Here is a 54912-nt window from a genome sequence, read left to right as displayed (position 1 = left end):
CTTCTCGGCCGCGGCGGTCGCGGCGGCCATGGCGCGCTCCTGCAGGGCGTTGAACGCCGCGTCCAGGTCGGCCTCCGACACGCGCGAGGCGGTCTGGGCCAGACCGTCGTTGAGGCCGGCCTTCAGCGCCTCCTTGTCGAGCTGGAGCACCTTGTCCTGGCCCAGTTTGCTGCCGAGGTTGTGGCCGATGCCGTAGCTGGCGCGCTGGTCCACGGACTCGAGCTTGGCCGTCGCAGCGGATTCCGCGGGGGCGGCGGACGCAGGGGCTTTTGCGGGCTGCTTGCCGCAGGCGGCGAGCGCGAGGATGATCGGGGCGGTGAGAAGAAGGCGGAGGGTGCGGGACATGGGTGGAATGAAACGCGCACTGAAAGCCCGACCGCCCGGCAAGACAAGCGCGGGTTTTTGCGGTCCAGCCCCGTTCAACCGACCCGCTCCGCCGCCACCAGACAAACGTCATCCGGCAGCGGACCGGCGCCGGGTGGCCGCGTGGCCTGCACGTCGGCCAACAGACCGTCGAGCAGCCAGGCCATTTGCTGGCCCAGGCGAGCGGTCACGGCCGCCGCAAGGCGTTTCTGGCCGAACTGCTCGCCCGTGGCGTCTTCCGCCTCGTAGAGCCCGTCGGTATAAAGCAGCACGGCGTCGCCCGCGGCGAACGACCGGCGCGCCGTGTCGTAGGTGAAATCCGGTATCAGCCCGAGCGCCGGGCCCGGGCCATCGGGCTGAAGACACGGTGAGACCCGGCTGGCGCCGCGCTCCAGATGCAGCGGCGCGGGGTGGCCGGCATTGGCGAAAAGCAGTTCGCCCGAAGCCGCATCCACCACCGCGTAGGCCGCCGTCACGAAAACCGTTTCGCCCACGCGCTCCAACAGCGCCTGCAGATGGCGGTTGAGCGCGGTGAGGAAGGCGCCGGGGTCACCGGCCTGCGCCTCGTGCTCGTGCAGGAGACCGCGCAGGTGGGTCGTGATGAGCGCGGCGCGCACGCCGTGGCCCATCACATCGCACAGGAACACGCCCGCCGCGGTGGCCGACACCGGCAGGACCGCAAAAAAATCCCCGGCCACCTGGTGCGTGGGAATCCAGCGGTGCGCGAAGCGGAGCCGGCTTTGGTCCGCCGCGACGCCGGGCGGGAACACCGGATAGTCCTGCGGCAGCAACGCCTGCTGCACCACGCGCGCCATGGCCAGGTCGGTTTCCAATTGCGCGTGCTGCCGGCGGAGCAGGTCGGTGGACTCGGCCAGTCGTTCCTCCAGCCGACGCCGGTCCAGCGCCGCGGAAATCGCGCGGCGCAGCGTGGCGTGGTTCAACGCGGTCTTGATCAGGTAGTCGCTGGCGCCGAGCTTCATCGCCTCGACCGCCACCGTCTCGCTGCCCGCGCCGGTAAGCATGATCACGGGCGGGCGCCGCCGCGCCGGCTGGGCGTTCAGGGCCGCAAGCAGCGTGAGACCGTCCTCGTCGGGCAGCTGGTAGTCGAGCAGCACGAGGTCGTAGCCGCCGCGGCCGAACTCCCGCCGCGCCGCCGCCCCGGTGGTGACGCAGGTCGACGCGCACGAGAGCCCGTCACCGAGATTGCGCACCAGACCCCGCAGCATCGCCGCGGTGGTGGGATCGTCGTCAACAATCAGGATCGGAATCGCGGCAGCATCCATGTCGGACAGTGTCTTGTCTCAGGTCGTCACCCCGAGCAAGCCGCGGCTCAGCTGGAAGTCCACGAAGCCGCCGGCATTGGCCTTGGGCGAACGCTCGCCGGAAACCGCGGCGGCCACGAGCCCGAGGATGGTGCCGGCGTCCGCCGCTTCACCGGCGAGCATGAGATCCACATCCTCGGCCGCGCCGGGCGACAGTGTGCCGGCCTCCGCCAGCTGCCAGAGCGGCAGCAGCGGGTGGCCCTGCTGGGGAGTGTCTCCGACGATGCCAAGGAACACCTGCACCCCGCAGGCGCCCAGGCCGGCGAGGTTTTCCGTCCAGTGGTCGGTGTCGGTTTGCACGACGTGCAGGCCCGCGTCGGTGAGCGGTTGCCCATAGGCGAGCGTGGCGTGCGGGGCGGTGCGCCCGAGCAAGGCGCCGCGGAAACGCTCATCCGCCAGCAGCCGGTCGCCCTCGGGGATAAGCACCGAGCCGCCGGCCGCGAGGATTTCCTCGAGCGCGCCGGCGAGCGCCGCGGTGCCGGCCGGGCCGAGAGGACCGGCTGACAGCACGCCGACGGTGAGCGCCCCGAGCCCGGCCGGCACCCGCGTCGTGGCGGGCCGCGAAGCGAGGGCGCTCTCAAACCACGCGCCCACGCGGCCGAGCGCCTTGTCGATGCCGCCGTCGAGCTGCACGCTCGCCCAGCCGAACCGGTCGAGCGGGAGGTTGGCCGACTCGAACTGGCGCTTCATAACGTCGTTTGGCACCTTTTCGCAGCCGTGTTCGAGCAGGAGCGCCGCGGCGACGTTGGGGTGCGTGGCGTAGCCGCGGTAGGTGCGGTGCAACAGGTGATACATCGTCTCGCCGCCAAAGCCGCAGCCCTCGGAGTGCGCGAGCGCCACAAAGCGGTCGAGGCCGAGCCGGCCGGCGAGACCCGTGGCGTTCATGCGGTCGGCCGCCAGGCGCGCGATCTGCGCCGAACACATGCTGGTCGGCATCACGAGGCCGACGCGCTCCGCGCCGAAGCGCGGGCCGTTCGGATAGAGGTGGAGCGTGCTGACCTCAGCGCGCTTTTCCCCGCTGCGTCCATCCCCCCGCGCCTTGGGGTCAAGTCGCGCCACCAGCGGCTTGCCGTCCGGTGCGGGCCGCGCGCGGATCTCGGCGAGGCGCGAGGTGTCGGTCTGTCGCCAGTTGCGCCAGAGCGAGGCCTGCGAGTGTCCGGCGAGCTCACCCTTCGTCTTTTGGCCGGAGGCGGACGCAATCAAGAGTTCGAACGACTCCGCGGCGAGCGACGCGAAGCTTTCACCGTCGAGGTAGCGCCCGGCGTTGATGTCCATCTCGTGCACGAGCAGCTCGTGCCGCCGCGTGGTCGTGGTGAGCTTGAGCGTGGGAACGAAGGGGAAGTTCGTGATCGAACCGTTGCCCGTGACGAAGAGGAACAGGTTGCAGCCCGCGCCGACCTGGCCGGCGATGCCCTCGAGGTCGTTGCCCGGGCTGTCCATGAAGTAGAAGCCCGGCGCGCCGAGCGGGTCGGCGTAGTCGATCACATGGTCGATGCGCGAGCGCGGGTCCTTCTTGTGGACGGCGCCCAGCGACTTGAGCGTGATGTTGTAGAGGCCGCGCAGCTTGTTGCCGGCGGAGGGATTGCTCTCGGGCGTGACGCCATGCCACGCGAGGCGCTCCTTGAAACGCGCAATCCGGTCGAGCAACGCGCGCGCGGTGGCGGCGTCGCGCACGTTCTTCATCAGGTAGGACTCGGCGCCGGCGAGCTCGTCGGTTTCGCAGAGCACGCCGATGCCGCCGTGGCGGACCAGCTCGTGCACCATCGCGCCGGCGAGCGGGTTGCCGGAGACGCCGGAGAAGGCGTCGGAGCCGCCGCATTGCAACGCCACGCGCAGGTGCGCCAGCGGCTCGGCGGTGCGGCGCTGGGCGGCGACGGCGGGCAACCAGCCGCGCACGAGCGCCTCGCCCTCGGCGAGCGCAGCAGAGAGACCGCGCGTGATGCTGAGGAACGCGTGGGGCACGTCGGCCAGCGGGTAGCCGCGCTCGCGCATGAAGGCCTGAAGCCGCGCGTTGTTCACGGGCTCGACACCGTAGTCCACCGCGAGCACCGCGCCGACATTCGGATGCACCATGAAGCCGGCGAGCGCGCGCAGGATCTCCGCGCTGTTGTTGGGCTCGCCCGGACCGCCGCCCTCGGTGTGCGCGACCGCCACGATGCCGTCGAGGGAAGGATGCACGCGCGCCAGCGCCTGCAGACGGGCGGCCAGCTGCCGCGCGAAACTCGCCGTGCGCGAGGTCGTGCCGAGAATGACAATGGTGTTGCGCGTGCCGACGCCGCGTTGGCCGGGACGGCGGTAGCCGGCGAAGTTGCGGGGTTGCGGGACAAGTTCGACGGGGGGCGCGGGACGCAGAGCCGCCTCATCGAGCACGAAGGGCACGAGGTGATCCGCGAAATTCGGCTGCGTCGGAATCGTCAGCTCCACGCGGCGCAACACCAGCCAGTCGAGAATGGACTGGTTGCAGACGTAGGTGCCCGCCGGGATCGCGGTGAGCGCGTGCCCGAACGGCAGACCCCAGGAGAGCAACGCCTCGCCAGCCGCGACCGGGCGCACGGTGAAGCGGTGTCCCTCCAGCACGGTGTGCGCGAGGGTGCGCGCGCCGGAGTCGAGCAGGACCACCGTGCCGGCCTCGAGCCGCCGGATGGCGATGGCGACATTGTCGCCCGGGGCGGGCAACCGGCCGACAGCAGGGAAGGGCAACGGGGTGCTCATGGGCCTGCAACCTAGTCCGGCGCGCGCACGAGTCATGGCGAAAATGTGTGTCCTAGTTCACCGATGAACCGCCCTGCCCGCTCGGGTCTTGCCTCGACCGATTGCCGGCGGCACGTTCCCCGCCAACCCCACTCGCGCACCATGACTCCTGAAGTGCTGAAGCGAACCATGTCGTCCGGGCTGCTCTCCTTCCCGGTCACCGATTTCAACGCCGCCGGCGATTTCCGCGCCGACACCTACCGCCAGCGCCTCGAGTGGCTGATGCCCTACGGCGCCACCGTGCTCTTCGCCGCGGGCGGCACGGGCGAATTTTTCTCCCTGACGCCGGCCGATTATGGCGCGGTCGTGAAGACGGCCGTGGACACCTGCCGCGACGGCGTGCCGATCGTCGCCGGAGTCGGCGGCCCGACGCGCCAGGCCATCGCCTACGCGCAGGAAGCCGAGAAACTCGGCGCGCAGGGCGTGCTGCTGCTGCCCCATTATCTGACCGAGGCCGGCCAGGAAGGTCTCGCCGCCCATGTCGAAGCCGTGTGCCGCAGCGTGAAGTTCGGCGTGATCATCTACAATCGCGGCGCCTGCCGCCTCCAGGCCGACACCCTCGCGAAACTCGCCGAGCGCTGCCCGAACCTCGTCGGCTTCAAGGACGGCATCGGCGAAATCGAGCTGATGGTGTCCATCCGCCGCAAGCTCGGTGACCGCTTCGCCTACCTCGGCGGCCTGCCGACCGCGGAGGTCTATGCCGCGGCCTACAAGGCGCTGGGCGTGCCGGTGTATTCGTCGGCCGTGTTTAATTTCATCCCGAAGACGGCGATGGATTTTTACCGCGCGGTGGCGGCGGACGACCACGCGACGATGGGCCGGCTGCTCGACACGTTCTTCCTGCCCTACCTCGAGATCCGCAACCGCAAGCCCGGCTACGCCGTGAGCATCATCAAGGCCGGCGCAAAAATCGTCGGCCACGACGCCGGCCCCGTGCGCCCGCCGCTGGTGGATTTGAGCGCCGAGGAATCGGCCAAGCTCGCGGCGTTGATCCAGGCGCTCGGCCCGCAGTAACGCCACAACTGTCCGCATGAGCGCTTCCGCCCCCGGTGCCATGCCCCCACCCACCCGGGTCCGCTACGGCATCGTGGCGTTTCTGTTCATCGTCACGACGGTCAACTACGCCGACCGGGCGACACTTTCGATTGTCGGCCCGACCCTGAGCAAGGATCTGCAGCTCGACTCCGTCGCGCTGGGCTGGCTGCTGTCGGCCTTCTCCTGGACCTACGTGGCGCTGCAGATTACTGGCGGCTGGCTGCTCGACCGGCTCGGCACGAAGCGCGTCTACCAGTGGAGCATTCTCACGTGGTCCTTCTTCACCTTTCTGCAGGGCTTCGTCGGCGCGGTCGGCGCCGGCATGACGGCGGCGGTGACGCTCTTCACCCTGCGCATCCTGCTGGGCGCGGCGGAAGCGCCCTCGTTCCCGGCCAACAGCCGCATTGTGGCCTGCTGGTTCCCGGCCGCGGAGCGCGGGCTCGCCTCGGCCATCTTCAACTCCGCGCAGTATTTCTCGACGGTGTTGTTCTACCCGCTCATGGGTGCGCTCACGCACCACCTCGGCTGGCCGTGGGTATTCTGGAGCATGGGCGGGCTCGGATTGTTGATCGGTCTGCTCTGGCCGCGGATCATCCACAGCCCGCGCGACCATCCGCGGGTCAATGCGGCCGAGGTGGATCACATTCGGAAGGGCGGCGGCCTCGTGGATCTCGACGGCGCGAAGAGCGCCGGAGCGCAGACCCGGCCCGGCCTCATTTGGGAACTGCTCGGCAACCGCATGCTCGTCGGCATTTTCATCGGCCAATACTGCATCAACGTCCTTACCTGGTTTTTCCTGACCTGGTTCCCCATCTACCTCGTGAAGGAACGCGGCCTGACGATCCTCAAGGTCGGTTTCATCGCCGTGCTGCCCGCGCTCTGCGGTTTTGTTGGCGGCATTCTTGGCGGCTGGATTTCCGACCGGCTGCTGAAACGCGGCTGCTCGCTCAGCTTCGCGCGCAAGCTTCCGATCGTCACCGGCCTGTTGCTCTCGGTGAGCATGGTGGCCTGCAACTACGTGAATTCCACGGCGGCGGTGATCTTCTTCATGAGCCTGGCCTTCTTCGGCAAGGGCGTGGGTGCGCTCGGCTGGGCGGTGATGTCCGACGTCGCCCCGCGCGAGGCCATCGGCCTGAGCGGCGGGCTGTTCAACACCTTCGGCAACCTCGCCGGCGCGATCACCCCCATCGTGATCGGCTACATCCTCGCGGCCACCGGATCATTCCAATGGGCGCTCGTCTATGTGAGCGCACATGCCGCCCTGGCCGTGGCCAGCTACCTCGTGATCGTCGGCGAGATCCGGCGCGTGGAGTTGAAGGCGGGGTGAGGCGCTCTTTTGTGGAGGGCCCAGCTCCAGCTGGGCCGCGGCCGATTGGGAAATCCGCCCTCCAGCCGGACCAGCCCGCGTCGGAGCGCGGGCTCCACCCGAAACACAAGAGCCGGCCCCTGGCGGGACCGGCTCTCGAAATCGGCAGCGTATTCGACGCGGCGCTCAGCCCTCGTAGCTCGGGAGCGTCTTGTCCACGCTGTCCTTGCCGAGCTTGGCGTAGGCCGGCAGGCCGTTCTCGTAGGGCACAGCGATCTCGCCCTGGATGAGCGGGGTGGCGTAGCGGAAGAACTGGAAGTTCAGGCTCACGCCGTCCTCGTTGATCCACTCCTTGGGCAGGCGCTTCAGGTTGCCGACCACATCGGCGAGGGAGGTGAGTCCGGTCTCGCAGGTGTAGGCGTCGCCGTCGCCGCGCAGGAGTGTGACGAGCTTGCCGGACTCGCCGTTGACGGCGGCCTTGACCGCAGCCTGGCCGGCGAGGAAGGCCTCGTCGGCATCGGCCTTGGAGGCGAGGTGGGCGGCGGCGCGCTGACCGACGCCGAGGCGGGCCACGCGGGCCTTCGCGCCAAGCTGGCCTTCGACGAGGTCCTTGAGCGTCTCACCGACACCGCCGAGCTGGGCATGGCCGGCATCGCTGGCGCTGGTCTCGACGGAGACGTAGTTGCCGTCCTTGTCCACGAGGCCCTCGCCCACGACGACCACGCAGTGTTTCTCGCGCTTGAGCACGCGGCGGACGTCGTCGAGGAACTTGTCGTTGGCGAAAGGAACCTCGGGGAGGTAAACGAGGTGCGGGGGATCGTTCGGATGGTCGCGGCGCTTGGCGAGCGAGGCGCCGGCGGCGAGCCAGCCGGTGTTGCGGCCCATGACCTCGATGATCGTCACGAGGTCGCCCTGGCCGATGGCGTCGGCGTCGAGGGACAGCTCCTTGACGGTGGCGCCGATGAACTTGATGGCGCTGCCGTAGCCGGGGCAGTGGTCGGTGGCGGCGAGGTCGTTCTCGACGGCCTTCGGGATGCCAATGACGCGGAGCTCGTAACCGGCGGCGGCGGCGGTCTCGGCGAGCTTGGCGGCGGTCTCTTGGGACTCGCCGTCGCCGATGTGGAAGTAATAGCGGATGTTGTGCGCCTTGAAGACGGCGAGCACGCGCTCGAAGTCGGCGGGCTTCTTCAGCTTGCCGCGGCAGGAACCGAGGGCGGCGCCGGGGGTGTAGCGGAGGCCGCGCATGGCCTGCTGGGACTCGGCGGCCAGGTCCACGAGGTCTTCGCCCAGAAGACCATGCACGCCGTTCAGCGCGCCATAGACTTCCTCGATGCATTCATGATTGAGGGCCTCGGCGACAACGCCGGCGACGCTGGCGTTGATGACGGCGGTCGGGCCGCCGGTCTGGCCGATAAGACAGTTACCTGTGAGTTCTTCTGCCATGGTATGGTGTGGTTTAAAGCTGGGCTCGGATAAAAATGAACGCGAATGGTCAAAAAAGGCCCGGCCGCGGGGGGTGGCAAATCAAATCTCCCGGCGCGGGGAAATTAGCCGCCACTCCATGTCGGCGACATCCGCAGGACGGCGTAGGGACGCTGCTTGCGGCGGCCTGGCAAGCGAGGTCGGCCCAAGGGCCGCCCCTACATGCAACCGGCGGAAAATATTTTCGTCCGAATGCGCGGGCCCAAAGAGGTTTGCCCGGGTGGAGCGCGTTGACCCCAGGCTTACAGCAGCTTGCCCGGCTGGTAGTCAGCGGCGCCCTTGTGCTTCTTCACGAGCGGCTCGACCGTGGCAACGAAGGCGTCCACCTGGTGCGGGGCGGCGCCGACGAAGCGCTCGTTCTCGCGCAGGATCTCGGTGAGTTTCTTTTTGCCGAGGCCGACGCGCTTGTCGCCGGCGAGGCGTGCGAGGAGATCGGCGTCGCCACCCGTGCGCAGGGCCTTGGCGGCGGCGAGCGCGTGCTCCTTGATTGCTTCGTGCGCGGTCTCGCGGCCGGCGCCGTTTTTCACGGCCTCCATCAGGATTGTGGTGGTCGCGAGGAAGGGCAGGTTGCGCTCGTTCTCGGCGGCGATGGCGGCGGGGAACGCTTCCATCTGGCGCAGCACGGTGAGGAAGGTCTCAAACAGGCCGTCGATCGCGAAGCAGGCGTCGGCCAGCGCCACGCGGCGCACGACCGAGCAGGAGACGTCGCCCTCGTTCCACTGGTGGCCGGCGAGGTTGGCGGTCATCGTGACGTAGCCGGAGAGGATGGTGGAAAAGCCGCAGACGCGCTCGCAGTTGCGGGCGTTGACCTTGTGCGGCATCGCGGAGGAGCCGACCTGGCCCTGTTGGAAACCCTCGGTGAGCAGGCCCGCGCCGGCCATCAGGCGCAGCGTGGTGGCGCAGCTCGCGGCGGCGGCGCCAACTTGGTGCAGCGCGCTCACGGTGTCGAAATCGAGCGAGCGCGGATAGACCTGGCCGACGGCGTTGAACTTCGCCTTGAAGCCAAGGTGCTTGATGATGCGGCTCTCGAGCTGGTCCACCTTGTCGGTGTCGCCGCCGAGGAGCGTGAGCTGGTCAAGCTGCGTGCCGACCGCGCCCTTGAGGCCGCGCACCGGGTAACGGGCGATGAGATCCTCGAGCCGGGCCTGCGCGAGCAGCATTTCCTGGCCGAACATGGCGAGGCGCTTGCCGAGCGTGGTGGGTTGGGCGGGCACGTTGTGCGTGCGGCCCGTGATCATGACGTCGCGGAACTCCGCGGCGCGGCGCGCGAGGAGGTTGAGCGCGGCGACGGCCTTGAAGTTCACGAGCTTCAGCGCGCGGGCGACCTGGAGCTGCTCGACGTTTTCCGTGAGGTCGCGGCTGGTGAGGCCGAGGTGGATGAACTGGCGCTGGGCGAGGTCGGAGAACTCCTCGAGGCGGGCCTTCACGTCGTGGAGGGTGACGCGTTCGCGCTCCTTGATGCGGTCGAGGCTCACGTCGTCGCGCACGCGCTCGTAGTCCTTGATGGCCTCCGCGGGGATGGCGACACCGAGGTCGCGCTGGGCCTTCATCACCGCGATCCAGAAGTCGCGCTCCAGCAGGATGCGCCCGTGGGCCGACCAGATTTCGCGCATGGCCGGCGAGGCGTAGCGCTCGGCGAGCACGTTGGGGATGGGGTCGGCGGAAACGGTGGACGTCGGATTGTTCACAGGCGCCCGAGCGTTAGGCCGCGGGGCCGCCCTTGCCAATGGAAAATAGTGTCAGGGCCGGGACCAAAACCTGAAACTTGAGACCTGAAACCTGAAATCGAATGCCCCAGCCGTCGCGCCGTAACGCCCTTCAGGTCTCAGGTTTCAAGTCTCTGGTCTCTCTGCTCAGGTCAGGCACCGCACCGCCATCTCGCGGAGGACGGTTTCCTGGTCGTTGGGGCGCTGGATGATGGTCTCGAAGGCGGCGAGGAACTCCTGCTGGTTGTCGATCAGGCGGCGCAGGGTCGGGAGCTTGCCGGTGCTCACGAGCTTGCCGGCATACCACTGGTTCTGGGTGAAGAGGTTGTAGGCGCTCTTCTCGGTGTCGCCGCCGAAGTGCTTCGCGTAGGTGCCCTGCGCGCGGGCCCACGCGGCCTTGTCGAAACCGTAGGGGCCGGGCGCCCGCAGGTCGCCGGCGTCGATGAGCACGCGTGCCTGGATGAGGATGCGGTTGCGATTCTGGAGCGACGAGATGATCGGCCGGGCGTCGCCGCCGGTGAAGAAGTGCTGCTGCAGCGCCCGCAGCGTGCCGGGCAGGTCGCCGGCGAAGAACCGCTCGGCCGCCTCGAAGAAGTCGCCCTCGGCCATGTTGGGCGTGAGTTCGACGACGTGCGCCGCCTCGATGGTGCCGCCGTCCTGTCCGACGTAGTTGGCGAGCTTGTGGATCTCCTCGGTGAGCAGGCGCGTGTTGCTGCCGACCTTGGTGAGCAAAATTTCCAGCGCGCCGTCGCCGAAGCTGACCCCGCAGGCCCGCGCCTCGGCCAGGGCCACCCCCGCCAGCGCTTCGGCGGCGCCCTCGCCGTCGCCGCCCGTGAGCGTGAAGTCGCCGTTGGCCTCGCACCACTTCGGGAAACTGCGGCGGCGGTCCACCGGCGCGGCGGTCACCACGACCGCCACCTCGTCGGGGTTCACCTTCTCCAAAATCTCCTGCAGCGCCTCGACCTGCTTGAGCGTGCCCTCGGCGCGGCCGGTGACGTTGTCGGCGAGGAAACTCACGTCCTTGAGCCAGACCACGCGCTTGCCGCCGAACATCGGCACGGTCTGCACGGCGTCGCGGAACCGGTTCACGGCGGCCTCGACCTCGTCCACGTTGCCCGCGAAGCCGTTGATCACCTCGCGGGAGAAGTCGTCGGCCTGCGCCTCGGCCACCAGCGCATCGAAGCGCTCCTTGCCGAGGCGGTTGACGAGGAAGTCGTCGGGACCGCACACGAAGGTAAACGCTTTGGTCGTGGCCTTGGGCATGGGCGAGCATTTGCCCACGAAACCGGCCCGAGCGCACGAAAAATTTATTCCCAAGCCGGCAAGGCAGGATTCACCACTAAGCACACCAAATACGCGAAAAGGGAACCACGACCGTGGGGGATCAATCGGTGGAACCGGCGCTCCGCGCGGGCTCCACCTGCCTCCTTTCGTGTGTTTCGTGTATTTGCTTCGCCATCTCCGCAAAACCTCCGTCGTGGTGCCCCGGCTCAGGGTTTCACGGCGAAGTCGTCGAACTCCACCGTGCTATCCTGCGCGGGCGCCCAGGTGGGGTCGTTGCCGCCGTGGAAGGTCGAGAAGAGGAAGCGGTCGATCTGCCAGCGCTTGGCCGGCGTGTCGCGGAAGAGGAGGTCGGTGCGCTTCAACACCGGCCGGTCGTCCACCCACACCTCTAGCCCGCCATCGGGCTGGCCCGGCGTGTTGAGCGTCACGCGCTGGCGCAGCCGGTAGTCGCGACCGCGCTCCAGCGTGACGCCGCAGTCCAGGTCGATGCCGTATTGCCGGCCCTTGTCCTTCGTCGCCGAGGCCTGGCCGGCCCAGTAGAGATACACGACGAGCCGGCCGTTCGCGCGCCACATGTAGCGGGCGGTGAAACCGTCGGGATCGAACTTGCCGCCGGTGGGCACCGTGCCGCCGGCCAAGCCGGGCAGCTTGCCGCCCTTGCGCCAGTCAAAATCCGCCCCGAAGCGCAGGCGGTATTCCAGCTCATAGGTGTCGCGCGGGGCCAAGGTCGCGAGCCACTGCCCGCCGGTCTGCTGCGGCCCCACCCCGCCCCGCGGATAAAGCGCCTCGAGCGCGCGTCCGTGTCCGGCTGATTCCACGATGCGGAACCGCCCGGCCTCGGCGCCCTTGGTGAAGCCACCGGCCCAGAGCACCGGCACGGGTGAGAGCGCCTTGAGCTGCTCGCCGGAGATCGGGCCGAGGTCCGCCCGGTCGAAATCCAGGCGCCAGGCGGTGGGCGGCTCGGCGGCGAACGATCCGGTGACCAGCAGGCAGGCGGTAATCAGCAGGCGGCCCGGCCGCAGGGAGGGGTGAAGCATGCTTCCAACTGAACATCACCCCACCTTGGCCGCAAGCGCCCGGCGGGGTTCCAAATGTTCCGCCCAAGAACCCAGAATCTGAAACCCATTCCCCACGGCGCCAGCGCCGTGATCAATTCACCGACGGGGCGGCGATGCGGCGGGATTCCTTCAGGGCTTCGCGGCGGAGCCAGTCGATGGCATCGTTGATGGCGCGCTTCTTCACCGCGGCGCGCGGACCGGGATAGCTCAGCTGCTTGGCCCAGACGCCAGCGGGCGTGTGCAGGCCGATGAAAATGCCGCCGACGGGGTTCTCGCCGGCGCCGGTGCAGGGGCCGGAAAAGCCCGTGACCGCGAGGCCGTAGTCGGAGCCGAGTTTCTCCGCCACGCCGCTCGCCATCGCCACGGCGCACTCGGCGCTCACGGCGCCGTGCTGCTTGAGCAGGCACTCGGGACACTCGAGCAGGAGGGTCTTGGCCTCGTTGTTGGAAATCACGATTCCGCCCTGGAAGAACTTGCACGCGCCGCAGAGCTCGGCGAACGCGTTGGCGAGCAGGCCGCCCGTGCTCGCCTCCGCCACGGCGAGGGTGCGGCCCTGGAGCTTGAGCTGGTCGGCCACGACCTGCGCGAGACTGTCGTGCCCGAAGCACAGGAGATTGTCGCCGAGGAGTGCGGCACACTCGCTGGCGATGGCGCGGAGCTTCTCCATGCCGTAGCGGCCGTCGGGCGAACTGATGCGGCAGTCCACCTGCCCCTGGTGCGCGCAGAACGCGATGCCGAGACCCGGGTGGCGACTGAAGGTGCATTCGAACATCGTCTCGAGCGCCGACTCGCCGACGCCGATCGAGCGGATCTGGATGTAGGCCTCGTGGTCGGCGAGCTTGCCCAGCGCGGCGAGGCGCGGGATGACCTGCTCGGTGAACATCGGCTGCAGCTCGTTGGGCGGGCCGGGCAGCATGATGAGGATCTTGCCGTCCTGCTCGACCCAGAGGCCGGGCGCCGTGCCGTTGCCGTTGGGCAAAACGTCGCCGCGCTCAAAGCGCCAGGCCTGCTTCAGGTTGTTGGCCGTGGGCACGCGCTGGAACCGCGCGAAACGCGCGCGAATGGCCTGCTCGATCTGCGGATCAAAAACGAGTTTCTGCCCGAGCACCGCGGCCACGGCCTCACGCGTGCGGTCGTCGCAGGTCGGCCCGAGGCCGCCGGTCGTGATGATGACGTCGGCCCGCGCCCAGCTCTCGCGCACGAGCGCCACGATGGCCTCGGCCTCGTCGGTCACGGTCGTGTTGCGCTGCAGCTGCACGCCCCGCCGGCCCAGCTGCGCCCCGATCCAAGTGAGGTGGGCATTCGCCGTCAGCCCAAGCAGCAGCTCGTCACCCAGGGTGAGGAGTTCGTAGCGGAGGGAAGTTGTAGTGGGCGCGCCGTTGCGCGCCGGATCCAAGTGTGCCGAGGAGTGTGCCATTTCTTAACCGACTGGGGCACCGTAGCCCCTTTCCCCGAAAATACCAGCCCGCGGGTGGCCGTCCGCGACATATAGGTTGCGAAAAGCCGAAAGCTGACATTTCGGAGCTTTCGTGCTCCCTGTCGGGCGATGCCCGTTGACCTGAAGGAGAAAGTCCGCGCCCTGCCCGAGACGCCCGGCGTTTACCTCATGAAGGACCGCCTCGGGCGCATCATCTACGTGGGCAAGGCCAAGAGCCTCAAGAAGCGCGTCTCAACCTACTTCCAGGCCGGCCGCACCCGCGCGCTCCGCCACCAGCCCAAGATCCGCACGCTCATCGAGATGATCGCCGACTTCGAGATCATCGAGGTCAAGTCCGAGCCCGAGGCCCTGCTCCTCGAGGGCAAGCTGATCAAGCAGTGGCGCCCGAAATACAACACGGACTTCACCGACGACAAACGCTTCCTCCTCGTGCGCCTCAACGCCGACGCCGAGCTCCCGCGCTTCGTCCTCACGCGCTTCCGCAAGGACGACCGCTCGCGCTACTTCGGGCCCTTCGCCCACTCCGGCCTCCTCCGCCGCACGCTCGCGTCCATGCGCAAGCAGTTCGGCGTGCTGCTCGGCGACACCCAGCCCGTGAAACTCCCCGACGGCCGCTGGCGGCTCTACGACGACGTGCGCGCCGAGCTCTACGGCTGGCCCAACGAGGTGACCGCGGAGGATTACCGTGCCCGCGTGGACCAGGCCTGCGCCTTCCTCGACGGCAAGTCGCGCGAATGGCTCAATGAGCTGCGCGAGGAGATGACCGCCCGCGCCGCCAAGCAGGAATTCGAGAAGGCCGCCGAGCTCCGCGACGTCGTGCTCGCGCTCGAGCGCACGCTGGCCAAGACCCGCAAGTTCACCCGCGACCTGACGAAGCTCCGCCCCGACGCCGAGGCGTTGCGCTCGCTCCAGGAGGCGCTCGGCCTCGAGTCACCGCCGGCGCACATGGAGTGCTTCGACATCTCGCACATCAGCGGCACCTTCGTCGTCGCCTCGATGGTCCACTTCACCGACGGCCAGCCCGACAAGGACGAATACCGGCGTTTCTCCATCAAGAGCTTCATCGGCAACGACGATTTCCGGGCGATGGAGGAGGTCGTGGGCCGCCGCTACCGCCGGCTCATCGAGGAGAAGAAGATGTTTCCCGACCTCGTCGTGATCGACGGCGGCCGCGGCCAGATTGCCGCCGCACTCAAGGCCTTCGTCGCGCTTGAGTGTCCGCCGCCCGCCATGATCGGCCTCGCGAAGAAGCACGAGACGATCATCTTCCCCGACGCCCGCGCCCCGCTGAACCTCCCGCTCTCCCACCCCGGCCTCAACCTGCTCCAGCGCCTGCGCGACGAGGCCCACCGCTTCGCCAACACCTACAACGCCGACCTTCGCTCGCGGAAGATCAAGGAGAGCATCCTCGACGATTTCCCCGGCCTCGGGGAGAAACGAAAGACCGTCCTGCTCGAACACTTCGGCACCATCGACAAGCTCCGCAGCGCGAGCGTCGAAAAGATCGCCGAAGTCGAAGGCTTCGGCCCGAAGCTGGCCGCCGAGCTCCGCGCCTTCCTCGACGCGGCGAAGCCAACAGGTTCAGTTCCAGACTAACACGAAGAAACAAAGAAGCTAAGCCGGACGGATGCTCTTTGCTCCTTAGCTTATTAGTGTGAATCTGTTGCTATCGCCACAGCCGAGCCTCGATCACCGCCGCGAATTCCTGCAGCTCCCGATCCGACACCGTGCGCCCGGCCGGCACCGTGGGCAGCGCCTCCAGCACGAGCCGCACCTTCGTCTCCTCAGTGATCCCCTCCTCCACCACGAGCACCTTGGCCACGAGTTCCCGCAACCGCTCGCGCTGCTGCGCCCCCGACGCCCCGTCCTCGGCCAGCTGCCCCGCCAGGGCCTTCGCCCGCGTCAGCAAGGTCCGGGCGAGATAGGTGGAACGCGTGCTCATGAGAGGCGCCTACGTTTCGACTCCTGCTTCGCACCGCAAGGCTGCATTCCATGATGGTCAGCAGAGACACGGACCTTTTTGGCGATGCTCAGTTCAGCCGCACAATCGCCGAGTTCAGAGCGGTCGCGAAAGTGACCCAGAGGACGTAGGGCAGCCAAAGCACGCCGGCGAGGCGGTCGGCGCGCCAGAAACCAACAAGCAACCAGACGAGCAGGACCCAGAGCAGGAGAATGTCGGCGAGCGCCCAGGCGGGCTGCTTCAGGCCGAAGAACAGGATCGACCACAGGGCGTTGGGCAGGAGGTGGACGAAGTAGCCGATCACCAGCGGGCGCGCCGCGGGACCCGTGCGCCACACCCGCCAGACGGCCGTGCCCATCAGCACGTAGAGCGTCGTCCACACCGGGCCGAAGATCCAGTTCGGCGGATTCCACGTCGGCTTCGTCAGTGTGGGATACCAGGAGCGGACGTTCTCAAACGTCGCCGCCGAGCCGATGGCGCCGGCCACAAAGGCAGCACCGATAAAGGCGACGAGCATGAGCCAGGAGCGTCGAAGGGAGGGAGTGTTCAACAGAAGAAACTACGCGCAAAGCAGTCGGTCGGATTCCCGGGTTGCGATCAATCAGCCAGACGGCCCATACGGAGATGGGCCCTCCATTGAAGAGACCTTGGGGCCCGTCCTTTTCGTGTGTTTAGTGGTGCCAATACCTACCCTTTCAGCCGCACCATCCAGCCCATCACGCGGCGCGGCAGGAGCCAGCGGAGGAACAGGAAAATCTTGGCGTGAAAGGGGCCGTTGTAACGTGGGGCGGGGTCGTCGCTCGCGAGCGCCTTTTCCACGAGTCGGGCGATGTCGTCGGGCTGGCCGGCGAAGGTGCGGAGCTTCGTCGTGCCCTCGTGGTAGCCCTTGTAGTAGGGTGCGTAGGGCCCGGCGTTCGCCAGCACGTCGGCGGAGACGGCGTTGGCGGCGTCGATGAATTCGGTGGTGATGAACCCCGGTCGCACGAGTGCCACGCGGATGCCGAAGGGTTTCAGCTCGCCGCGCAGGCCGTCGGTGATGGCCTCGAGCGCGTGCTTGGTGGAGTCGTAGATGCTGGAGAGCGGACGCGCGATGCGGCCGGCCACGGAGCCGATGTTGACGATGCACCCGCCGCCCTGCGCGCGCATCGTCGGGATCACGAGCTGGGTGAGCGCGATGAGGGAGAAAATATTCGTCTCGTAGTTTTTCCGAATGAGATCCACCGGCACGATCTCGACCGGGCCGCGCGTGCCGTAGCCGGCGTTGTTCACGAGCCCGTCAATGCGGCCGAACTTCGCGAGCGTCGCCTCCACCCACTTGCGCCGGTCGGCGTCGCTGGTCACGTCGCCGGCGACCGCGAGCACGTTCGCCCCGGTCGGATCAAGCGCATGCGCGAGGGCGTTGAGCCGGTCCTGCCGCCGCGCGGTGAGGACCACCTTTGCCCCGCCGCGTACCAGCCGCCGCGCCGTGGCCTCGCCGATGCCGGCCGAGGCCCCGGTGACGATCACGACCTGGTTGGCGAGAGAAGGCATGAAGTGGAAGGAAACCTGAAACTTGAGACCTGAAACCTGAAAGAGTGGGCAAGCCAAGATTTGAGGCCGGGCCTGAATCCTCAGGTTCAGGTCTCAGCCCTCAGGTTTCGTCTTATTCGGAGTCGTAGATCTGGACGCGGGTCCAATAGGTCTTGAAGTTGGCCACGAAGGCGAGGTGCAGCGGGTCCACCTGGTAGGCGGCCTCGGCGGCGACGTCCTTGCACTCGACGATGAGCGCCACGTCGTAGCTGGCGTCGATCACGGGACGGGCCGTGGTCTTGGCGGGGACGCCGATGGACACCTTCTCGACGGCCTTGATGCCCTTGAGGCTCTCGACGCCGCGGCGGAATTCCGCACGTTGCTCGGCGGTGAGCTCGGGTTTCAGCCAGAAATAAACGCAGTGATAAAGCATGGTGCCGCACCGAATCACCGCGGGACCGCGGAGGCAAATGCCTATTGCGAACAGGGTCGGCCGGGCGTTGACTGGTGTCTCCCCATGAAACTGCTCCGCCCCGCCCTGTTGTCCGTCGTTTTCACCCTGCCCTGCGCCGCCCTCGAGCTCGCGCCGCCCTTCACCGACCACGCCGTGCTCCAGCGTGACATGGCTGTTCCGGTTTGGGGCTGGGACGACCAGCCGGGCGCGGACGTGACGGTGAGCTTCGCCGGCCAGACCAAGCGCACGCGCGTGAACACCAGCGGCATCTGGCGCGCCGACCTCGATCCGTTGCCGGCCAACGCCACTGGCGCCGACCTCGTGGTCACGCGCGGCAACACGAGTATCACTTTGCGCGATGTCGTCGTCGGCGAGGTGTGGCTCGCCTCCGGCCAATCCAACATGGAGTGGGGTCTCGGCAGCTCGCCGAAGCTTTTCGCTGTCGAGAAGACCAAGCCCGCCAACCCGCTCATCCGCCACCTCCGCGTGGAGCACACCGGCGCCGACCTGCCCACGGGCCGGGTTCCAACCAGCGGCTGGCAGACGGCCACGCCCGACACCATCGGCGGCTTCACCGCGGTCGGCTATTTCTTCGCGCAAAGCGTCGCGGCGAAACTCAACGTGCCCGTCGGCATCCTGAACGCCTCGTGGGGCGGCACCGCGATCGAGTCGTGGATGCCCGAGCCGGTGTTGCGCACGCACCGCAGCTGGCCGGCCCTGAACCGGACCATGCAGGACGCGATGGCCGTCTGGCCCGAACGCTACGCCGCCCAGCCCGGCCTCGAAGCCGCCTGGGCCAAGGCCCATGAGGACAACCGCACGAAGGGCACTCCGGTCACGATGCAATGGCCGCGTCCGCCGATGGGACCCGGCTCGGGCTTCATGCCGGCCCGCCTCTACAACGGTATGATCGCCCCTCTCGCGCCCTACGCGCTGCGCGGCGCGTTCTGGTATCAGGGCGAGTCCAACGTCGGCCGCCACCGGGACTACGCCGAGCTGCTGCCCGCGATGATCGGCGCCTGGCGCGCCTCATGGCCGTTGGGCGATTTTCCGTTCTTCGTCGTGCAGCTGCCCAACTACGAAGGTTGGGACAAGGAAACCGGCACCGGCTGGGCCTACCAGCGCGAGGCGCAGGAAATCGCCGTGCGGCGCACACCCGCGACCGGGCTCGCCGTGATCATTGACGGCACCGAGCCGACCGACCTGCACCCGCAGGACAAAGTGCCCGTCGGCGACCGCCTCGCCCGACTGGCCCTCGCGCGCATCCATGGTGTGCGCGGGCTCGCCGACTCCGGACCGGTCGTGCAGGCCGTGGCGCGCGAAGGGGCGGGGTTCCGCGTGACCTTCGCCTACGCCGACGGCCTGAAGAGCACTGCGGCCGAGGTCGGCGGTTTTGAAATCGCCGGGGCCGACCGTGTGTTCCATCCCGCGACCGCGAAGATCGAGGGCGCGACCGTCGTCGTCAGCGCCGCCGCCGTGCCGCAGCCCGTGGCGCTGCGTTATGCGTTTCGCAACGTGCCCAACTCCACCCTGGCCAACGCCGCCGGCTTGCCGGCCGCTCCGTTCCGCACGGACGGTTGGTAAGCCCGACCACGCGGTTCCCGGTCAGCCCAGCCAGCGCGCGAAGGCAAAATACAGCGGGATGCCGACCACGACGTTGAAGGGGAACGTGACCGCCAGCGACGCCGTGAGGTAATAAGCCGGGTTGGCCGCCGGCAGCGCCACGCGCACGGCCGCCGGGGCGGCGATGTAGGACGCGCTGGCCGCCAGCGTGCCCAGCGCCGCGGCCCCGCCGGCACTCAGTCCCGTCCAGGTGCCCAGCGCCGCGCCGAGCAATCCGTGCAGCAGCGGCATCACCACGGCGAAGGTGCAGAGAAAGGGTCCGGCCGTGCGCAGGTCCCGCAGCCGGCGGCCGGTCACGAGGCCGATTTCCAGCAGGAACAGCGTCAGCACGCCGCGGAAGGGCGTCTCGAACAGCGGCGCCACCTGCTCGAAGCCCTTCTTTCCCGAGGCCAGCCCGATCACCATGCCCCCGAGCAGGAGCACGATGCCCTTGCTGGTCAGCAGCTCGTGCAGCACCCGGCCCCGTTCGCCGCCCAACGCCGGGGGCACAAAGGCAAGCGCCGACGCCGGCACGGTCGCCGGTGCCGGCTGGGTGCGGCGCACCAGCCACAGCGCCATCAGGATGCCCGGCACCTCCATCATCGCGAGCAGCGCCGGGAGAAATGGCTCGTGCGCCACCGCGCGCGCGTCGAGGTAGGCCACGCAGGCGCCGAAGGTCACGACCGAGACCGAACCGTAGTGCGCCGCAATCGCCCCCGCATTCACCGCGTCAAATCTCCCCAGCCGCCGCAACAGCAGGTAACTCCACGCCGGAATCGCCACGCACAGGCCCAGCGCCGCCACCAGCGGTCCGGCAAAGTCGGCCGGGTTCACCCCCTCCAGCTTGGCCCCGCCCTTCAGCCCGATGGCGAACAGCAGGTAGATCGTCAGCGCCGCGTGCAGCGGCTCGGGAATCTGCAGGTCGCTCCGGAGGAGCGCGGCGACAATGCCCAGCAGGAAGGCGAGCACCATCGGGGACATCAAGCCGGAGAGGAGCGGAGTCAGCAGGTCCATGCCCCGGTGATTGAAGATTAATACATGAAGTCAACTTCATTATTTAGTGTTCTTGATTTCCGGGCCGGGTTCGCCCAGGCTGTGCCCATGCCCGCCACCCCTGCTCCGGCCGCCGGCTGGACCTTTCTGACCAACCACACCCATGTGCTGGTGTGCCTGGACCGGAACGCGGACATCACGCTGCGGGAGGTCGCCCAGCAGGTCGGCATCACCGAGCGGGCGGTCCATGCGATCGTGACCGCGCTCGAGGAAGAGGGCGTGCTCACGCGCACCCGCGAGGGCCAGCGCAACCGCTACAAGCTCAACCGCGGCTACCGGTTGCGGCACCCGCTGGAATCCCATCGCCGCATCGGCGATCTGCTCGATCTGGTGGGCAAGGGCTGAACCGCCCTCCGCCCTGCCCGCGGGCTGGCGGTTGCATGACAAATCCCTTACAAGTCCGGGGCTAACAAAGCGTCGGGAACCGCGTCTAAGCCCTCATCCAACCAGGATAACTCCCATGAAAACTCCCCGTCTGCTCCTCGCCCTCGGTCTTCTGTCTGCCTTCCTGCGCTTAAGCGCCGCACCGGTGGACTCCCGCATCTCCGCGGTCACGGTCTATCAGGACCGCGCCGTCGTCACCCGCACCGCCACGGTGCAGCTTAGCGGCGGCACCGCCGAGCTGATCTTCGCCCACCTGCCGCAGGCGCTCAACGAGCAGTCGCTGCAGGTCAGCGGCAAGGGCACGGCCCAGGCCAGCATCCTCGACGTCAGCGCGAAGCAGACCTACGTGGATTACACGCCCGATGCGCGCGTGAAGGAACTCGAGGACCAGCTCAAGGCCTTCGCCAAGCAGATGCGCGGCTACGACGACCGCGCCAACCTCCTGAACACGCAGCAGGCCATGCTCGACCGGATGGAAGCCGCGCTCTTCGCGCTGCCGACCAAGGACGTCCCGCGCCCCGAGCTGAACCAGTTCACCACCTCGCTCAACTTCCTGATCGAGCAGAAGAGCAAGCTCGTCACCGAGCGCGCCACCCTCGACGAACAGCGCGAGGAGCTGCAAAACCGGGCCAACACCGTGCAGGCCCAGTTGCAGGAGCTGCGCGGCGCCGGCGGCAAGGCCTTCAAGACCGTGACGGTGCGCGTCGCCGCCGCCCAGGCTGGCTCGCTCGAGGTGGCGCTCAGCTACACCGTGCCCGGCGCCTCGTGGGTGCCGAGCTACGACGCCCGCGTCGCCAGCAGCGAGCGCACCGTGCAGCTCGATTACTTCGGCATTGTCCGCCAAGGCACCGGCGAGGACTGGAAAGACGTCGCCCTCACGCTCTCGACCGCTCGTCCGTCACTCGGTGGCGCGGCGCCGGTGCTGAGCGTGTGGCAGCTGGACCTCTACAATCCGATCGCCTTGCGCGAGCAGGCGGAACGGAGCCGTCGCAATGACATGATGATGGCCAAGGCCGCCGCCGCGCCCTCGGTCAACATGCAAACGCTGACCACAAACGGCGTGGGCAATGAAGCTGATTTTGAGTTGAAGGACGCCCGTTACTCCAGCGCCACGATTGAGGCCGGTGCGACGAGCGCCTCGTTCAAGATCGCCGTCAGTTCCAGCATCCCGAGCGACAACTCTCCGCAGAAGGTCCCGGTGACAAGCGCCGCGCTCAAGGCCGTGCCCGAATACCTCACCGTGCCGAAGCGCCAAACCGCGGCCTTCCTCACGAGCAAGGTCGTCAACAGCTCCGAGTTCCCGCTGCTCGCCGGCGCGATGAACGTGTTCCTCGACGGCACCTTCGTCGCCACCAGCGGCCTGCGCACGGTCATGAGCGGCGAGAAGTTCGACCTCGCCCTCGGCGTGGACGACGGCATCGCGATCAAGCACAAGCGCGTGCAGAAGTTCACCGAGGACACCGGCCTGACCAACTCCGGCAAGCGCATCACCTATGAATACCTGATCACGGTCCAGAACAACAAGAAGACCATGGAACGCGTGATCGTCGCCGACCAGGTGCCGCTTTCGCGCAACGAGAAGATCGTCGTGAAGCTGCTCTCACCCGACGCCAAGGACGTGAAGCCCACCGACGAAGGCACGCTCAAGTGGACGCTCGACCTCAAGCCCGGCGAGAAACGCGAGCTGACCGTGAAGTTCACCGTCGAATACGACAACACGGTGAATGTCGCGGGATTGGAGTGACCTCCCGTCCGCCTCATATGCAGGGTCGGACCTTGGTCCGACCTCGCACCCGAGGTCGCCGCAAGCCGCGACCCACTTGCCTCCAAGCTTGTCATTCTGAGCGAAGCGAAGAATCCATGGAGGGTCGGTCTCCCGACCGACCACGGCCCGTCGGGAGACGGGCCCTCCACTCAATCCACCCATGCCCGCCCCGCTCACGTTCCTGATGGACAACGGCTCACTCGCGCCCGCCGCCACGCTTGGTTTACGGGCGCTGGCCGCGAAGCTTGGCGAGCGGATCGGGCAGCCGGTCTCGCCGGTCTCGCTGCTGCATTCGAGCGCGGTGCCGGCGGAAAAACTTGAGGGCACGCCGGCCGAAATCCTTGAACCCGCCCTGGAACGCCGGCTCGCCACCGGGCAGACAGACTTTCTCGTCGTCCCGCTCTTTTTCGGCCCAAGCGGCGCGCTCACGGACTACCTGCCGAAACGGCTCGTCCATCTGCGCGGCAAGCACCCCGCACTCAACGTCCGATTGGCCGCCCCGTTGTTCGCCGCCGACGACGACCGGCTCGCACGCATCCTCGCCGACCAGGTGCGCGCCGCGGGCGCATCTGCCCGCCGTGTCGCCCTGGTGGACCACGGCAGCCCGGCGAAGGCCGTCACCGACGTGCGCAACGAGCTGGCCTGCCAGCTCGCGGGCCAACTCGGCCCCGCCTACACCGTTTCGCCCGCCAGCATGGAACGCCGCGAAGGCTCGGCCTACGATTTCTGCGAGCCGTTGCTCGAACGGCTCCTGCGTTCACCCGGCTGGAACGCCGGCGAGGTGATCGTCGCGATGCAGTTCCTGCTGCCCGGTCGCCACGCCGGCCCGGACGGCGACGTCGCGGAAATTTGCCGCGCGGCCGAGACGGCGAGCGGCGGGACTTTGCGCACCACGATGACCGGGCTCGTGGCGGAGCACCCGCTGTTGGTGGGAATTTTAGCGGATCGGTGGCGGGCGACCGATTCTTTGTAGGGTCGTTGCTTGCAACGACCTTGTGCACGAGGTCGGGCCAAGGCCCGCCCCTACAGGACCGAACCGCGGTCCCTACCCGCCAACCCCGGCACCTGCTGCGCGAAATCCGACACGCGCACGACCTCGCCGATCACGACCAGCGCGGGCTGGGCAATGTGCTCCGACGGAATCACCGCGGCTTCGGCCAGCGTGGTGATGGTGACTTTCTGCGCGGGCAGCGTGGCCTGGCTGATCAGCGCCAGCGGCGTGGTGCCGGCCATCCCGTGTTCGACGAGATTGTGCACGATCTCGGGCAGACGCCGCACGCCCATGTAGAAACAGAGCGTGGCCTTGAGCTTCGCGAGCGCGGCCCAGTCGAGCCCGCCCGTGTTGGCCGCGCATTGGTGACCTGTCACGAAGACCACGGCCGACGAAAAGTCGCGATGCGTCAGCGGCAGGCCGGTCACGGCGGCCGCGGCGGTCGCGGCTGTGACGCCCGGTACGATCTCGTAAGGCAGCCCGGCGGCGCGCAGGGCCTCGATTTCCTCGCCGGCCCGCCCGAAGACCAGCGGATCGCCGCCCTTCAGGCGCACGACCTTTTTCCCGGACTGGGCGAGCGACACCAGCAGTTCGTTGATCTCACCCTGGGAAGCATTGTGCCGCCCGGCGCGTTTGCCGACGGAGTGCAGCTCGCAGCCGGACCGGCAGTTCGCCAGCAGGTCGCTGTTGGCCAGCTCATCATAGACCACGGCCTCGGCCGCCTGGAGTGCCTTCAAACCGCGCACCGTGATCAAGTCAGCCGCACCCGGGCCAGCTCCAATGAGCCATACAAAGCCTTTCTTGGCAATGGTTTGGGCTGTGTTCATGACTTCTTTAGTAACTATGACTCCTTTTATACTTTCTATTTTGGTCAAGAAGGGCAAGCGTTTCGTCAGTCATGTCCGAACCCACTACCGCCCCCCTTTCCAAGAACGAGCTGCTCAAGCAGCGCATTCCCACCTTGGCCGGCAACATCGCGGCCACCCTGAACGACCCCGCCCTCGAGAAGTTCTCCGAGGACGATGAACAGTTCATCAAGTTTCACGGCATCTACCAACAGGATGATCGCGACCTCCGCAAGACCGGCAAGAAGTGGCTGGTCATGATCCGCGGTCGCATCCCGGGCGGCGTGATGAACTCCAACCAGTGGAAGGTCTTCGACGACCTCGCCACGGAATACGGCAACAACACTCTCCGCGTCACCACGCGCCAGAGCATCCAGTTCCACGGCGTCGTGAAGAAGGGCCTCGGCCCGCTGATCAAGCGCATCAACGAATCGCTCCTCTCCACCCTCGCGGCCTGCGGCGACGTCAACCGCAACATCACCGTCTCGCCCACGCCCGCCACCACCCGGGCCCGCGACGAGGTCGTGAAGGACGCCTACCTCGTCACCGAGGCCCTCGCGCCCAAGACCCCGGCCTACCACTCCATCTGGGTGGACAACGTCCAGCTCAACCTCGACGCGCCGGAGAACACCTCGTTCACCGACCCGCTCTACGGCCAGGTTTACCTGCCCCGCAAGTTCAAGACCTCCTTCGTCATCCCGCCGTCGAACGACATGGATGTCTTCACCAACGACCTCGGCTTCATCGCCGTCGTCGAGGGCGACAAGCTCCTCGGTTACAACCTCGCGGTCGGCGGCGGTCTGGGCCGCAGCCACGGCAACGACGCCACCTACACGCGCCTCGCCGACGTCATCGGCTTCTTCCCGCGCGAGAAGGTCGTCGAGGTCGCCAAGGCCGTGCTGACCATCCACCGCGACTTCGGTGACCGCACCAACCGCAAGCACGCCCGCCTGAAATACGTCGTCGCCGAACGCGGTGTCGAGTGGATGACCGCCGAGGTCAACCGCCGGACCAACGGCGCCCTCTCCGGCGTGCGCCGCTTTGAGTTCACCTCGACGACCGACACCTACGGGTGGCACCGCGCCGTGGACGACTCGGATTTCCTCACCCTCTTCGTGCAGACCGGCCGCATCAAGGACGTCGAGGGCCACGCGATGAAGACCGCGCTCCGCCAGGTCGCGGAGAAGTTCCCGCACATTGAGTTCCGCCTCAGCGCCAACCAGAACGTCATTCTCGCCAACGTCCCGCCCGCCGACCGCGCCGGGATCGACGCCCTGCTCAAGTCTCACGGCGTGAAGACCAGTGACCAGGCCTCGATTCTCCACGCCGCCTCGATGGCCTGCCCGTCCATGCCCACCTGCGGCCTCGGCCTCGCCGAGTCCGAGCGCGCGTTGCCCGGCATCATCAACCGCATCGAGAAGCTCACCGCCGAGCTCGGCCTCGCCAGCGAGGAGATCATCATCCGCTCCACCGGCTGCCCGAACGGCTGCGCCCGCCCCTACATGGCGGAGATCGGCTTCGTCGGCAAAGCGCCCGGCAAATACCAGCTCTGGCTCGGCGGCGATGTCTCCGGCCAGCGCCTCAACAAGGTTTACAAGGACGTCATCAAAGAGGCCGAGCTCGAAGCCGAGCTGAAGCCCCTCTTTACGCGCTGGAAGAACGAGCGCGTCACCGGCGAGCGCTTCGGCGACTTCGCCAGCCGCGTCCTCCTGCCCGAGGCCGCCGTCGCGCAGGCCGCGGCTGCCGCCGCCAAGGCCGCCGCTGCTCCGGCCCCCGCCACCAACTGATCCGTTTCCCATGTCCTTCACCGCTGAACAGCTCGCGAAACTCAACGCCGAGCTCGCCACCAAGTCGCCGCTCGAGGTCGTCCGCTGGGCCATCGCCCAGGCCGGTGGCCGCGCGATCGTCTCGACCAACTTCCGTCCCTACGAGGCCGTCGTGCTCCACCTCGCCACGCAGGCGCAGCCCGACATCCCCGTGCTCTGGGTGGACCACGGCTACAACCGCCCCGCCACCTACAAGCACGCCGAGCAGTTGCGCGCCCAACTGAAGCTCAACCTCAAGCCCTACCTGCCCAAGATGACGCCCGCCCACCGCGACGCCGTCCACGGCCCCATTCCCTCGCTCGACGACGAGGCCGGCCTGAAGCAGTTTAGCGGCGTGATGAAGCTCGAGCCCTTCCAGCGCGGCATGAAGGAACTGGCCCCGACTGTCTGGATCACCGCCCTGCGCAAGGTGCAGAACCCGAACCGCGCCGGCCTCGACATCGTCTCGCACGACGCGAACTTCGGGGCCCTGAAGGTGAGCCCCGTCTTCCACTTCACCGACGCGCAGATGGAAGCCTACCTCGCCGAGCACAAGCTGCCCAACGAGTGGGATTACTTCGACCCGGCCAAGGCCGACGAAAAACGCGAATGCGGCCTCCACGCCGCGTGGGGCAAGAACGCTGCCCAGACCGCCGCCGCGTCATGAAGAATTACCACTTGGACCATCTCGACCTCCTGGAAACGGAGGCCATCCACATCATGCGCGAAGTCGCGGGCGAATTCGAACGCCCCGTGCTGCTGTTCTCCGGCGGCAAGGATTCCATCTGCCTGCTGCGCCTCGCCGAGAAGGCCTTTCGCCCCTCGGACATCCCGATGCCGTTCCTCAACGTCGAGACCGGCCACGAGTTCCCCGAGCTGATCGAGTTCCGCGACCGCCGCGCGAAGCAGCTCGGCGCGAAGCTCATCGTCCGCACCGTGGACCAGGCCCTCGCCAACGGCTCCGCCACGCAGGCGCCCGGCGAGGTCAGCCGCAACAAACTGCAGATCCCCGTGCTCCTCGGCGCCATCGAGGAGTTCCGCTTCGACTGCGCCATCGGCGGCGCCCGCCGCGACGAGGAGAAGGCCCGCGCCAAGGAGCGTTTCTTCAGCTTCCGCGACAGCTTCGGCCAGTGGGACCCGAAAAACCAGCGTCCCGAGATCTGGAACCTCTACAACGGCCGTCTCAACGCGGGGGAGAACATGCGCGTGTTTCCGCTGAGCAACTGGACCGAGATGGACGTGTGGGAATACATCAAGCGCGAGCAGCTCGAGGTGCCTTCGATCTATTTCAGCCACACCCGCGAGTGCTTCCGCCGCGGCGGCCAGTGGCTGCCCGTGCCGCCGGCCCACACCGACGCATCGAAGCCCGATCCCTATGCCGGCGCCCGGCCCAAGCCGACCGAGGCCCGCAAGACCATGGTCTGCCGCGTCCGCACCATCGCCGACATGATCAGCACCGGCATGGTCGAGAGCCCCGCCAGCTCGTTCGACGACATCATCGCCGAGGTCGCCGCCGCCCGCGTCACCGAGCGCGGCTCGCGCGCCGACGACAAGGCCTCCGAGGCCGCCATGGAAGACCGCAAGAAAGCGGGTTACTTCTAAAATCCGCCAACGCCAACTTTTCATGTCCGTGGTCGCCACCTCTTCCTCCCTTTCCTCCCGCCCGACCGTGCCGGTCGTCGACATCCTCCGCTTCAACACCTGCGGCAGCGTGGATGACGGCAAGTCCACGCTCATCGGCCGCCTCCTCTACGACTCGAAGTCGCTCATGGAGGACCAGATCGAGGCCCTTGAGCGCTCCGCCGACATCACCGGCGGCGGCTCCATCAACCTCGCCAACCTCACCGACGGCCTCCGCGCCGAGCGCGAGCAGGGCATCACCATCGACGTCGCCTACCGCTACTTCGCCACGCCGAAGCGCAAGTTCATCATCGCCGACACCCCGGGCCACGTCCAATACACGCGCAACATGGTCACGGGCGCCTCGACGGCCAACCTGTCCATCGTGCTCGTGGACGCCCGCCTCGGCGTGATCGAGCAGAGCCGCCGCCACACGGCCATCGCGTCGCTCCTGCGCATCCCGCACCTCGTCGTCGCCGTCAACAAGATGGACCTCGTGGACTGGAGCGAGGCGCGCTTCAACGAGATCCGCGCCCAGTTCGAGGAGTTCCTGCCGCGCCTCGACATCAAGGACGTGAAGTTCATCCCGCTCAGCGCGCTTAACGGCGACAACGTCGTCGAACCCTCGAAGCACACGCCCTGGTATGCCGGCCCGACGTTGCTCGCGCACCTCGAGACCGTTCACATCGCAAGCGACCACAACCTGAACGGTTTTCGCCTGCCGGTGCAGTGGGTCAACCGCCCGAACAATCCGACCGACCAGCGTCTCCACGACTTCCGCGGTTTCAGCGGCCAGATCGCCGGTGGCATCGTCAAGGTCGGCCAGAAGGTGATGGCCCTCCCCGGCGGCGTGGTTTCGACCGTGAAGGAAATCCACACCTACAACGGGTCCGTGGACGAGGCCTTCTGCCCACAGTCGGTCTCGGTCGTGCTCGAGCACGACGTGGATGTGAGCCGCGGCAGCATGCTCGTCGGCCTCGACGCCCTGCCCGGCGGCGCCACCGAGTTGCACGCCAAGGTCTGCTGGATGCACCCGCGCGCCCTCCAGCGCGGCCGGAAATACTTCCTCAAGCACACCACGAGCACCGTCCAGGCGATCGTGACCGAGATCGAGAGCCGCCTCGACATGGAGACCCTCGACGCGAATTCCGCCCCGGCGGAACTGGCGATGAACGACCTCGGCGAGATCCGCATCCGCACCGCCAAGCCGCTTTTCTACGACGGCTATGCCACCAACCGCCTCACCGGCTCCTTCATCCTGATCGAGCAGGGCACCAACGCCACCGTCGCCGCCGGCATGCTGCTCGCGCCCACGGAACTCGTGAAACCCGAGAACACCGATTACGCGATCTGAGCCATGAAGATCTCCGTCAAAGTCGATTATGCCTGCCGCGTGATGGCGGAGCTCGCCCGGATCGAAAGCTCGGGCGAACTGGCGCAGATCGACCACCTCGCGCGCACCGAGGCCGTGCCCGCGAACTTCCTGGCGCAGATCCTCGGCAAGCTCCGCACCTCCGGCCTCATCACCAGCCGCCGCGGCAACCTCGGCGGCTACCGCCTCGCCCGGCCGCCGGAGGAGATTTCCCTCCACGACATCATGCTCGCGGTGGAGGGCGAGTTCCTCGGTCTCAGCGGCAACTTCCAGGGCCAGAGCGGGCGCCGCCTGAAACAGGTCTGGCACGAAGTGCGCGACGCCCTCGCCACCAAGCTCAAGAGCTACACCCTCGACCAGCTCGCGGCCAAGTCGCCGGGCGAGATGTATTATATCTGATCCGCGATCGGGTTTTCGTGGTGGCAGCCAGCCGGAGCCGCCCTACAGATTTTCGCATGCCTGAATCCACGCCGCTCTCGCATCGTGCCATCCCCCTGCTGATCGCGGCGGCCCTGCTGCTGTTCGGCACCGGCGTCTTCTTTCCTTTCTTCAAGGTCACCAAGTTCTGGCTCTTCAACGACGCCATTTCGGTCGTGGGCGGGATCTTCACGCTTTTCCGGGAGGGCGAGTATTTTCTCTTCACCATCCTCACGCTGTTCACCCTGGTGTTCCCCTGTGTGAAGCTCGGCCTGCTCGCGGTCATCTGGCTGGAGCGCGAACATGACCTCGCGCGGGTCCGCCGCCTGCACGGCTGGGTCGAGTCGCTCGGCAAGTGGTCCATGCTCGACGTGTTCGTCGTGGCCATCCTCATCGTGGCGATGAAGTCCGCCGCGGTGGCCGAAATCCGCATCGGCTTCGGGCTGTATCTGTTCACCTTCTCGGTGATCGCGACCCAGTTCGCCTCCGCCTGGGTCGCGCGGCATCTGGCTCAAAAATAAGGGCCGCGACGCACCCCTGCGCCGCGGCCCATTGCACACACTTTCGGTGTCCGCCCTGCGGCGGACCCTGGGTGGGAAATCAGAAGCGGAAGTTTGTTCCGACGGTGAACGCGGTATTTTTGTCGTCATCCACCTCGAAGCCGGCGGTGGCCGCCCAGGATGTGTTGATCCAGTAGCTGGCGCGCGCGCCGAAGTTGAACACGCCGCTGCCGTCCAAATCAGGCGCGTCCACATAGCGGATGTAGGGGGTCACGGTCGCACGGGAGGAAACGCGCAGTTCCGCGCCCACGCCGAGCGACCAGACAAACGAGTCGTCGCTGTCACCAGCCAGGCGGCTGCGGGCGTAGCCGACGCCGGCCTCGGCGAAGGGCTTGCCCCAGCTATAGGCGGTGCTGAAGGCCCGCAGGGCGGCGCTGAGCGTCTGCGTCTTCAGGCGGGAGCCGGCGATCACGCTGGTCTGGGCGTAATCGTAGGCGAACACGCCGTCGAGGTTGGCCGAGAGCGGCTGGTTGAACTCGAAGGCATAGTCATCGGCGTGCACCGAGGTGCCATCGAGGTTGATGTAGCTGTAGGTCAGCGTGGCGTAGCTCAAACCCAGCAGACTGACGTCGCTGGTGATCGGCGCGGGCTGGTCGGCCGGCGGCAGGCTGTCATCGGCGCGGGCGGCGGTGCCGAAGCCCGCGACGAGCGTCGCAGCAAGGAGGAGATGCTTGAGGGTGGTGGTCTGTTTCATGGTGGTATTGTTTGGTGTGCCGAATGCACCCTAGGTGCGCTCGACACCCCCACTAACATGTTGCGCGCGGCGAAGTTCCTTAGGATGGGTTTTTGGCAAACTTTTAGCCGACGGGCCGGAACCGGATGCGCCTCTGCCTGTCGGGCGACGGTTTTTTGCGAAAATTTGCCAACCTGCGCGGCTTGGCTAGCCTCTGGGCTCCATGAAACCCCTGCGCTTTCTCCTCATGTCCTTCTCTCTGCTTGGTTTTTTCCAGTCCGCTTTCGCCGATTCGCTCCAGGTTGGGGCCGACGCCCCGGTTGTGTCCGCCGTGACCGACTCGGGTGAGACGCTGAACCTCGGCGACGTTTATGCGAAGAACACCTACACGGTCGTGTGGTTCTACCCGAAAGCGCTGACCGGCGGTTGCACGAAGCAGGGCTGCTCGCTCCGCGACGCCAGCACCGAGCTCACGAAGCGCGGAGCCGCGGTGGTCGGCGTGAGCACCGACAACGTCGAGGCGCAGAAGAAATTCAAGGAGACGAACAATTTTCCGTTCCCGCTGCTCGCCGACACCGACAAGAAGGTCGTGAAGGCCTTCGGCCAGAGCGCCATGATGTTCGCCTCCCGCGAGTGCTACGTGATCAAGGGCGGCAAGATCGTTTATAAGGACACCGGCGTGACCGAGAAGCAGGCGGAGAACGTCCTCGCCTTCCTCGACCGCGACCAGAAGGGCTGAGCGGGCGGGCCGCCGTCCGGTTTATTTGCAGGGCGGGATCATTGATCCCGCCTTTGCTTTGGGCGGGCCGAGTTCCCCCGGACGGCGACACATCAGGCGTAGAGCCCTCCAGCGGCCTTGGCCAGGGTCGGCGCTACGCCTTTTCCCGCGCCCAGCGGTTCGCCAGCAGGCCGTTGAGGAAAAGCTGCACGGGATGGTAGAACATGATCGGGAGCAGGATCAGCGGCAGGTCGGCGCGCTCGCCGAAGATCAGCACCGCGAGCGGTACGCCCATCGCCAGCGTCTTCTTCACCGCGCAGAAATAGGCCGCGATCTTGTCCTCGCGCCCGAGCTGGAGCAGCCGACACGTGGCGAACACCAACGCCGACATCACGCCGAAGAGGCCGAGCGTCACGCCCAGCACCTGCAACGTAAGCGTGAGGCCGTGCGTGGCCCAGACGCGGTCCTGCACGGAATCGCAGAAGGCGGAATAAACGATGAAGAGAATGACGGTGTTGCTGATGCGCGCCACCCAAGCCCGGCGCGCGTCAATCCACGCCGCCAGCCGCGGCCGCAGCACCATGCCGAGCGCGAAGGGCACGAGCGTAAGCAGCGTGATCTTCAGCAGCAGCGGCCCGATCGGCCCCGCCTGGCCGGTGCGGTTCATCAGCAGCTGCACCAGCAGCGGCGTGGCAATCACGCCGACGATGTTGGAAAGCGCGGCGTTGAAGAGCGCGCCCGCCGTGTTGCCGCGGGCCACGGCCGTCAGCACGACGGACGTGGAAATCGTCGAGGGCAGCACGCACAGGTAGAGGAATCCCTGCCGGATCGCCTCGGGCTGGCTGGGCCAGCACACCGCGGTGAGCGCGTTCAGCGCCACGCCCGCCAGGGGGAAAACCACAAACGTGTAGCCCTGAATCATTCCGTGCAGCCGCCAGTTGCCGGCGCCGCTTTTGATTTTCTCCACCGCGAGCGACAACCCCTGCAGAAAAAGGATCAGTGCGATGCCGCCGTTGTTAACCAGTTCCGGGTGCAAAGCCCCGCCGCGCGCCCCGGGTCCCGGAAACAAAAAGGCCAGGATGGTTGCGCCGACCAGCCCGAGCAGGAAACCGTGGTTGCGCCACCAGGGGAAGGTCACCGCGGCGGGATGGCGGGCGGACGGGGTTGGCGCGCTCATAGTTCGTCGTCGTTCACCGCCGCGAGGATCTCCGCGTGGGGGTTGTGCCGCGCCCGCTCAATCCAGTCGGCGAACAGCGGTATCACACCCAGCCACTCCGGCGGCAGCGGCGCCGCCACGAGGTCGATCACCCGCCAGGAGCCGTCCGTCGCGACAACGATGTTGCGATCATGCGTGTCGGCCACGAGCCACGGTTCGGTGTCGAAAAAAGCCAGCCGCGGGTGGTCGCGATCCGCGCGCAGGAAGCGCGAGGGAATCGGGATGAACCGCGCCGGATCCAGTCCCGACACGTCGGTCTGTTCCGGCAGCATGCGCCCAAAGGTCTGTTTGGCCACGACCACGCCCTCCGGAGTGATGCCGGCAATCTCCGTGGGCATGCCGATCAGGTGGGTGAGGCGCAGTTTCTCGAACAGCCGCCGGTAACTGCCGGGCACGGCGGTCGCTTGGAGCACCTCGCCTTCCCCGCGGGCGAAGGCAAAGGTCGCCCCCACGTCGCCACCTTCGCGAAAGAGGAAAAATTTATAGACCGAGTCGCGCGTGTCCGCGAAAGCCAGCGCCTCCACCCCGCCGCCGATGCGGCGCAGGCGCGCGGTGTTGGCCTCAAAGGGATCCTCCGACTCCGAATCGAAGCCAAAATCCTCCAACCGCACCAGCGGCAGGGTCGCCCGGAAAGCCCGGATCGCCTCGCCCAACTCGTGCCAACGCGGTTCGGCCAACTCCAGCAGGCCTACTTCGTCTTCCTGGGCGAGGACGAGGCCGCGGTCCTGATGTGGTGCGAAAGAGCATTCGGCTGCTTTTTCGCCCAGCTGATCGAGCGCCCGAAGTCGTTGCCCGTGACCGTCCAAAACAGCGGACCATCCTTCCGCGCCGGGGAGGCGGGGGCCTTCGAGGTGGGAGGGGTGTCCGGTGAACGGGTCGGTTGACGGCATGGCTCGGCCATGCGCCCAAGGTCGCGGCAGCGGAGCCTGGACGCAAAAACTATTTGTCCGCAGGCTGTTCACATCGGAAACGCGAGGCGAGAAAGTAACAGCCCGGGACGGCGGCCTGTGCTAGTTTGCCGGCGTGATGACCGATCCACCCCTGCGGCATGGCGCACCGGCCGCCTTGGCCAAGCCCGCCCCAAGCTTGCCCCGGCCGGTTTTCAGGGCATTCAGAACGTGCCGCCACCGGCCAAAGCTCTCGCTTGACACCCCCCCTGCCCCCCGGCGAATCTGACCCTCTTTTTGCCATAAAACCATGAAGCCTACATTCCGCCCGCACCGCAAGAAACGCGCCCGCAAGATCGGTTACCGTGCCCGCAAGGCCACCCGCGGCGGCCGCAAGGTCCTCGCCGCCCGCCGCCGCAAGGGCCGCAAGCGCCTGACCGTCGTCTGAGCATGCATCTTCGCGCCGGGCAGCGCCTGCGGCGCAACAGCGACTTCCGCGCCGTCCGAGAGCAGGGCCGCCGCATGGATTGCGGGGCCTTCCTGCTGACTTGGCGCACCCGGTCTGCCGACGAACCCGCCACGCCCGCCCGCGTGGGCGTGGTCGCCTCCCGGGCCGCCGTGGGCAACGCGGTGCATCGCAACGCCGCCAAGCGCCGGCTCCGCGAGCTTTACCGCCGCCACCAGCACCTCGTGCCGCCCGGCTTCGATCTGGTCCTGACCGCCCGCGCCGCCCTGCTCCGCATGGAATTCGCCGAGGCCGCGCAACGCTTTGTCCACGCCTGCGGCCGGCTCCCGGCGCCAACGAAAAATGACTGATTCTCAACAGCGTGTCATCCTGAGCGAAGCGAAGGATCCAGCCGCAGCACATCCGCCGGCCCTTGGATTCTTCGCTTCGCTCAGAATGACAGCAACGTGGATCCTCCGGCTGCCCGTCCGTGTGCTCGACGCCGCGATCTGGCTCTACCAGCGCACCCTGTCTCCGGCGCTGGTGGCTCTGAATCCCACCTGCGGCTGCCGCTTCGCCCCGTCCTGCTCGCACTACGCCCGCGACGCCCTGCGCGAACACGGTTTGTTGGCCGGCGTGGCCCTGACCGTCATCCGCCTCGCCAAGTGCGGCCCGTGGCACCCGGGCGGTGAAGATCCCGTTCCGCCGCGTCATCGGCCCGTCTGCACCAAAGTTTCCCCCTCCTGATCCCCTTTTTTCATGGATAAAAAGAATACGACCATCGGTGTGCTCCTGCTCGTCGCCGCAGTGGTGAGCATGATTCTCAGCGCGAAATACGCGCCGAAGCCGCCGGCACCGCTGCCCATCTCGCCCGCCCCCGCCGAAACCGCGGCGACTCCCGCCGCGACCGGCGCCCCGGCAAGCGCTTCGGCCGCCGCCACCGGCGTTGCCACCCCGGCCACCGGCTCCCTTTCCGCGCCCGCCCTCGGCCTCGCCGAGACCGTCACCCTCGCGAATGACGTGATCATCGTGACGCTGACCAACCACGGCGGCGCCATCGAAAACATCGCCCTCAAGCAGCACCTGGCCCTCCAAGGTCAGCCCGGACTCTACACGCTCAACGCCGTGCGCGCCGCCCCGGCGCTCAGCCTCGCCGATTTCCCCGGCGCCGACCGCCACACCGCCTACGCGCTGGTTTCCAAGTCCGAGACCGAGGCCGTCTATCGCGCTACCACGCCCACGCTCGAGATCACCCGCCGCTACTCGCTCGCCAAGGAGGCCGGCCGCGACAACTACCAGATCCGTCACGAGACCACCTTCCGCAACCTCACCGATGCCGCCCAGGTGATGCCCAAGGCCGTCTTCAACCTCGGCACCGCCGTGCCCCTCAATGCCGCCGATTACGGCATGTATCTCAACACCGGCTACGGTGACGGCGAGGACACCCACTTCATCGCCCGCAGCGACCTCGAGGGCGGCGGTTTCCTCAGCTGGATCGGCGTGAAGGACGGACGCCCCCCGGCGTTCATCGAGCGCCCTTCCGCCGTCACCTGGGCCACGGTGAAGAACCAGTTCTTCTGCATGATCCTCACGCCCGACCAGCCGGGCAGCGGCGTGCGGGCCGAGCGCGTGAAGCTCGATCCCAACGCGCCCGTGGATGACCACCGCCTTTACGGCGTCACCGGCTACGCCCAGTTCGAGCTGAAACCCCTCGCCGCCGGCGCCTCGTCCACCTTCGGCGCCAACTACTACGCCGGCCCCAAGGAATACAAGCGCCTCGGCAACGCCGACATCTTCAAGCACGGCGAGGAGAAGGTCATGCAATTCGACTCCTTCTTCTTCAACAAGATCTTCCTCTCCGGCTTCTTCGCCCCGCTGCTGCTTACCATCATGAACTGGGTGCACGGGCTCATGGCGCACGTCTCGCCGAGCTGGGCCTGGGGCTGGGCCATCGTCATCACCACGCTCGGGCTGAAGATCGTGTTCCTGCCGCTCACGCTCGCCGCCTCCAAGTCCGCCAAGCGCATGGCCAAGCTCCAGCCGCACATGCAGGCCCTCCGCGAGAAATACAAGGACAACCCCCAGAAGATGCAGGCCGAGACGCTCCGCATCTTCCGCGAGAACAAGGTCAATCCCGTCGGCGGCTGCATCCCGATCCTCATCACGATCCCGTTCTTCGTCGGCTTTTTCGCCATGCTGCAAAGCGCGTCCGACCTGCGCTTCGCCGAGTTCCTGTGGGTCGCCGATCTCTCCGCACCCGACACCATCGCCCGGGTCTTCGGTCTGCCGGTCAACATCATGCCCATTCTCATGGGTGCGACCATGATCATCCAGATGAAGCTCACGCCGATGCCCTCGGCCGATCCCGCACAGCAGACCATGTTCAAGATCATGCCCTGGATCTTCACGCTCTTCTGCTACACCTTCGCCTCCGGCCTCGCGCTCTACTCGACCATCAACGGCCTGTTCACCATCGGCCAGCAGATGATCATCAACCGCCTGCCCGAGCCCGACCTGCCGATCAACAATCCCGAGGGCGCCAAGGCCGGCGGGATGAAGAACGTCACGCCGAAGAAGAAGAAATAAGATGGAGCCCGCGCTCCGCGCGGGCTTTCAGTGCTCCGTCCTCCCCTGATGGCCGGCCACAACAAATGGTCCAAGGTGAAGCGGCTCAAGGCCGTGACCGACGCCCGCAAGGGCAAGGTCTTCTCGCGGCTCTCACGGGACATCACCATGGCCGCCAAGGCCGGCGGCGGCGATCCCGACGGCAACGCCCGCCTCCGCACCCTCCTGCTCAAGGCCCGCGAGGCCAACATGCCGGCCGAGAACGTGGACCGCGCCATCAAGAAGGGCACCGGCGAGTTGCCCGGCGTGGTCTTCGAGGAACTCCATTACGAGGGCTACGGCCCGGGCGGCGTCGCCTTTGTCGTGCAGGCCACGACCGACAACAAGGTCCGCACCGCGCAAAACATCCGCTCCATTTTCTCCGTCCACGGCGGCAACCTCGCGCAGAACGGCGCCGTCGCGTTCCAGTTTCTCCACGCCGGCCAGTTCCTCGTCGCGAAGGATCTGGTCGCCGAGGACAAACTCATGGAAATCGCCCTTGAGGCCGGTGCCGACGATGTCATCACATCCGAACAGGGCCACGAGGTCCGCTGCGGCATCCACGCCTTCGACAAGGTCGCCCACGCGCTGGAAAAGGCCGGCCTCAAGCCCGAGTCCGCCGAAATTGCCTACATCCCGACGACCACCGTGCCGGTGGACGCCGCCACCGCCGCTTCGCTGGAAAAACTCCACGACGCCCTCGACGCGGACGACGACGTGTCAGCCGTGTATTCAAACGAGGACGCCGGTTGAGCCGACGGCTCCGCCGGCTCAGCTGATCGTGTCCACGTTGTTGCCGAGGTTGCGGTAGTCGATCGCCTCGCGCGGGTTCGTGCCATTGAGCCACTCCTCGATGTTCGTGTAGCCGTCACCGTCGGCATCCGTCGCACCATCGGCCGGGTTGGCGGCATCGAAGCGGTGCAGTTTCTCCCACGCATCGGGCATGCCGTCGCCATCGGTGTCGGCCAGCACGGTCGCGGGATCAAAGGTCAGCGGTGGAAAGCCGCCGACCTCCTTCGGATCGCGGATGATACCATCACCGACCGTCACCTTGCCGGTGCGGACCATTTCCATGATGCGCGCGTCCACCGCATCGCGGCGTGGGAGCGTGGCGCCGGCCTTGGCGAGGACGGCGGCGTAGGCGTCCGGCGCAGTCTGTTGCGCAACCGGCCAGCCTTCAAAGGGAGTGTTCACGCGGGCGAGCTCCGCGGGGCCGCGCATGCCGCGCCAGTTGTCGCGCGTCACCGCCTCGTGGCCCTCGACGACATTACCGGCCACATACCACTTGCCGGGACGGGGCGCGGCCTTCGGATACCAGCCGCCGGCGGCGACCGCACTGCCGGGCGAGTACTGGCTGCGTTGCTCGATCCGCGCGAGGGTGGCGACCATGTCGGGCTTTGAGGCCGGACCGGGTTTGTAGTAGTTGGCGATCACGTTCACCAGCGAGGTCTCGTCGCCGCCGTCCATCGTGCGGTGGCCCCAGTTGAAGATGACGTTGTTCCGGAAATCGAACTCGCCCGACATGCCGATGGACGGATTTCGGGCCGTGTTGCTGGCGAAAAGGTTGTGGTGGAACGTCGCGTCCTCGCCGCCCCAGGTGCCGCCGAAGGCGTGGTTCTTGGCGTTCAGCGCCTCGCTCGAGATGCTCCACTGGATCGTGAGATTCTTCACGGCCAGCTTCACGGCGGAACCGTCGGGCTGGGGCTGCATGTATCGGTAGAGCGAGAGGTTCTCGTCCATGCCCCAACTCGTGGAACAGTGGTCGATGATGATCTGACCGACGGGATTGCCGCCGATGTTGTCGGAGCCTTGTCCGCCCTCGGGCCGGCCGCGACGGGCGCGCAGGTGGCGGATGATGACGTTGTGCGTGTTGATGTTCAGCGAGTGGTGCGCGATGCAGATGCCGTCGCCCGGCGCACTCTGCCCCGCCACGGTGAGGTGCGGGTGGTTGATGTTGAGGTTCGACTCGAGCCAGATCGTGCCGGCCACGCGAAACACCACCATGCGCGGACCCTCGGCCTCAACTGCGGCCCGCAGGCTGCCGGGGCCGCGGTCATGGAGGTTGGTCACCGCGATCACGCGGCCGCCCCGACCGCCGGTCGTGAACATGCCGCCGCCCCAGGCACCCGGAAACGCGGGGATGCCCTCGGGCAACCGTGGCGGGTGCGGCGGAATCTGACTGGAAACCTCCTCGACCGCGGGCAGGGCGGCGACGGCGAACAGGGACAAGGCGAGCAAACGGCAGGGCAGCTTCATGGGGGGATGGGCAAGGTCCGGCGGTGGATCCAACCGGTAGCGGGTGAGACGCGCGACGGGACTGCAGGCTACCACCGGTCCGGAGAAATCGCCTCCGGAATCCCACCCGCCTTTGCGCGGATGCTAACGCGCACACCACGGCCCAGCGCGCGGGCCCGGCCGGTGGCACCTTGCCGGTGGTTTGTAACCTGATAAGTTACAAACCCGTGGTCAGTCCTTTCCCTTGCCCGTCTTCCCCGCCGGCTTCATGTCCACGGGCAGACTGCGCTTCGCGTAGGCCTCGTAGTCAGGCACGAGGCGCTCGTATTCGCCGTGCATGAGGGGCGACGAGATCAGAAAATCCGCCGTGGCGCGGTCGCAGGCCACGGGCACGTTCCAGACGACGGCCATGCGCAGGAGCGCCTTCACGTCGGGATCGTGGGGCTGGGCGGCCAACGGGTCCCAGAAGAACATCAGCAGGTCGATCTTCCCCTCGACGATCAGCGCGCCAATCTGCTGGTCGCCGCCGAGCGGGCCGCTCTGGAGCTTGTGCACCGGCTTGCCGAGCACCTTTTCGACGAGGCCGCCGGTCGTGCCGGTCGCCCAGAGGTCGTGCTCAACGAGCACGGCCTTGTTGTAGCGCACCCAGTCCACGATGCTCTGCTTCTGGCCGTCGTGCGCCACGAGTGCGATCCGCTTCCGGTTCGCCATTCTGATCTTCTTGTAGGTCATGCGGGAAAATCAGCCGACCGTCTCGAACTGCGCGACCTGCCGGCTCAGGGTCTTCTCCAGGCTGCCGCACACGAGCTCGCACAGCTTCGGGATCGTCGGGTCGGCGATGCGGTAGAAGACCTGCAGCCCCTCCTTGCGCCGCGCAAGGATGTGCGCCGCCGTCAGCGTCTGCAGGTGGCGCGAGACGTTGGCCTGGGTGCCGCCCGTCACCCCCACCAGGTCGGTCACGTTCTTCTCCCCGGCGAACAGGGCCTGGATGAGCCGCAGGCGCATCGGCTCGGCCAGCACGGCGAAGCGCTGGGCCACGAGCTGCAGGGCGTCCTCGGAGAGCGGGCGGTGTTTGGGCATCCGGGCGAGAAAACAACCTCTTGACCTGATTGCAAGTATATGCGTATATGCTCATATAAAGTCAACCGCCTTCTCCTCATGACCACCCATAATCTCATCCGCCTGCTCGCCGGTTCCGTCACCCTGATCGGCGTCGCCCTCACCCACTGGGTCAGCCCCTGGTGGCTGCTGGTGCCCGCCTTCGTCGGCCTCAACCTCGTCCAGTCCGTCTTCACCGGTTTTTGTCCGCCCACCCTGATCCTGCGGAAGCTCGGTTGGGTGGACGCCAACGACGTGATCCACTGGGGCGGCCAGCGCTCCTGACCCGCCGTCATGCGCCCGCTGCTGTTCATTCTCCCGCTCGCCCTCGCTTTGGTCACCGGTTGCACCCGGAAGGAGGCGGCTGTCGCCCCGCCGGCGGCCGCGTCCGTGCCGGTGCGAACCAGTCTGACGGTGGGCGAGTTCCTGCCCGCCTTGATCGAGATGCCCGCCACGGTGCGGCCGGTTGAGCGCGCGGCCCTTTCCGCCAAGCTCACCGGCACCGTTGCATCGCTCCCGTGGGGGCTCGGCCAGGAGGTGAAAGCCGGCGAACTTCTCGTCACCCTCAGCGTGCCGGAAACCGAGGCCCGCGTGCGTCAGGCCCAGGCCCAGCTCGCCGAGGCCGCGCGCGCCGTGGAGCGCGAGCGCACCCTTGTCGCCAAGGGCGTCAACCCGCCCGACACGCTGCGCGACGCCGAGGATCGCCTGCGTTTTGCCCAGGCCGGCCTCGCCGAGGCCGAGGCGATGCTCGCGCACGCCAGCATCCGCGCGCCCTTTGCCGGAGTGATCACCGGGAAGCACGTGCTGCCTGGTGACCTGGCCACGCCGGGTCTGCCACTGTTGGTGCTGGAATCCACCGCCCGGCTGCGCGCCGAGGGCACCGTGCCCGAACAGGCGGCCAGCCGGCTTCGCATCGGCGATGCGCTGGCTGTGGTCGTAAACGACGGCGCGACCCCGATCAGCGGCACCATCGAGGAACTTTCCACCGCTGCCGACACCGTCAGCCGCTCCGTGCTGGTCAAGGTGGCGCTGCCGGTCGGCGTGGCGCGCTCGGGCCAGTATGTCCGGCTGCAGGTTGCCACCACCGCTTCCGAAGCCCTTTGGGCGCCCGCCTCCGCGATCAGCCGCTTCGGCCAGATTGAGCGCGTCTTTGTGGTCGAGGATGGCCGCGCCATCCTTCGGCTCGTCAAAACCGGCCGCACCACCGCGGACCGCACCGAAATTCTCTCCGGGCTGCACCCCGGCGAAACCGTCGTGCTCGCCCCGCCCGCCGCCCTGCGCGACGGCCAGCCCGTCACGTCCCAGCCATGAGCGCCCCCGCCCAGCCCCCGCCGCACGGCTTCGCCGGTCGGCTGGCCGAGATGTTTACCGACTCCCGCCTCACGCCGCTGGCGGTCGTCGCGTCCCTCCTGCTCGGCCTCTTCGCCGTGATCATGCTGCCGCGCGAGGAAGAGCCGCAGATCAAGGTGCCGATGGTGGACGTGCTCGTCGGCATGCCCGGCGCGACGGCCCGCGAGGTTGAAAACCGCGTCACCCGTCCGATGGAGAAACTCCTCTGGGAAATTCCCGGCGTCGAATACCTCTACTCCACTTCCCGGCCCGGCAGTTCGCTGGTCATCGTGCGCTTCAAGGTCGGCTCCGACCTCGAGCAGAGTCTCGTGCGCCTCACCCAGAAGCTGTCGGCCAACTACGACCGTATCCCGCCCGGCGTCAGCGCCCCGCTCATCAAGCCGCGCACGATCGACGACGTGCCCGTTGCCGCCGTCACCCTGCACAGCACCACGCACGACCACCTAGCCCTGCGCCGACTCGCCGCCCAGCTCGACGACGCCATCAAGGCCCTGCCCGACGTGGCCGAGACCACGCTCATCGGCGGTGTGCGCCGCCAGCTCCGGGTGCAGGTGGACCCGGTCAAGCTCGCCTCGCGCCAGCTCACGCTCGATGACCTCGCCGCCGCCCTCCGCGCCGCCAACGCCCGCAGCCAGGACGGCGCCCTCACGACCGCCAACCGCAACCTGCTGATCGAGACCGGCGGCTATTTCCGCGACGCCACGGATGTCGCCAACCTCGTGCTCGGCGTCTCGCAGGACCGCCCCATCTTCCTCCGCGACGTCGCCGAAATCACCGACGGTCCCGCCGAGCCCACGGACTACGTGCTGTTCGGCCGCGGCACCCACGCTTCTTCGATCGAGAATCAAAATTCGAAAATCGTAAATTTCGAGGAGGCCGCCGTCACCCTCAGCATCGCCAAACGACCCGGCGCCAATGCCGTGACCGTTGTGCACTCCGTTGAGGACACCGTGAACCGCCTGCGCGGCGTGCTGTTGCCGGCCGACGTCGGCGTCACCTTCACCCGCGACTACGGCGCGACCGCCAGCGAGAAATCCAACGAGCTGCTCCTGCACATGGGGATCGCGGTGTTCGGCGTGGCGCTGCTCATCCTGTTCTTCCTCGGCTGGCGCGAGTCGCTCGTCGTGCTCCTCGCCATCCCCGTTACGCTCGGGCTGACGCTGCTGGTGTTCTACCTCTACGGTTACACGCTGAACCGCATCACGCTTTTCGCACTGATCTTCTCCATCGGCATCCTGGTGGACGACGCGATCGTGGTCGTGGAAAACATCGTGCGCCACCAGCGCCTGCCCTCGGCCTGCGGCAAGTCGCTCCACCAGATCGCCGTCGAAGCCGTGAGCGAGGTGGGCAACCCCACCGTGCTCGCCACCTGGGCGGTCATCGCCGCGGTGCTGCCGATGGCCTTTGTCGGCGGCCTGATGGGGCCCTACATGCGGCCGATCCCGATCGGCGCCAGCGCGGCCATGTTGTTCTCGCTGGTGGTCGCGTTCACGGTCACGCCCTGGGCCGCGCTGCGCGTGCTCGGCCGGCATGCGCCGAAGGTTTCCGCCGCGCACGCCGCCGACCTGCACGATGAGGCGCCCGACACCTTCTTCACGCGGCTCTACCACCGCATCATGGACCCGATGATCGCCCGCGCCCGCTGGCGCTGGGGTTTCCTCGGCTTCGTGGCCGTTCTCCTCCTCGGCGCAATGGCGCTGGTTCCGACGGGCTTCGTGAAGGTCAAGATGCTGCCCTTCGACAACAAGTCGGAGTTCCAGATCATCCTCGACACCCCCGAGGGCACGACGCTGGAGGAGACCACCCGCCTCGCCCGCGAACTCGCCGCCGCCCTCCGCACCGAACCCGAGGTGCGCGATTACCAGATCTACGCGGGCACGGCGTCACCGTTCAATTTCAACGGTCTCGTGCGCCACTACTTCATGCGCCGCGGACCGAACGTCGCCGACATCCAGGTCAATCTCCGGCCCAAACACGAACGCTCCGCCCAGAGCCACGACATCGCCGAGCGGGTCCGCCCGACACTATCCGCCCTGGCCGCCAAGCACGGCGCCACGCTCGCCGTCGCCGAGGTGCCGCCCGGCCCGCCGGTGTTGCAGACTCTCGTGGCCGAAATCTACGGCCCGGCGGAGGAGTCCCGCCTCGCCCTCGCCACCCGCGTGAAGGAAATCTTCACCCGGACCGAGGGCGTCGTGGACATCGACTGGTATGTCGAGGCCCAGCAGCCGACCGTGCACCTGCGCGTGGACCGCACCAAGGCCGCGCTCCACGGCATCAGCGTGGCCACGATCTCGCGCACCATCCAGACCGCCATCAGCGGCGCCAAGGTGGACCTGCTCCACCAGCCGCTCGACCGCGAGGACGTGGACCTCGTGCTCGAACTCCCGCGCGCCCTCCGCAGCCGGCCCGAGGATCTGCTCTCGATCCAGCTCCGCTCCGACCACGACGACATCATCCGCGCCGGCGAGCGTCCCTTGGTGCCGCTTGGCGAACTGGTCACCCTCCAGCGCACCGACGGAGAACGAAACCTCTACCGCAAGAACCTGCGCCCGGTGACCTACGTGACCGCCGACGTGGCCGGCGCGGTCGCCAGCCCGGCCTACGCGCTCTTCGCCATGAACCGCGAACTGGCGAAGCTCGACGGCCGTGCCTTCGGCGGCACCTCGCCGGAGATCCCGCTCTACCATCTCAACATGCCCGACACCGACCTCGAGCCCGCGATCAAGTGGGACGGCGAGTGGCACGTCACGCTCGAGGTGTTCCGCGACCTCGGCCTGGCCTTCGCCGCCGTGTGCATCCTCATCTACATGCTCATGGTGGGCTGGTTCAAAAGCTACCTCACGCCCTTCCTCATCATGATCGTGATCCCGCTCTCGCTGATCGGTATTCTGCCGGCGCACGCCGCGATGGGCGCCTTCTTCACGGCAACCTCGATGATCGGCTTCATGGCCGGCGCGGGCATCGTGGTGCGCAATTCGATCATTCTCGTCGATTTCATCGAGCTGCGCCGCTCGCAGGGCCTGCGGCTCGCCGAGGCCGTGGTCGAGGCCGGCGCGGTGCGCTTCCGCCCGATGCTGCTCACCGCGCTCGCGGTGATCGTCGGCGCCTCGGTCATTCTCGCCGATCCCATCTTCCAGGGCCTGGCGCTTTCTCTCATGGCCGGCGAAGTCGCCTCGCTGCTCATCAGCCGCTTCGCCGTCCCGATCCTCTATTACATGATGAATATTCGTCACGATCCGGTCGCCGGCGCAACCCGCGCCGACTGCCCCGTCCCGCCCGCAACATGACTCCCACGCTGCTGATCGTCATTGGCGTGGTCGCCTTCGTCGCGTGGACGCTGTGGCGCGCCCGGCCCCAGGTCCGGCCCGAGGAATTGAAATCCGCGCTACAGGCCGGCACCGCCGTCCTGGTGGATGTGCGCGAGCCGTCGGAGTGGCTCGCGACCGGCACCGCCCAGGACGCCGCGCTGCTGCCTCTCAGCGATCTGCGCGGCGACCGCCGCCAATGGAACGCCTTCCTCGGGCAACACCGCGGCAAACGGCTGTTCCTCTACTGCCAGTCCGGCGCCCGTTCTTCCCTGGCCGCCGCGCAGCTCCGCCGCGAGGGCCTCGACGCCCGCAACGCCGGCTCCCTCGCCGCCCTCGACCGAGGCGGCTGGCCTTTGACCCGCAAACGCGGCTAGGCTGGTCGGCGATGAGCTCCCCTTACGACGCCAGCTTCTGGGACCAACGCTACGGCACCGCCGGCGAGGATTACGTCTTCGGCACCGCGCCCAACGACTTTCTCGCCCGCGTCGCCGACCGCCTCCCTGCGGGCCCGGTGCTCTGCCTCGCCGAGGGCGAAGGCCGCAACGCCGTCTTTCTGGCCAAACGCGGCCACGCCGTGACCGCGCTCGACCAGTCCGCCACCGGTCTCGCCAAGGCCACGGCGCTTGCCGGGCGCAACGGCGTCTCGCTCGCGACTGTCGTCGCCGATCTCGCCGAATACTCGATCCCGGCCGGCGCTTGGGCCGGCATTGTCGCGATCTTCATGCATCTGCCCCCGGAGCTGCGGCGGCGCGTGCTCGGCCAGGTCGCGGCCGGACTCCAGCCGGGCGGCGTGTTCATCTTCGAAAGCTACACGCCTGGCCAACTCGCCTTCGGCACCGGCGGCCCGCGCGACGTGGCGCTGCTGCCCACCCTCGCCAGTCTGCGCCCGCAGCTGCCCGGTCTTACGCTCGAGCACGCGCAGGAACTCGAACGCGACGTTCACGAGGGCGGCGGCCACACCGGCCGCAGCGCGGTCGTGCAGATCCTTGCCCGCCGTCCGCGGTGACCCGCGCCACCAAACCGCCACCCGGCTTGCAACCAACGGCTCGCCGGACATGGTTTCCCGCATGAAACTGCTGCCCCTGCTGCTTGCGACCCTTTCCCTTTTCTCCTTCGCCCGCGCCGCCGAGGTTCCCGCCATTTCCCCGGCCGAGGCCGCGAAACTGGTCGCGGCCGGCCAGGCCGTGCTGATTGACGTGCGCGAGCCTTCCGAGTGGGCCGACACCGGGGTCGCCGCACCGGCCGTGTTGCTCCCCAAGAGCGAATTCGATGCCGGACAGATCGGCGACTGGAAGGACTTCCTGGCGAAGGTCGGCGACAAACAGATCCTCACTTACTGCCGTTCCGGCCGCCGCTCCGGCGCCGTGGCCGAGGCCCTCGCCGCCCAAGGCCACAAGGTCGCCAACGCGGGCCCGTTTGAGGCCTGGAAAGCCGCCGGCCTGCCGACCCGCAAGGCCACCGAGCCGGCGAAGTAACAACCTATCGAGCGCACCCGCGATAAATGGGCAGGGTCCGGCCGCCGGGCGGGCCGGAGTGATTCGCAAACCCTCACGGGTGGCCCGGCGGTCGGCCCCCACCTGCGGCCCACGCCGACGGTTTCGCAAGATTTGCGGAGGCTGTCCCTCGCGGGAGGCGTAGAATACGGTTATGAAAGCGCGATTCTACCCCGTCGTTCTTTCGCTGGCCTGCGGTCTCGCCGCCGGGTCCGCTGTGCTGGCCGCCGAGGCGACCGCCCCCACCCCCCATGCGTTCGTCGATCCCGCCGACCCGGCCGTGGCGGAAATCCGGATGATCGGCGAACGCGCCCTCGACCACTCCGGCTCCGCGCTCGTCGTGGAGGTGCGTCGCGTGATGGCCGACCACACCGCGGCCCTCGCCATCGGCAAACTGCACCTCAAGGACTACAAGCTCCCGCCCGCCCAACCCGGCAAGCCCGCGGTCACGGCCATCCGCCGCACCAGCCTCCAGGTGCGCAATCCGGCCAACGCCCCCGATGCCCCCGACCTGGCCGCCTTGGAAATGATCCAAGGCCAGCTCGAACGCGGCGACGAAGTCTCCAAGGTGCTCGTGCAGCGCGTGACCCTGCCCGGCCAGCAACCCGAATGGCGCGTCTATCGTCCCATGGTCACGCTCAAGCAGTGCCTCGACTGTCACGGTCCGCCCGCGACGCTCGCCCCCGGCGTGGCGGACACCCTCAAGGTGTTTTATCCCGCCGACCAGGCGCTGAATTTCCGCACCGGTTCCTGGCGCGGCCTCATCCGCGCCTCGATTGCGGACACGCCCCGCAAACCGTGAACGAATCCGCCGCCAAACCCGACTCCGCCAACCCGGGGCGAAACCCCGTCGCCTTCCAGCCCTGCTCGGACTTTTGCGCCAATTTCCGGTCGCTCGATCCCTACCGCTGGCCGGATTTCGGCCGCTGCCTGCATCCCCGCTCGCCGCTGCGCGGTTTTCCCGTGCGCATCGGCCGCGACTGCCGCGAGCATCAAGCCCGCCTTGGGAGATCACTCTAGCCGCGCCCGATTCCCGACCGGTGCAACTTTCACCCGCGCCAGCTTAACAGCCGTGCGGCCTGGATCACGCACACGCAGTCCTCGCCGTCCTCCGTGTGCAGCCAATGCAGGTCGAGTTCGGGGAAGGCGCGGTCCATTGCGGCGCGCAGGCCGCCGACCTCGAGCGTCACGATGCCGTGCGGCTGGAGGCGCTCGCGGGCCTGACGCAGGATTTTCCGGATGATGTCGAGGCCGTCGCGTCCGCCGTCGAGCGCCATGCGCGGCTCCTTCGTGAATTCCTCGGGCAGGCCGCGCAGCTCGCGCGTGGGCACGTAGGGCGGGTTGGAGAGGATGAGGTCGTATTTCACCGCCGGCACGGTGTCGAACACGTCGGAGCGGTGCAGCAACACGCGCTTGGCCAGGCCGTGGGTGGCGAGGTTGAACTTCGCGACCGCCGCGGCGTCGGGCGACAATTCGATGGCGTCCACCTTCGCTTCCGGAAATTGGTGCGCCAGCAAAATGGCGAGGCAGCCGGAGCCGGTGCAGACGTCCACCGCGCGCTTCACGGGCTTGCCGGCTGGCAACCATTGCGGGATCTGCTCCGGCAGCAGCTCGAGGAAATAGGAGCGCGGGATGATGACACGCTCGTCCACATAGAAGCGGTGTTCGCCGAGGAAAGCCTCGCGCGTGAGGTAGGCCGCGGGCACGCGCTCCTCGAGGCGGCGGCGGAAAATCTCGGCGACCTTCGTGGCCTCGTCGGGCGTCAGCCTGCGCTTCAGCACGGCCGGCTTGCTGTCGAGCGGCAGACCGAGCGTGTGGAGCAGCAGGTAGAGCGCCTCGTCGTGGGCGCTCACGGCCACCTGGCCGAGCGCTGCCTTGTGCCGCCCGTAAGCGCGCACCGCCCATTGCAACCAATCGCCAAGGGTCTGGGGTTTGGCGGGCATGGCGCTCAGGCCTTTTTCGGCCGGTGCTCGGTGCAGTAGCAGCGGTCGTCATCCGCATAACGGAACTCCTCCCGCGGATGCGAGCGGTCCGTCTTGCCGCAGACCACGCAGCGGTGGCGGGGCTCGTCGTTGTCGCGGGCCGCCGCCTGCCGGGCCTGGTGTTCCATGCGACGCTTGCCGGTCTTCATGCGCTGGATGATGTCGCCGGTGAAGAACGCGAAGAAATTTCCCACCGCGGCCAGGACCGCCAGGCGGATCGGCCAGTCGCCCCGGACAAAGGCGACGCCGTAGAGCACCCATTGGATCAGCGCCAGCCACTTGATTTTCACCGGCAGGATGAAGAACAGCATCATCTCGAATTCCGGATTCAGGAACGCGAAGGCCAGGAAAACGCTGCCTGCCAGAAACAGGTTGGTCGTCATGCTGTAGGGGAACAGAAACGCCACACCCACCGTCAGCAGCCAGCCGACGAACAGGAAAAGATTATACCGGAACACGCCCCAATACTGCTCCAGCGCGGAACCCATCATGTAGAAAAGATACCAGGCAAACGCGATGAAGACCGGACTGGCGTTGGGCGGGAGCAACAGGAAGGTGAACAGCCGCCAGGCCTCGCCTTCCAGAACCGCGTCCGGCACCAGCACAATTCGCCGCAGGTCGAACTGGCCGAGAAACGAAACCGACCAGACCAGCACCTGGCCGATGACCAGGTAGAGCGAGATGTTGGGGATGGCGAGGCGGCCGAAGACGCGTTCCAGACGGTTGAGGAAACCCATGACAGGTTACTTTGCGGCGGATGCCGCCAACTCGTCCAGCAAAGTCTGCTTCTGCTTCTGGAGCGGGGCCTCGGTAACGGTGATCAAGAGGGCACGCGCGTGATCGCGGCGGCCGAGCTTGGCGAGCACGTTAGCCGCATGCAGGCGGATGGTCTGCTGCTCGAGGCCGGGCTTGGCTCTCTCCTCCAGGGCGCTCCACGCCTTGAGCGCATCTTCCCAGCGCGGCGTTTCCAGATCGTAGTAGGCCTCGGCGGCGCGGTAGGCGAAGGCCATCTTGTCGGGCGCGAGTTGCGCGGCGCGCTGGAAGGCCTCGAGCATGGACTCGTCGAGCTTGGCGCGGGTGAAGCTGCCCGTGGCGATCAGGTCGTCGCGCGCCTCGGTGAGCAATTTGCCCAGATGGTAGTGGTAAACCGGCTCGTTGGGCTCGAGTTTGATGGCGGCGGTGATCCAGGGGAGCGCCTCGCCCGGCTTGCCGTCCTCGGCGAGCAGGCGGCCGATCTCGTTTTTCACGAGCGGGATTTCACCGTCGAGCTGGTTGGCCCGGAGCAGAATGCCGACCGCCTCGCGGTTCATGCCCACCTGCCCGAGCAGCTGGCCGTAGGCGGCATGGCCGGCGGCAAACTCGGGGTTCTTCTGGATCAGCACGTCGTAGCTGTTGATGACCGACTGGAGTTCGGCCCGCAGCCAGGCCTCGTCGAGGTTGTCCTTCTCCGCCTCGGCCCGGGCGAAGATGTTCTTCTGGCGACCGACGATCTCCTTGAGGGTCCGCTCGGCAAAGGTCTCGGCCCGGGTGGCGCCCAAGGCGGCGAGAAACAGGCTGAAGACAACAAACAGGCGGCGGGAAAAACTCATCGCCCTAACGACATGCGGGACGGGAATGCGTTCAAGGCTTTAGCCCGAATATATTGCACCCAGAGGTGAAAAATAGTCGCCCTGTCGGGCCGATTTTGTCGGGGCGAACCGCGACCACGAGCGCTCCGCCCGGCGGGCGGACCGACCGTTGGCTGACAGGATTGCTCAGCATGGTGAAATATCCGGGGCAGGTGGTTTCTAATCCTGCGCGGCAGGAGGATTGATATGCCTGCGAATGTAAAATTCACCGTATCGGCACACCCACGTTGGCATCGGCTGTGCTATTATGCCGTAAGCCACCGGGCCACCTTCCGTCAGGGAGGCGGTCGGGGGGCGATTCAGATACCGTTCTTTGATTTCGGTCGTTTGTGGCGGGAGGCTGCCGTAAAAGACCGGTTTTATGTTGATGGTGAGCTGTTTGCTTCTGTCGGGCCACCGGGCTGGCTGTGATACCGAGCCCCTGGCGTTGCCCCAAAGCAGACTTTTGCCGCCTGCGGCCGATTAACGGGCCGGAGGGGGCAGAACGGGACACCCAGCCTGCGGTCATTCCGGCCGGTGGCCGTGTCCTGCCTGAACAGAAAAACAGCCTCCGCCCCGTGCGGAGATATCAAGCCATGAACATCAAATCCAAACTGACCCTCAGCCTCGGTCTGCTCGTTGCACCCCTCGCCCTCGTGGCGGCGGACTCCACCGAGAAGGCCTATGTCGAGTCCTACCGCAATCGCGCCGACGGCCCGATTCCCACCTCGGTCGTGAAGCCCGAAGTGAGCTATCGTTTCGCCGGCAAGCAGGTGGTCCTCGAGTTCGTCGTCGATGCGACGGGCAAGCCGACCGAAATCAAGGCGGTGACCCCGGGCGTCGATACCGAGCTGGTGAACACGGTCGCCGAAGCCGTGGCGCGGTGGAAGTTTTCCCCCGCCCTCGTCGACGGCAAACCTGTCGCCCGCAAGGTCGCGCTACCGGTTAACATTGTCGCCAATCTCGACAGTGCCACCCGCTACGCGTTCAACTAAACCATAAAGCAAACAACCTGGGCCGCCCTCCGCGCAAGCGGGGGGCGGCCCAGTCTATTTCCAGCCGCAGCGAAGGCTGCGCGACTTCAGCCAGAACGCAGGTTGGGCGACTGATCCTGTGAATTCAGTGGAATTCAACAGGAGGTCCCGGGCCCGCAGCAGCGGACAACGGGATGGCACATCCGGTGAAATTCGCGTTCTGCGCGGGTTCTCGAACCAGCCCGCGCTCCGCGCGGGCTCCACCCTGTTCCTCAAATCCTGTCAGGAGTCTTTGCCTCTGCCCGTTTTGTTTCTGGCGTTGTGCGTCGCCGCATTAACGTGAATCGCATGACGCCGTCGCCCGACCCCACCCGCCTGCCCGCCCCGGGCCGCGGCACGGTGCTGAATCCGGCCAACCGCTTCGAGCCGCTCACCGTCGAGGCCGATCCCGACTACGCCGAGTTCGACGAACACGGCGTGCCCGTCGAGCGCCCGCACCCGCGCACGCAGTTCTATGAGGATGGAACCGAGACGATCCTCAACCGCTATGACAGTCCCGACCTCGGTGCCGGCTGGGGCCTGAATCCCTACCGCGGCTGCGAACACGGCTGCGCCTACTGTTTCGCCCGGCCCTTCCACGAATACCTCGGTTGGAGCAGTGGCTTGGACTTCGAGACGAAGATCCTGGTCAAGACCCGCGCCCCCGCTCTGCTCCGGGCCGAGCTGGCGTCGCACAGGTGGCGAGGCGAACCCGTCGCGCTGAGCGGCGTGACCGACTGTTACCAACCGGCGGAGCGGCGCTTCCGGCTCACCCGCGCCTGTCTCGAGGTGATGGCCGAGTTCCGCCAACCCGTTGGCATCATCACCAAGAACTTCCTCGTCACGCGCGACCTCGACCTGCTGACCGAACTCGCACGCCACGACTGTGCGATGGTTTACGTGAGCGTGACCACCCTCGACACCGCGCTCGCCGGCAAACTCGAACCCCGCGCCGCCCGCCCCGAGCACCGTCTGCGTGCGATCCAGATGCTCGTCGACGCCGGCGTGCCGGTCGGCGTCATGGTCGCGCCCATCATCCCGGGTCTCACCGATCACGAGGTGCCCGCGATCCTCGATGCCGTGGCCGCGGCCGGGGCGCGCCGCGCCAACTACGTCGTGCTGCGCCTGCCCTACGCCGTGAAGGACGTGTTCCTCGCCTGGCTCGACGCCCACGCTCCATCGAAGAAGGACCGCGTGGTCGCCCGCCTCCGCGAGCTGCGCGGCGGCAAGCTCTACGACGCCACCTTCGGCGCCCGCCTGCGCGGCGAGGGTATTTTCGCCGAGCAGATCAAGCAGCTCTTCGCCGTCTCGGCCCGCCGCGCCGGCCTGAATCGCGAAGATATAAAACTCTCCACCGCCCACTTCCGCCACCCCGGCGGCACGCAGCTGGACATGGCCCTGTTGTAGGGCGGGGTCTCCGAACCCCGCCTAATTTTTGTCGCGAGGCGGGATTCAGCGTTCCCGCCCTACAGCCCCGACCCCGCCGGCCGCACCACCCGCCGCCAGAGCAGCATCACGATCCACGCGAGCAGCATGGTCACGATGGTGTGGCTCAGGAAATGCGCGCCCTTGAGCATCTGGTAGCCGCCCATCCACCACCCGGCGCCGAGGCCGAGTGCGAGTCCGCCGAGACGCCACGCAGACGAGCGCCGCAACCACATCAGCCCGAGCAGGGCGAAGCCCCCGCTGGCGTGCCCGGCGGGAAATCCGCGTCCGCGCCGCGCGGGCCGGTCATTCTCCGGATAGCGTTCGAACACCTTCACGTAGGGCACGTCGCCACCGTAGCGGCGGATTTCCGAGGGACAAAACGTGTTGGTCGTGTCCTTCCCCCAGCCGGCCAGCACGGGCACGGACACGAGCGTGAGCACCGCGACCCACAGGTCGCGCCGGCCGAAACGCCACCGCTCGCGCCAGCGCGCCGGACCAAGGGCGAGCACCAGCAGCGCGACCGCAGTCAGAATAATGAGACCTTTCGGGCCATCGTAGAAGACCAGCCGGCCGAGCGGGTCGGCGGCATCGACCAGCCAGCGGCCGGTGCCGGGGTCGTAGAATCTGTCCTGCAACCAGAGATCCGTGCCCGTGAGCTCGAAGCAGGCAAGCGCCACTGCCAGCACCAGCACTGCTGGCCCGAGCGTGCGGTCAAAGCCCGTGAGCGGACGCGTCATCGCCATCCTGCGACTGCGTGGCCGCTGCTGTGCAGCTGTTCGCCTTGCCGGGCGTAGCGCGCGAACTCGGCAGGCGAGAGCGCGCGGTAGAGGTTGTTTTTGTAGAGGTAGTTCGCCGCCTGATAAAAACTGATCGTCTCGAGCGTGCCGTATTCGCTGTCCGGCGCCGGAGTGAGCAACGCGCTGCCCAGCTCATACCGATACGTGGATTTGCCGCGCGGGCGAAGGACGACGAACTCGCCCTTCTCGAGATGGCCGAGTTTCTGATAGCTGCCGACGAGCGCGTGGGCGTCGCCCGGCGGCACCTTCCGCACGTCGTGGCCGAAGAAGCGGGAGGGATAGCTCCAGTTGAGCAGGCCGAGCAGGGTCGGGGCGTAGTCCATCTGGCTGGTGAGGGTCCTGATGCGCCCGGGCGCGACGTGGCCGCCGGGCGAGTAGATGATGAGCGGAATGTGGTAGTTCTGCACCGGCAGCTCCGTCTTGCCGGCGCTGGCGGCGCAGTGGTCGGCCACGATCACGAAGACCGTATCCTTGAACCAGGGCTTCTGCGCCGCCTGGCGCAGGAATTCGCCGATGGCGAAATCCGTGTATTTCACGGCGCCGGCGCGGCCGGAGACCTTCGACGGCAGGTCGATGCGCCCCTCGGGGAAGGTGTAGGGCCGGTGGTTCGAGGTCGTCATCACGAAGTAGTGAAAGGGCTTCCCGGCCGCGGCGCTGGCGTCGGCCTCGCGCATGGTCCAGCGGAAGAGGTCCTCGTCGCAGGCGCCCCAGGCGTTGGCGAAGGTGATGTCGTTCTCCGCGACGGCCGCCCGGTCAACCACCCGGTAGCCGTTCTCGCCGAAGAAATGGTTCATGTTGTCGAAGTAGCCGTAGCCCCCGTAGAGGAACGCCGTGTCGTAGCCCTTGGCGCGGAAGACGGAGCCGAGCGTGAACAGGTTCTCGTTGCGCGGGCGCTTGATCATCGAGCGACCGGGAGTCGGCGGCAGCGAGAGCGTGAGGGCCTCCATGCCGCGATCCGTGCGCGTGCCGGTCGCATAGAAGTTCTCGAACACGAGACTCCGGCCCGCGACGTCAACGAGGTTGGGCGTGAGATTCGAGGCGCGGTTGAAGATGCCGAGGAAGTCCGCGCTCAGGCTCTCGACCGTGATCTGGATGACGTTGGGCCGCAGTTCCGGGCCGGGATTACTGACGTAGCGGAGCGTGTCGCGCGCCCCGGGGTTGAGCATGACGGACCCGTCCTCGGTCAACTCCTCCTCCAGGCGGGCGAATATCTGGTCAACCGGCCTGGTCGGATAAAACTCGTCGTAATCGAGCATGTTGCTGCGGAAAGCCGCGAAGAGCGACCACAGGCCGTTCTTGGCCAGCTCGCGGTTGAAGTTGTTGGCAAAGGCCGGGAGCCGCTCGGCGTTGAGCGCCCCGCCCAGCATCAGGGCGCCGGCCAGCCAAAGCGCGCCCTGCCCGTAACGCAGACGCCAGGGCGTCCCGGCCGCCTCAAGCCAGACCCGGGGCAGCCCGCTCCACCACAGGCTCCAGCTGATTGCCGCCGCCACCGCCGCCAGCCCGCCGATGATCAGCGGCAGCGGGTAGGACTCGCGGATATTTCCCAGCACCTCGGTCGTGTAGACGAGGTAGTCCACGGCGATGAAGTTGAAGCGCACGCCAAACTCGTCCCAAAAAAACCACTCCGCCACCGCGCCGAACAACAGCGCGAACAGGATCGCCACCGCACTGCCGGCCACCAGCCACCGCATCGACGGACGTTGCAAGGCGCCCGCGGGCAACACCGTCAGCAGGACGATGAGCGGGAGCGCCGCCAACCCGGCGGTTCCGAGATCATAGACCAGACCCCAGCCAAACGCCGCCACCAGACTCGCCGACCAGGTGACCTCGTGCGCAGCCTTGAGCAGCAAGGCCGCCCGGGTGAGGAACGAGATGCCGACGAAGATGCCCGCAAACAGCACGAGCCCGCCGTGGCGACGGGCGAAAAGCCTTTCGCGCAGGCCGGGCGGACGATGGAGCGGGGCATCGGGATGGAG

At 67.4% G+C, this 54912-nt stretch carries 54 protein-coding genes (2 of these 54 running past the window's edge); 29 read left to right on the top strand and 25 right to left on the bottom strand.

Features of this window, described 5'->3' with window-relative positions; all coding sequences use genetic code 11:
- The 3 genes from bamJ to ESB00_RS00990 all read right to left on the bottom strand — a co-directional run.
- A protein-coding gene (gene bamJ, locus ESB00_RS01000; RefSeq protein ID WP_129045872.1) for a BamJ family beta-barrel-assembly machinery protein crosses the window boundary here: on the bottom strand, positions 1–345 show its 5' portion. 381 nt of this gene lie to the left of the window's left edge; the window shows 345 of its 726 coding nt (coding positions 1–345); its start codon is at positions 343–345; its stop codon lies beyond the left edge, outside the window.
- A 74-nt stretch (positions 346–419) separates the two neighbouring features.
- Complete coding sequence (locus ESB00_RS00995) at positions 420–1646, bottom strand: SpoIIE family protein phosphatase (RefSeq protein ID WP_129045871.1); 1227 nt, start codon at positions 1644–1646, stop codon at positions 420–422.
- A gap of 18 nt (positions 1647–1664) precedes the next feature.
- Positions 1665–4397 carry a UxaA family hydrolase gene (locus ESB00_RS00990; RefSeq protein ID WP_129045870.1) on the bottom strand — a complete coding sequence of 911 codons (2733 nt, stop codon included), beginning with the start codon at positions 4395–4397 and terminating at the stop codon, positions 1665–1667.
- Between the two features lie 141 nt (positions 4398–4538).
- Between ESB00_RS00990 and kdgD the strand changes: the two genes are divergently transcribed.
- Complete coding sequence (gene kdgD, locus ESB00_RS00985) at positions 4539–5450, top strand: 5-dehydro-4-deoxyglucarate dehydratase (protein ID WP_129045869.1); 912 nt, start codon at positions 4539–4541, stop codon at positions 5448–5450.
- A 16-nt stretch (positions 5451–5466) separates the two neighbouring features.
- Positions 5467–6798, top strand: a complete 1332-nt coding sequence (locus ESB00_RS00980; protein ID WP_164975968.1) for an MFS transporter — start codon at positions 5467–5469, stop codon at positions 6796–6798.
- 165 nt (positions 6799–6963) lie between these two features.
- On the opposite strand, the gene ESB00_RS00975 is transcribed toward ESB00_RS00980, so the two are convergent.
- From ESB00_RS00975 to ESB00_RS00955, 5 genes are all read right to left on the bottom strand, one after another.
- Positions 6964–8220 carry a 6-phosphofructokinase gene (locus ESB00_RS00975; RefSeq protein ID WP_129045868.1) on the bottom strand — a complete coding sequence of 419 codons (1257 nt, stop codon included), beginning with the start codon at positions 8218–8220 and terminating at the stop codon, positions 6964–6966.
- A 281-nt stretch (positions 8221–8501) separates the two neighbouring features.
- Entirely contained in the window at positions 8502–9947 is a 1446-nt protein-coding gene (gene purB / locus ESB00_RS00970; protein WP_129045867.1) for an adenylosuccinate lyase, read from the bottom strand.
- A gap of 165 nt (positions 9948–10112) precedes the next feature.
- Positions 10113–11228: a DNA polymerase III subunit delta gene (gene holA / locus ESB00_RS00965; protein ID WP_129045866.1), complete on the bottom strand. Its 1116-nt coding sequence runs from the start codon at positions 11226–11228 to the stop codon at positions 10113–10115.
- 227 nt (positions 11229–11455) lie between these two features.
- Complete coding sequence (locus ESB00_RS00960) at positions 11456–12286, bottom strand: polysaccharide lyase (RefSeq protein WP_129045865.1); 831 nt, start codon at positions 12284–12286, stop codon at positions 11456–11458.
- Positions 12287–12398: 112 nt separating this feature from the next.
- Positions 12399–13724, bottom strand: a complete 1326-nt coding sequence (locus ESB00_RS00955; protein ID WP_129045864.1) for a CinA family nicotinamide mononucleotide deamidase-related protein — start codon at positions 13722–13724, stop codon at positions 12399–12401.
- Positions 13725–13853: 129 nt separating this feature from the next.
- On the opposite strand from ESB00_RS00955, the gene ESB00_RS00950 reads away from it, so the two are divergent.
- Positions 13854–15341 carry an excinuclease ABC subunit UvrC gene (locus tag ESB00_RS00950; protein ID WP_129045863.1) on the top strand — a complete coding sequence of 496 codons (1488 nt, stop codon included), beginning with the start codon at positions 13854–13856 and terminating at the stop codon, positions 15339–15341.
- Positions 15342–15411: 70 nt separating this feature from the next.
- Here ESB00_RS00950 and ESB00_RS00945 read toward each other — a convergent pair whose 3' ends face one another.
- The 4 genes from ESB00_RS00945 to ESB00_RS00930 form a co-directional block, all read right to left on the bottom strand.
- Positions 15412–15687 (bottom strand): hypothetical protein, encoded by a 276-nt coding sequence (locus tag ESB00_RS00945; RefSeq protein WP_129045862.1) that lies wholly within the window; start codon positions 15685–15687, stop codon positions 15412–15414.
- Positions 15688–15775: 88 nt separating this feature from the next.
- The gene (locus ESB00_RS00940; protein ID WP_129048248.1) at positions 15776–16222 is read right to left on the bottom strand and encodes a TspO/MBR family protein; all 447 of its coding nucleotides are present in this window, start codon (positions 16220–16222) and stop codon (positions 15776–15778) included.
- Positions 16223–16392: 170 nt separating this feature from the next.
- Positions 16393–17235 (bottom strand): SDR family NAD(P)-dependent oxidoreductase, encoded by an 843-nt coding sequence (locus ESB00_RS00935; RefSeq protein ID WP_129045861.1) that lies wholly within the window; start codon positions 17233–17235, stop codon positions 16393–16395.
- Between the two features lie 112 nt (positions 17236–17347).
- Complete coding sequence (locus tag ESB00_RS00930; protein WP_129045860.1) at positions 17348–17647, bottom strand: Dabb family protein; 300 nt, start codon at positions 17645–17647, stop codon at positions 17348–17350.
- Between the two features lie 84 nt (positions 17648–17731).
- Between ESB00_RS00930 and ESB00_RS00925 the strand changes: the two genes are divergently transcribed.
- The gene (locus tag ESB00_RS00925; RefSeq protein WP_129045859.1) at positions 17732–19252 is read left to right on the top strand and encodes a sialate O-acetylesterase; all 1521 of its coding nucleotides are present in this window, start codon (positions 17732–17734) and stop codon (positions 19250–19252) included.
- 21 nt (positions 19253–19273) lie between these two features.
- On the opposite strand, the gene ESB00_RS00920 is transcribed toward ESB00_RS00925, so the two are convergent.
- Positions 19274–20284, bottom strand: coding sequence for a sodium-dependent bicarbonate transport family permease (locus tag ESB00_RS00920; RefSeq protein ID WP_129045858.1), 1011 nt, complete (start codon positions 20282–20284; stop codon positions 19274–19276).
- 87 nt (positions 20285–20371) lie between these two features.
- Between ESB00_RS00920 and ESB00_RS00915 the strand changes: the two genes are divergently transcribed.
- From ESB00_RS00915 to ESB00_RS00905, 3 genes are all read left to right on the top strand, one after another.
- Positions 20372–20668: a helix-turn-helix transcriptional regulator gene (locus ESB00_RS00915; protein WP_129045857.1), complete on the top strand. Its 297-nt coding sequence runs from the start codon at positions 20372–20374 to the stop codon at positions 20666–20668.
- Positions 20669–20783: 115 nt separating this feature from the next.
- Positions 20784–22451 (top strand): mucoidy inhibitor MuiA family protein, encoded by a 1668-nt coding sequence (locus tag ESB00_RS00910; protein ID WP_129045856.1) that lies wholly within the window; start codon positions 20784–20786, stop codon positions 22449–22451.
- Positions 22452–22632: 181 nt separating this feature from the next.
- Positions 22633–23445 carry a sirohydrochlorin chelatase gene (locus ESB00_RS00905; protein WP_129045855.1) on the top strand — a complete coding sequence of 271 codons (813 nt, stop codon included), beginning with the start codon at positions 22633–22635 and terminating at the stop codon, positions 23443–23445.
- 50 nt (positions 23446–23495) lie between these two features.
- Here the strand turns inward: ESB00_RS00905 and cobA are convergent, their stop codons facing one another.
- A complete protein-coding gene (gene cobA / locus ESB00_RS00900; RefSeq protein ID WP_129045854.1) occupies positions 23496–24290 on the bottom strand; it encodes a uroporphyrinogen-III C-methyltransferase in 795 nt (264 codons plus the stop codon).
- Between the two features lie 71 nt (positions 24291–24361).
- Here cobA and ESB00_RS00895 point away from each other — a divergent pair, with 71 nt between their 5' ends.
- From ESB00_RS00895 to ESB00_RS00870, 6 genes are read left to right on the top strand one after another with little or no spacing between them, the layout of a single operon-like run.
- Positions 24362–26095, top strand: a complete 1734-nt coding sequence (locus tag ESB00_RS00895; protein WP_129045853.1) for an NADPH-dependent assimilatory sulfite reductase hemoprotein subunit — start codon at positions 24362–24364, stop codon at positions 26093–26095.
- A 10-nt stretch (positions 26096–26105) separates the two neighbouring features.
- Entirely contained in the window at positions 26106–26780 is a 675-nt protein-coding gene (locus ESB00_RS00890; protein ID WP_129045852.1) for a phosphoadenosine phosphosulfate reductase domain-containing protein, read from the top strand.
- Complete coding sequence (gene cysD / locus ESB00_RS00885; RefSeq protein ID WP_129045851.1) at positions 26777–27715, top strand: sulfate adenylyltransferase subunit CysD; 939 nt, start codon at positions 26777–26779, stop codon at positions 27713–27715. Before ESB00_RS00890 ends, cysD begins: the two co-directional genes overlap by 4 nt.
- 22 nt (positions 27716–27737) lie before the next feature.
- A complete protein-coding gene (locus ESB00_RS00880; protein WP_129045850.1) occupies positions 27738–29087 on the top strand; it encodes a sulfate adenylyltransferase subunit 1 in 1350 nt (449 codons plus the stop codon).
- A gap of 3 nt (positions 29088–29090) precedes the next feature.
- A complete protein-coding gene (locus ESB00_RS00875; RefSeq protein WP_129045849.1) occupies positions 29091–29504 on the top strand; it encodes an RrF2 family transcriptional regulator in 414 nt (137 codons plus the stop codon).
- Positions 29505–29560: 56 nt separating this feature from the next.
- Complete coding sequence (locus ESB00_RS00870) at positions 29561–30043, top strand: paraquat-inducible protein A (protein WP_129045848.1); 483 nt, start codon at positions 29561–29563, stop codon at positions 30041–30043.
- A 79-nt stretch (positions 30044–30122) separates the two neighbouring features.
- Here the strand turns inward: ESB00_RS00870 and ESB00_RS00865 are convergent, their stop codons facing one another.
- Positions 30123–30776 (bottom strand): outer membrane protein, encoded by a 654-nt coding sequence (locus ESB00_RS00865; protein ID WP_129045847.1) that lies wholly within the window; start codon positions 30774–30776, stop codon positions 30123–30125.
- Between the two features lie 202 nt (positions 30777–30978).
- Between ESB00_RS00865 and ESB00_RS00860 the strand changes: the two genes are divergently transcribed.
- Entirely contained in the window at positions 30979–31494 is a 516-nt protein-coding gene (locus ESB00_RS00860; RefSeq protein WP_129045846.1) for a peroxiredoxin, read from the top strand.
- 133 nt (positions 31495–31627) lie between these two features.
- Here ESB00_RS00860 and ESB00_RS00855 read toward each other — a convergent pair whose 3' ends face one another.
- Entirely contained in the window at positions 31628–32650 is a 1023-nt protein-coding gene (locus tag ESB00_RS00855; protein WP_129045845.1) for a bile acid:sodium symporter family protein, read from the bottom strand.
- On the bottom strand, positions 32647–33579 hold the full coding sequence (locus tag ESB00_RS00850; protein ID WP_129045844.1) for a hypothetical protein: 933 nt from the start codon (positions 33577–33579) through the stop codon (positions 32647–32649). Before ESB00_RS00850 ends, ESB00_RS00855 begins: the two co-directional genes overlap by 4 nt.
- 307 nt (positions 33580–33886) lie before the next feature.
- Here ESB00_RS00850 and rpmH point away from each other — a divergent pair, with 307 nt between their 5' ends.
- From rpmH to ESB00_RS00825, 5 genes are all read left to right on the top strand, one after another.
- Positions 33887–34024, top strand: coding sequence for a 50S ribosomal protein L34 (rpmH, locus tag ESB00_RS00845; protein ID WP_129045843.1), 138 nt, complete (start codon positions 33887–33889; stop codon positions 34022–34024).
- Positions 34025–34026: 2 nt separating this feature from the next.
- Positions 34027–34392 carry a ribonuclease P protein component gene (gene rnpA / locus ESB00_RS00840; RefSeq protein WP_129045842.1) on the top strand — a complete coding sequence of 122 codons (366 nt, stop codon included), beginning with the start codon at positions 34027–34029 and terminating at the stop codon, positions 34390–34392.
- Between the two features lie 85 nt (positions 34393–34477).
- A complete protein-coding gene (gene yidD / locus ESB00_RS00835) occupies positions 34478–34768 on the top strand; it encodes a membrane protein insertion efficiency factor YidD (RefSeq protein ID WP_129045841.1) in 291 nt (96 codons plus the stop codon).
- A gap of 12 nt (positions 34769–34780) precedes the next feature.
- The gene (locus ESB00_RS00830) at positions 34781–36607 is read left to right on the top strand and encodes a YidC/Oxa1 family insertase periplasmic-domain containing protein (protein ID WP_129045840.1); all 1827 of its coding nucleotides are present in this window, start codon (positions 34781–34783) and stop codon (positions 36605–36607) included.
- Between the two features lie 48 nt (positions 36608–36655).
- Positions 36656–37378 carry a YebC/PmpR family DNA-binding transcriptional regulator gene (locus tag ESB00_RS00825; protein ID WP_129048247.1) on the top strand — a complete coding sequence of 241 codons (723 nt, stop codon included), beginning with the start codon at positions 36656–36658 and terminating at the stop codon, positions 37376–37378.
- Positions 37379–37396: 18 nt separating this feature from the next.
- Here the strand turns inward: ESB00_RS00825 and ESB00_RS00820 are convergent, their stop codons facing one another.
- The 3 genes from ESB00_RS00820 to ESB00_RS00810 all read right to left on the bottom strand — a co-directional run bounded on the left by ESB00_RS00820 (position 37397) and on the right by ESB00_RS00810 (position 39940).
- On the bottom strand, positions 37397–38881 hold the full coding sequence (locus ESB00_RS00820) for a pectate lyase family protein (RefSeq protein ID WP_129045839.1): 1485 nt from the start codon (positions 38879–38881) through the stop codon (positions 37397–37399).
- A 210-nt stretch (positions 38882–39091) separates the two neighbouring features.
- Positions 39092–39592: a methylglyoxal synthase gene (locus tag ESB00_RS00815; RefSeq protein WP_129045838.1), complete on the bottom strand. Its 501-nt coding sequence runs from the start codon at positions 39590–39592 to the stop codon at positions 39092–39094.
- Positions 39593–39601: 9 nt separating this feature from the next.
- Positions 39602–39940, bottom strand: coding sequence for an ArsR/SmtB family transcription factor (locus tag ESB00_RS00810; protein WP_129045837.1), 339 nt, complete (start codon positions 39938–39940; stop codon positions 39602–39604).
- A 78-nt stretch (positions 39941–40018) separates the two neighbouring features.
- On the opposite strand from ESB00_RS00810, the gene ESB00_RS00805 reads away from it, so the two are divergent.
- From ESB00_RS00805 to ESB00_RS00770, 8 genes are all read left to right on the top strand, one after another.
- Entirely contained in the window at positions 40019–40243 is a 225-nt protein-coding gene (locus ESB00_RS00805) for a YgaP family membrane protein (protein ID WP_129045836.1), read from the top strand.
- 9 nt (positions 40244–40252) lie between these two features.
- Positions 40253–41269, top strand: coding sequence for an efflux RND transporter periplasmic adaptor subunit (locus ESB00_RS00800; RefSeq protein WP_129045835.1), 1017 nt, complete (start codon positions 40253–40255; stop codon positions 41267–41269).
- Positions 41266–44595, top strand: coding sequence for an efflux RND transporter permease subunit (locus ESB00_RS00795; RefSeq protein ID WP_129045834.1), 3330 nt, complete (start codon positions 41266–41268; stop codon positions 44593–44595). The genes ESB00_RS00800 and ESB00_RS00795 overlap by 4 nt, the downstream gene beginning before the upstream one ends.
- Entirely contained in the window at positions 44592–44990 is a 399-nt protein-coding gene (locus ESB00_RS00790; RefSeq protein WP_129045833.1) for a rhodanese-like domain-containing protein, read from the top strand. Before ESB00_RS00795 ends, ESB00_RS00790 begins: the two co-directional genes overlap by 4 nt.
- 11 nt (positions 44991–45001) lie before the next feature.
- Positions 45002–45622 carry an SAM-dependent methyltransferase gene (locus ESB00_RS00785; protein ID WP_129045832.1) on the top strand — a complete coding sequence of 207 codons (621 nt, stop codon included), beginning with the start codon at positions 45002–45004 and terminating at the stop codon, positions 45620–45622.
- A gap of 61 nt (positions 45623–45683) precedes the next feature.
- Positions 45684–46091, top strand: a complete 408-nt coding sequence (locus tag ESB00_RS00780) for a rhodanese-like domain-containing protein (RefSeq protein ID WP_164975967.1) — start codon at positions 45684–45686, stop codon at positions 46089–46091.
- Between the two features lie 172 nt (positions 46092–46263).
- A complete protein-coding gene (locus ESB00_RS00775) occupies positions 46264–46911 on the top strand; it encodes a c-type heme family protein (RefSeq protein ID WP_129045830.1) in 648 nt (215 codons plus the stop codon).
- Positions 46908–47129, top strand: a complete 222-nt coding sequence (locus tag ESB00_RS00770; RefSeq protein WP_129045829.1) for a hypothetical protein — start codon at positions 46908–46910, stop codon at positions 47127–47129. The genes ESB00_RS00775 and ESB00_RS00770 overlap by 4 nt, the downstream gene beginning before the upstream one ends.
- 29 nt (positions 47130–47158) lie before the next feature.
- Here ESB00_RS00770 and prmB read toward each other — a convergent pair whose 3' ends face one another.
- From prmB to ESB00_RS00755, 3 genes are read right to left on the bottom strand one after another with little or no spacing between them, the layout of a single operon-like run.
- A complete protein-coding gene (gene prmB / locus ESB00_RS00765; protein WP_129045828.1) occupies positions 47159–48052 on the bottom strand; it encodes a 50S ribosomal protein L3 N(5)-glutamine methyltransferase in 894 nt (297 codons plus the stop codon).
- Positions 48053–48057: 5 nt separating this feature from the next.
- The gene (locus ESB00_RS00760) at positions 48058–48828 is read right to left on the bottom strand and encodes a rhomboid family intramembrane serine protease (RefSeq protein ID WP_129045827.1); all 771 of its coding nucleotides are present in this window, start codon (positions 48826–48828) and stop codon (positions 48058–48060) included.
- A 6-nt stretch (positions 48829–48834) separates the two neighbouring features.
- The gene (locus tag ESB00_RS00755; RefSeq protein ID WP_129045826.1) at positions 48835–49680 is read right to left on the bottom strand and encodes a tetratricopeptide repeat protein; all 846 of its coding nucleotides are present in this window, start codon (positions 49678–49680) and stop codon (positions 48835–48837) included.
- 614 nt (positions 49681–50294) lie between these two features.
- Here ESB00_RS00755 and ESB00_RS00750 point away from each other — a divergent pair.
- Both ESB00_RS00750 and ESB00_RS00745 read left to right on the top strand, forming a co-directional pair.
- Positions 50295–50693 carry a TonB family protein gene (locus ESB00_RS00750; RefSeq protein ID WP_129045825.1) on the top strand — a complete coding sequence of 133 codons (399 nt, stop codon included), beginning with the start codon at positions 50295–50297 and terminating at the stop codon, positions 50691–50693.
- A 327-nt stretch (positions 50694–51020) separates the two neighbouring features.
- Positions 51021–52118, top strand: a complete 1098-nt coding sequence (locus tag ESB00_RS00745) for a PA0069 family radical SAM protein (protein ID WP_129045824.1) — start codon at positions 51021–51023, stop codon at positions 52116–52118.
- 59 nt (positions 52119–52177) lie between these two features.
- Here the strand turns inward: ESB00_RS00745 and ESB00_RS00740 are convergent, their stop codons facing one another.
- A complete protein-coding gene (locus tag ESB00_RS00740) occupies positions 52178–52876 on the bottom strand; it encodes a phosphatase PAP2 family protein (RefSeq protein ID WP_164975966.1) in 699 nt (232 codons plus the stop codon).
- On the bottom strand, positions 52873–54912 hold the 3' portion of the coding sequence (locus tag ESB00_RS00735) for an LTA synthase family protein (RefSeq protein ID WP_246026384.1). The gene runs 3 nt beyond the window's last position; 2040 of the gene's 2043 nt are visible here — the last part of the coding sequence; its start codon lies off the right edge, out of view — the gene reads right to left on this strand; its stop codon occupies positions 52873–52875. The genes ESB00_RS00740 and ESB00_RS00735 overlap by 4 nt, the downstream gene beginning before the upstream one ends.

The organism is Oleiharenicola lentus, from assembly GCF_004118375.1.
Taxonomy (GTDB): Bacteria; Verrucomicrobiota; Verrucomicrobiia; order Opitutales; family Opitutaceae; genus Lacunisphaera; species Lacunisphaera lenta.
The sequence above is the reverse complement of the archived record's forward strand: the minus strand, read 5'-3'. Positions and strand labels throughout refer to the sequence as shown.

What these genes read in the sequence shown, in the direction of transcription:
- ESB00_RS00995 (WP_129045871.1), bottom strand. Translation starts at nt 1,646, where the DNA reads ATGGATGCTGCCGCGATTCCGATCCTGATTGTTGACGACGATCCCACC.
- ESB00_RS00990 (WP_129045870.1), bottom strand. Translation starts at nt 4,397, where the DNA reads ATGAGCACCCCGTTGCCCTTCCCTGCTGTCGGCCGGTTGCCCGCCCCG.
- kdgD (WP_129045869.1), top strand. Translation starts at nt 4,539, where the DNA reads ATGACTCCTGAAGTGCTGAAGCGAACCATGTCGTCCGGGCTGCTCTCC.
- ESB00_RS00980 (WP_164975968.1), top strand. Translation starts at nt 5,467, where the DNA reads ATGAGCGCTTCCGCCCCCGGTGCCATGCCCCCACCCACCCGGGTCCGC.
- ESB00_RS00975 (WP_129045868.1), bottom strand. Translation starts at nt 8,220, where the DNA reads ATGGCAGAAGAACTCACAGGTAACTGTCTTATCGGCCAGACCGGCGGC.
- holA (WP_129045866.1), bottom strand. Translation starts at nt 11,228, where the DNA reads ATGCCCAAGGCCACGACCAAAGCGTTTACCTTCGTGTGCGGTCCCGAC.
- ESB00_RS00960 (WP_129045865.1), bottom strand. Translation starts at nt 12,286, where the DNA reads ATGCTTCACCCCTCCCTGCGGCCGGGCCGCCTGCTGATTACCGCCTGC.
- ESB00_RS00955 (WP_129045864.1), bottom strand. Translation starts at nt 13,724, where the DNA reads ATGGCACACTCCTCGGCACACTTGGATCCGGCGCGCAACGGCGCGCCC.
- ESB00_RS00950 (WP_129045863.1), top strand. Translation starts at nt 13,854, where the DNA reads ATGCCCGTTGACCTGAAGGAGAAAGTCCGCGCCCTGCCCGAGACGCCC.
- ESB00_RS00945 (WP_129045862.1), bottom strand. Translation starts at nt 15,687, where the DNA reads ATGAGCACGCGTTCCACCTATCTCGCCCGGACCTTGCTGACGCGGGCG.
- ESB00_RS00940 (WP_129048248.1), bottom strand. Translation starts at nt 16,222, where the DNA reads ATGCTCGTCGCCTTTATCGGTGCTGCCTTTGTGGCCGGCGCCATCGGC.
- ESB00_RS00935 (WP_129045861.1), bottom strand. Translation starts at nt 17,235, where the DNA reads ATGCCTTCTCTCGCCAACCAGGTCGTGATCGTCACCGGGGCCTCGGCC.
- ESB00_RS00930 (WP_129045860.1), bottom strand. Translation starts at nt 17,647, where the DNA reads ATGCTTTATCACTGCGTTTATTTCTGGCTGAAACCCGAGCTCACCGCC.
- ESB00_RS00925 (WP_129045859.1), top strand. Translation starts at nt 17,732, where the DNA reads ATGAAACTGCTCCGCCCCGCCCTGTTGTCCGTCGTTTTCACCCTGCCC.
- ESB00_RS00920 (WP_129045858.1), bottom strand. Translation starts at nt 20,284, where the DNA reads ATGGACCTGCTGACTCCGCTCCTCTCCGGCTTGATGTCCCCGATGGTG.
- ESB00_RS00915 (WP_129045857.1), top strand. Translation starts at nt 20,372, where the DNA reads ATGCCCGCCACCCCTGCTCCGGCCGCCGGCTGGACCTTTCTGACCAAC.
- ESB00_RS00910 (WP_129045856.1), top strand. Translation starts at nt 20,784, where the DNA reads ATGAAAACTCCCCGTCTGCTCCTCGCCCTCGGTCTTCTGTCTGCCTTC.
- ESB00_RS00905 (WP_129045855.1), top strand. Translation starts at nt 22,633, where the DNA reads ATGCCCGCCCCGCTCACGTTCCTGATGGACAACGGCTCACTCGCGCCC.
- cobA (WP_129045854.1), bottom strand. Translation starts at nt 24,290, where the DNA reads ATGAACACAGCCCAAACCATTGCCAAGAAAGGCTTTGTATGGCTCATT.
- ESB00_RS00895 (WP_129045853.1), top strand. Translation starts at nt 24,362, where the DNA reads ATGTCCGAACCCACTACCGCCCCCCTTTCCAAGAACGAGCTGCTCAAG.
- ESB00_RS00890 (WP_129045852.1), top strand. Translation starts at nt 26,106, where the DNA reads ATGTCCTTCACCGCTGAACAGCTCGCGAAACTCAACGCCGAGCTCGCC.
- cysD (WP_129045851.1), top strand. Translation starts at nt 26,777, where the DNA reads ATGAAGAATTACCACTTGGACCATCTCGACCTCCTGGAAACGGAGGCC.
- ESB00_RS00880 (WP_129045850.1), top strand. Translation starts at nt 27,738, where the DNA reads ATGTCCGTGGTCGCCACCTCTTCCTCCCTTTCCTCCCGCCCGACCGTG.
- ESB00_RS00875 (WP_129045849.1), top strand. Translation starts at nt 29,091, where the DNA reads ATGAAGATCTCCGTCAAAGTCGATTATGCCTGCCGCGTGATGGCGGAG.
- ESB00_RS00870 (WP_129045848.1), top strand. Translation starts at nt 29,561, where the DNA reads ATGCCTGAATCCACGCCGCTCTCGCATCGTGCCATCCCCCTGCTGATC.
- ESB00_RS00865 (WP_129045847.1), bottom strand. Translation starts at nt 30,776, where the DNA reads ATGAAACAGACCACCACCCTCAAGCATCTCCTCCTTGCTGCGACGCTC.
- ESB00_RS00860 (WP_129045846.1), top strand. Translation starts at nt 30,979, where the DNA reads ATGAAACCCCTGCGCTTTCTCCTCATGTCCTTCTCTCTGCTTGGTTTT.
- ESB00_RS00855 (WP_129045845.1), bottom strand. Translation starts at nt 32,650, where the DNA reads ATGAGCGCGCCAACCCCGTCCGCCCGCCATCCCGCCGCGGTGACCTTC.
- ESB00_RS00850 (WP_129045844.1), bottom strand. Translation starts at nt 33,579, where the DNA reads ATGCCGTCAACCGACCCGTTCACCGGACACCCCTCCCACCTCGAAGGC.
- rpmH (WP_129045843.1), top strand. Translation starts at nt 33,887, where the DNA reads ATGAAGCCTACATTCCGCCCGCACCGCAAGAAACGCGCCCGCAAGATC.
- rnpA (WP_129045842.1), top strand. Translation starts at nt 34,027, where the DNA reads ATGCATCTTCGCGCCGGGCAGCGCCTGCGGCGCAACAGCGACTTCCGC.
- yidD (WP_129045841.1), top strand. Translation starts at nt 34,478, where the DNA reads ATGACAGCAACGTGGATCCTCCGGCTGCCCGTCCGTGTGCTCGACGCC.
- ESB00_RS00830 (WP_129045840.1), top strand. Translation starts at nt 34,781, where the DNA reads ATGGATAAAAAGAATACGACCATCGGTGTGCTCCTGCTCGTCGCCGCA.
- ESB00_RS00825 (WP_129048247.1), top strand. Translation starts at nt 36,656, where the DNA reads ATGGCCGGCCACAACAAATGGTCCAAGGTGAAGCGGCTCAAGGCCGTG.
- ESB00_RS00820 (WP_129045839.1), bottom strand. Translation starts at nt 38,881, where the DNA reads ATGAAGCTGCCCTGCCGTTTGCTCGCCTTGTCCCTGTTCGCCGTCGCC.
- ESB00_RS00815 (WP_129045838.1), bottom strand. Translation starts at nt 39,592, where the DNA reads ATGACCTACAAGAAGATCAGAATGGCGAACCGGAAGCGGATCGCACTC.
- ESB00_RS00810 (WP_129045837.1), bottom strand. Translation starts at nt 39,940, where the DNA reads ATGCCCAAACACCGCCCGCTCTCCGAGGACGCCCTGCAGCTCGTGGCC.
- ESB00_RS00805 (WP_129045836.1), top strand. Translation starts at nt 40,019, where the DNA reads ATGACCACCCATAATCTCATCCGCCTGCTCGCCGGTTCCGTCACCCTG.
- ESB00_RS00800 (WP_129045835.1), top strand. Translation starts at nt 40,253, where the DNA reads ATGCGCCCGCTGCTGTTCATTCTCCCGCTCGCCCTCGCTTTGGTCACC.
- ESB00_RS00795 (WP_129045834.1), top strand. Translation starts at nt 41,266, where the DNA reads ATGAGCGCCCCCGCCCAGCCCCCGCCGCACGGCTTCGCCGGTCGGCTG.
- ESB00_RS00790 (WP_129045833.1), top strand. Translation starts at nt 44,592, where the DNA reads ATGACTCCCACGCTGCTGATCGTCATTGGCGTGGTCGCCTTCGTCGCG.
- ESB00_RS00785 (WP_129045832.1), top strand. Translation starts at nt 45,002, where the DNA reads ATGAGCTCCCCTTACGACGCCAGCTTCTGGGACCAACGCTACGGCACC.
- ESB00_RS00780 (WP_164975967.1), top strand. Translation starts at nt 45,684, where the DNA reads ATGAAACTGCTGCCCCTGCTGCTTGCGACCCTTTCCCTTTTCTCCTTC.
- ESB00_RS00775 (WP_129045830.1), top strand. Translation starts at nt 46,264, where the DNA reads ATGAAAGCGCGATTCTACCCCGTCGTTCTTTCGCTGGCCTGCGGTCTC.
- prmB (WP_129045828.1), bottom strand. Translation starts at nt 48,052, where the DNA reads ATGCCCGCCAAACCCCAGACCCTTGGCGATTGGTTGCAATGGGCGGTG.
- ESB00_RS00760 (WP_129045827.1), bottom strand. Translation starts at nt 48,828, where the DNA reads ATGGGTTTCCTCAACCGTCTGGAACGCGTCTTCGGCCGCCTCGCCATC.
- ESB00_RS00755 (WP_129045826.1), bottom strand. Translation starts at nt 49,680, where the DNA reads ATGAGTTTTTCCCGCCGCCTGTTTGTTGTCTTCAGCCTGTTTCTCGCC.
- ESB00_RS00750 (WP_129045825.1), top strand. Translation starts at nt 50,295, where the DNA reads ATGAACATCAAATCCAAACTGACCCTCAGCCTCGGTCTGCTCGTTGCA.
- ESB00_RS00745 (WP_129045824.1), top strand. Translation starts at nt 51,021, where the DNA reads ATGACGCCGTCGCCCGACCCCACCCGCCTGCCCGCCCCGGGCCGCGGC.
- ESB00_RS00740 (WP_164975966.1), bottom strand. Translation starts at nt 52,876, where the DNA reads ATGACGCGTCCGCTCACGGGCTTTGACCGCACGCTCGGGCCAGCAGTG.